The organism is Devosia sp. (assembly GCF_039927955.1).
In the GTDB taxonomy this organism is placed as follows: domain Bacteria; phylum Pseudomonadota; class Alphaproteobacteria; order Rhizobiales; family Devosiaceae; genus Devosia.
The window spans coordinates 1-57328 of record NZ_JBDSUA010000010.1 but is presented as its reverse complement, the minus strand read 5'-3'; the positions used below and the strand labels follow the sequence as shown (position 1 = coordinate 57328).

Below are 57328 nucleotides of genomic sequence, written 5' to 3'. Positions count from 1 at the left end.
GCCGAGACCGGGCCGGTTGAGCCAGAACATGCAGTGCCGCCCGAACCCGTCGCAGACGTGGTATCGACGGAGCCGCCCACCGTCATTGTACTGTCAGCCCCTCTTGAGGCAATCGAGCCGGAACCCGCTGAGGAGCCGGAAACACCCGAAGTCATCGCCCTGCCCGATGCGAGCGAAGATACGCATCAGGAAACCGAACCCTCAGCGACCGCTAACGAACCTGTCCCTGAGGAGCCCAAGATCATCGAACCAGTATCGGCCGAGCCAGACGACGTTATCCCTCTGCCCCCGCCGGCGACAGAACCCGAAGCTGACCCTCAACGCGCCGAAACCGATGCCGATGAACCATCGGGCGAAATTCCGCCGGTTCTGCCTGAACGCAAGGATTGACCGCAGCCGGTTCTGGTCCTAGAGCGGATTAGGCGCGGGGCGCGCTGTTGAGTGAGGCGTCATGATTTCGCAAAAGGCCAAGTACGCACTGCGGGCCCTGGTGTCGCTGGCCAGGATTGGGCGCGGCGAAACCATGGTCATTGGCGAGATTTCGCGCGAACAGGCGATCCCCAAGAAGTTCCTCGAGCAGATCCTGCTCGAGCTCAAGCGCGCCGGCATCGTCGCCAGTACGCGCGGCCGCATGGGCGGCTATACCCTGCTCAAATCGCCCGAGCACATCACCTACGGCGAAGTGCTGCGGCTGATCGATGGTCCGGTAGCCCTGCTGCCGTGCCTGTCGATCATTGCCTATCGCAAATGCGACGACTGCCGCGACGAGGGCAGTTGTGAAATCCGGCACGTGTTCAGCCGCGTCGCCGTCGCCACCCGCGACGTGCTGGACAAGACGAGCCTCGCCGATTCCTTGGTCGCCACAGAGGTTGTCGCCTGAGCCTTGGAGCACTGCTCCCCGCTCGTACTGTTGGTGCTCTTTGGCCGCATGATATGGGGCAGATTCCACCTGGCGTTCTGAAACAGAATTGCGCAACGCCAACCGGTTCCAAGTCATGGCGGCGATTTTTTTTCGTTTGCTGGGCACAGACAGAAAGGTTTTCTCATTCTTGCTAATTCGGGGATAGCGCCTGTCCTTTGCTAATCCCGACTTACCGACTAGGGTTTGACCATGAATTGCACCAGGAGGTCCTGATGAAGTCAGCAGTTAAACTTTTCGCGTACGGCGCGCTTGCCGCCTCGCTCACTTTGGGCTTTGCGGTCACGGCACACGCCCAGGAGCGCAAGATCACCAACGTGTCCTATGATCCGACGCGTGAACTCTATGCCGCCTATGACGAGGCCTTCATCAAGCATTGGAAGGAACTCAAGGGCGAAGACATCGCCGTGGACGTGACCCATGGCGGCTCCGGCGCCCAGGCGCGCACCGTCATCGACGGCCTTGAGGCCGACGTCGTTACTCTTGCGCTGGAAAGCGATATCAATGCCATTGCCGACAAGACCACGCTGATCAAGAAGGATTGGCGCGGCACGCTGGAAAACAACAACGCACCCTATACCTCCACCATCGTGTTCCTCGTCCGGAAGGGCAACCCGAAGGCGATCAAGGACTGGGGCGACCTGGTCAAGGACGGCATTGAAGTGATCACGCCCAATCCCAAGACGTCGGGCGGCGCCCGCTGGAATTTCCTGGCTGCCTGGGCCTGGGCCAAGGCTCAGCCCGGCGGCTCCGACGCCACCGCACAGGAATTCGTTGGCAATCTCTACAAGCACGTTCCGGTGCTCGATACCGGCGCTCGCGGCTCCACCACCACCTTTGCCCAGCGCGGCATTGGCGACGTGCTGATCTCCTGGGAAAACGAAGCCTATCTGGCGCTGGCCGAACTTGGCGACCAGTTCGAGATCGTCACCCCGTCGCTGTCGATCCTGGCTGAGCCTCCCGTCGCCATTGTTGACGAAGTGATCGACAAGCGCGGCACCCGCGATATCGCCGAGGAATATCTGAAGTATCTGTATTCCCCGGAAGGCCAGACCATCGCTGCTGCCAACTACTACCGCCCGTTCAAGCCCGAGTTGGCAAAGCCTGAAGACGTGGCCCGTTTTGCCAAAGTCAACCTCGCAACCATCGCAGATTTTGGTGGATGGAAAGAAGCACAGCCGAAATTCTTTGGCGATGGTGGTATCTTCGACCAGATTTACGCACCAGCCGCGGGGCAATAACACATGGCTGCAACCACCCCTAAACGGGATGGTTGGCGACTGAAGCAGCCGAGCGTCATACCGGGTTTCGGTTTGACGCTCGGCTTTACGCTCGCCTACTTCTCTCTGATTATTATGATCCCGCTGATCGCGCTGGGCCTTCGCTCCGCCGGGCTGGGGTTCGATGGTTTCTGGAAAGCGGCGAGCGATCCCCGCGTCATTGCGGCGCTCAAGGTCAGCTTTGTCACCGCGCTGATCGCTGCTGCGATCAATGTTGTGTTTGGCACGCTGATCGCATGGGTATTGGTGCGCTATCGCTTTCCCGGACGCCGGATTTTCGATGCGGTGGTTGACCTCCCCTTCGCCTTGCCCACCGCCGTCGCCGGCATTGCGCTGACCGCCATCTATGCCCCCAATGGCATTGTCGGGCAGATTTTTGCCCCTTTAGGCATTCGCATTGCCTACACCCCGATCGGCATCGTCATCGCCATGATCTTTATCGGCGTGCCTTTCGTCGTCCGCACCATCCAGCCTATTTTGGAAGAAGTCAGCCGCGAAGTCGAAGAAGCCAGCGCCACCCTGGGCGCCTCACGCTTCCAAACCGTCACCCGCGTGCTGTTGCCGAGCTTGACACCAGCGATCCTCACCGGCTTTGCGCTGGCTTTTGCTCGCGGCGTCGGCGAATACGGTTCGGTGATTTTCATTGCTGGCAACATTCCGTTCAAATCGGAAATCGCGCCGCTTCTGATCTACATCCGCCTGCAGGAATACAACTACGTCGGCGCCACGGTGATCGCTGCGGTCATGCTGCTGATTTCCTTTGCCATGCTGTTCGTGATCAACCTGATCCAGGCCTGGAGCCGCAAGAGGTTTGGCTATGACAACTAAGCCCAAGCGCCGCACCTCGCCGGTCAGCGAAAGCCGCCCGGTGCAGGTCCTGCTGATCTTCATCTGCCTGCTGTTCATGGCGCTGGTACTGGTGCTGCCACTGTGGTCGGTGTTTGCCGAAGCCTTCAGCAAGGGCATCGATACCTATTTCAAGTCGCTCGCCAGCAAGGATGCGCGCGATGCAATCCGGCTGACGCTGACCGTGGCGTTGGTTGCCGTGCCGCTCAACGTCGTTTTCGGCGTCGTCGCCTCCTGGGCCATCGCCAAGTTCCAGTTCAAGGGCAAGGCCTTCCTGATCACCCTGATCGACCTGCCGTTTTCGGTATCGCCGGTGATTTCGGGCCTGGTCTATGTGCTGCTGTTTGGCGCCGGCAGCTACATGGGGCCTTGGCTCAAGTCGCATGGCGTTGAAGTGCTGTTCGCGCTGCCTGGCATTATCCTTGCCACCATGTTCGTCACTTTTCCGTTCGTGGCGCGCGAGCTGATCCCCCTGATGCAGGACCAGGGCACTGGCGACGAGGAAGCGGCGCTCTCATTGGGGGCCAATGGCTGGCAGACGTTCTGGCGTGTCACCGTGCCCAATATCCGCTGGGGCCTGCTCTATGGCGTTTTGCTCTGCAATGCCCGCGCCATGGGTGAATTCGGGGCGGTCGCGGTGGTGTCCGGAAAGATCCGCGGCGAAACCACGACCATCCCGCTGCAGGTCGAAATCTTTTACAACGAGTATAATGGCGTCGCCGCCTTCGCTCTGGCGTCACTGCTGGCTCTGCTGGCCCTGTTGACTCTGGTGTTGAAGTCCTTTCTGGAGTGGCGCTTCGGGGATGAACTCGCGGCCACTGGCCGCCACTGACCGGAGATCAGGTTCTTTATGGAAGTTCGCATTGCCAATGTGCGCAAGGAATTCGATCGATTTCCGGCGCTTCACGATGTTTCGCTCGATATCGTGTCGGGCGAACTGATCGCTTTGCTCGGCCCCTCGGGGTCAGGCAAGACCACGCTGCTGCGGTTGATTGCCGGCCTTGAAGTCCCCACTGAAGGACGGGTGTTCTTTGGCGATATTGATGCCTCGGAAAAGACTGTGCAGGAGCGCAATATCGGCTTCGTGTTCCAGCATTATGCGCTGTTCCGGCACATGACCATTCTGGAAAACGTCTCGTTCGGTCTCAAGGTGCGCCCGCGCTCCAGCCGCCCACCGGCCAATGAAATCCGCCGCCGGGCCATGGAATTGCTCGATCTGGTGCAGTTGTCGGGTCTTGAAAAACGCTATCCGAACCAGCTTTCGGGCGGCCAACGCCAGCGCGTCGCTTTGGCCCGAGCCCTCGCCATCGAACCCGCGGTGCTGCTGCTCGATGAGCCGTTTGGTGCGCTCGATGCACAGGTGCGGCGCGAGCTGCGCAAATGGTTGCGCGAAATCCATGACCGCACCGGCCACACCACCGTGTTTGTCACCCACGATCAGGAAGAAGCGCTCGAACTGGCTGACCGGCTCTGCGTCATGAGTCAGGGCAAGATCGAACAGGTGGGCTCGCCCGACGCGGTCTATGACACGCCAAGCTCTCCCTTCGTCTTTGGCTTTATCGGGGAATCGAGCGAACTGCCGGTCAATGTCGGCAATGGCGAACTCTGGGTCGGCGGCCGCCCCATCGGCGTGCCGGCGCCCGAAGCCGGCCCCGGCGATGCCCGGCTGTTCTTCCGCCCACACGATATCGAACTGGTCGAAGGCGATGCTTCGCTGGCTGGCGTGGTTACTGCCAGCCGCCGCGTTGGCGGCACCCGCCGTGTCGAACTGGAAATCGGCGGTGATCAGCAAAAGGTCGAAATCGACCTGCCGTTTGATCACCCTGCCGGCGAACGCACCCGCATCGCTTTTCGTCCCCGCCGCTGGCGGCTGTTCCCCAAGGCCTAATAGGTCGTCCGGCCGCCCGACAGGTCAAACACGCTGGCGGTGGTGAAACTGTTGTCCTTGCTCACAAGGAACGCCACCATCGCTGCGGCCTCATCGACTTCGAGGAACCGGCCGCGCGGAATGCGCACCAGCATATAGTCGATGAATTCGGGCGTCAGCGTCTCCAGAATCCGCGTCTTGGCCGTCGCCGGCGTGATGGCGTTGACCGCGATGTCGTATTTCGCCAGTTCCTTGCCCAGTGATTTGGTCAACCCGATCACCCCGGCCTTGGCGGCAGAATAGGCGGACAGGTTCGGATTGCCCTCCTTGCCGGCAACCGACGAGATGTTGACGATGCGCCCATAATTGCGCGCCTTCATCGACCCGATCACCACCTTGTTGACGTAAAAGGTGCCATTGAGATTGATCTCGACAATCCGCCGCCATTCATCCGGATCGTAATCCTCGAGGCTGGAATTGGAGCCGGCAATCCCCGCCGAATTGACCAGGATCGACACCGGACCGATATCGCGCTCGACACTGGCATGGGCAGCCTTCAAAGCCGCCAGATCGATGATATCGACCACCTGCGCGGATGATGCGCTGCCCAGCGCAGCCGTCGCCAGCTTCAGCGCATCGGCATTCGCGTCCCACAGGCTGACTTTTGCCCCTGAGGCGATGATGCGTTTGGCCATGGCAAAGCCTAAACCTTGCGCGCCGCCGGTAACCACTGCCGTCTGGCCGTCCAGGTCGATCCGATTCATCCCGCAAGCTCCCCGCTCTGCAAACTATTGAAATCATATACCGATTCAGCGTGCTGAACGAATGCTCAACGCCATGGCTAAAGTTGTATGTGTTCAGGTTAATTCGCGCTTCGCGTCGACCGTTCGGGCGCATAAGCCTAGTTTGCCGCCAGTTTCCTTGCGGCGGTAACATCATGCGTAAGCCTATTGTCCAGAAGGTGCAGGCTCCTGCACAGGCCCATCTGCCCCCTCTCGTGCTCGACGTTGACGATGCGCTGATCCGAACCGATCTGCTGCACGAAACCGCCGTGGCCTATGTGAAGGCCAATCCGCTGCGGGCGCTGAACTTGGTCAAGTGGCTGCTGTCGGGCAAGGCGGTGCTCAAGCGCAAGCTGGGCGAGTTGATCCCGCTCAATGTCGATAGCCTGCCCGTTAATGACGAACTGGTGGCCTTTGCCCAGCTCGCCCATGCCGAAGGCCGTCAGGTCGGCATCGCCACCGCCGCCGACGAACTGCTGGCCCACCGCATCGCCAAGCGCTTCGACTTTGTCAGTTTCATCGTTGCCAGCGACGGCATCGAGAACATGAAGGGCGCCCGCAAGGCCCAGGCCCTCGTCGAACGCTTCCCCGATGGCTTTGCCTATGCCGCCGATAGCCGCTCCGATCTCGAAGTCTGGCCGCACGCCACCTCGATCGTGCTGGCCGGCGCTTCCGCCAGGACCGTCGGTAAAGCCAAGTTACTCGGCAAGCCGATCGAAGCCGAATTCACCCGCGCCAAGCTCGGCCTGCGCGGCTGGGCCAAAGCGCTGCGCGTGCATCAATGGGCCAAGAACGCTCTGGTGTTCGTGCCACTGATCCTGTCCGGCATGGCCAGCCATCCCATGGCCGTGCTGCAGGCGGGGCTGGCCTTTGCTGCTATGTCGCTGATGGCCTCGGGCACTTACCTGCTCAACGACCTGTTCGATCTGGCCGACGATCGCACCCACTGGACCAAGCGCAACCGCCCGTTGGCCTCGGGCGCGCTGCGCATCAAGCATGGCGTGCCGGCTGCAATCGTGCTGATTGCCGCCAGCCTCGGCGTTGCGGTCACGCTGGGCCTGCCCTCGTTCAGCCTGCTGATGGTCTATATGGCGACCACGCTGGGCTATTCATTCTACATCAAGCGCCAGCCGATCGTGGACGTGTTCACGCTGGCCTCACTGTTCACGCTGCGCCTTGGCATCGGCATCACCGCCGTCAGCGCGGTGCCGTCGCCATGGCTGCTGGTGTTCTCGATGTTCCTGTTCACGTCGCTATCGTTTGCCAAGCGCCAGACCGAAATCCAGAAAAGCGTCGCCAAGGGCCGTCTTGCTGTCAGCGGCCGCGGCTATCTGGGCACCGATGCCGGCATGGTCACCGCCATGGGCGTGGCCACCGCCATGGCAGCGATCACCATCATGGTGCTCTACATCATGAATGACGTTTACAACGCCGCGTTCTATCATCACCCGATCATGCTCTGGGTGTTCCCGGCGGCTTTGTTCATGTGGGTGTCGCGCATCTGGCTTTTGTGCCATCGTGAGCAGCTCAATGACGATCCGGTGGCCTTCGCCATTCGCGACCGGATCAGCATCGCGCTGGGTGGCCTCATGGGTGCCGCGTTCATCACCGGATGGCTGTTTTAATGCTCGATAAGCTCAAGGTTCTCAGCCAGCATCAAGTGCTCCGCTTCCTGCTGCTCGGCGGTTTCGCCGCCGCGGTAAACTGGCTGGTGCGGTTTCCGCTATCGGCCACAATGCCGATCGGCGCTGCCGTGGTTCTGGCCTATCTCATCGGCATGTCGGCCGGTTTTCCGCTGTATCGCCGCTTCGTCTTCCCCGGCTCCAGTCGGCCGGTGATGCAACAGAGCCTGATCTTTCTGGCGGTCAATGCCGTCGGTGCCCTCGTCGTGCTGGGGCTGACCTACCTGTTCCTCGCCGGCCAGTCCGGCTTTGCCTATCCAGAGTTCGCCAAGGAAGGTCTGGCTCACGGCTTTGCCATCGGCCTTGGCGCAGTCGTCAACTTCTTCGGCCACAAATCGCTGACCTTCAGCCTTGAGGTCGGCAAACGGCCGCTGACCAGCCATTAACCCAAGCGATTCAGGGTGTCTTCATCGCCGCCTGCGATGATGCCGCCAAACCGGTTCTGGGGGCCTAAGTGACGGCAAAACGACTGATTATTTCCATCATGCTGGGCGGCCTCGTGCTGCTGTTTCTCGCCGTGTTTGGCCTCGCCATCCTGCGCGAAAGCGGCGGCACCAATACCTATGCCCAATTGGCCGACGGCTGGCTCCATGGCCGGCTTGATGTGGCGACCTGTTTTGATCAGGATTGCGCGCTGTTCAAGGGCTTGACCTATATCATCTTTCCGCCGCTGCCCGGGGTGATCGCCCTACCCTTCGTGGCTTTGTTCGGGATCAATTTCCACTTCTTCGTGCCCATGACCTTTCTGGCCTTTGCGCTGACCGGGTTCGTGTGGTGGCGGATTGCCGAGCGGGAAACCGGCTCGCGCGAACTGACCATGCTGGTGGTGCTGGCGATCCTGTTCGCCACCCCGCTGGCATTCGTTGCCATCCGTGGCGATGCGGTGTGGTTTTTCGCCCAGACCTGGGGCTTTCTGTTTTCAACCTGCGCGCTGTATTTCGCGCTCAACCGCCGCAACGCCGTGCTGGCCGGCCTGTTTATCGGCCTCGCCTTCCTGTCGCGGCAGATGACCATCCTTTATCTGCCGTTTCTCTATATTGTGCTGGTGGACGAGGGGACGCCGTGGTTCCGCATCGATGGTGCGGCGGTCAAGCGGGCGCTGAAACTGGCAGCCTTCCCGTTGATCGCCCTGGCGATCTATTTCGTCTATAATTACGTGCGCTTCGGCTCCCCCATGGAAACCGGCTATTCCTACATTTTCCCGGTCGAATTTGGCGAGGGCCCGGCCAATTCCGCCTTCCTCAAGGACCGCGTCCGCGAACTGGGCCTGTTCTCCAGGGACTATTTCCTGTTCAACGTCATCTACATGTTCGTAGCCGGGCCGCATGTGGATTTCATTGGCCGCTATATGACGCAGCTGTCGGGATTCGACGTCAACGGCGCCTCGCTGTTCCTCGTCACCCCGGTGCTGCTCTTGGCCTTTCTCGCCAAATGGGAGCGGCAGTTCTGGTTTGGTTTGGCGACCTGCGCAGTCGTTCTGGGGCTAACCCTGTTCTATCATTCCAATGGCTTCACCCAGTACAGCGCGCAGCGCTATACCCTTGATTGGCTGCCGATCCTGCTGATCTTCATGGCGCGAGGCGTCAAGCCGGCCTTTGCCGGGCCGCTGGCGATCCTGGTGTTTTATGCGATGGGCGTGACGCTATCGATGATTGTCATCGGCGGTCTTGTTGCTACCTGATGGACAGCAAAAAGGGCCGCATTGCTGCGGCCCTTCCTGAGTATTTCGGCCTCGTGGCCTGAAGGAGTGCTGGTGCTAGGAGCAGATCACCCCGCGCACATGCACCACATATCCAAGACCTTCTTCGAGCGCCGTAATCTCATAAGACATTGGATCACCTCCTTCACGTTGGTTGAACATGAACAAAGTGTGCGCTGCTTTGCCGGGTCTGTAAAGTGTCGAAATCGGACAGTGATCAAGGCTAGGCGCCCTGGTTTTTTGGCCGACTGCGTAACTGGATAATGGTTGCCGCCAGCACCCCCAGCGCCACCACACTGATGATGATGGTGGCCAGCGCATTGATGTCCGGCGACACGCCCAGCCGCACCTTGGAGAAGATTTCCATCGGCAGGGTGGTCGAGCCCGGTCCGGCCACGAACTGGGCGATCACCACATCATCGAGCGAGATGGTGAAAGCCAGCAACCAACCCGAAACCAGCGCCGGGGCGATGATCGGCAGGGTAATATCGAAAAATACCGCGACCGGGGTGGCGCCCAGATCCATCGCCGCTTCTTCGAGACTGAGATCAAGCTCGCTCAGCCGTGATTGCACCACCACGGTGACATAGGCCATGCAGACGATCGAATGGGCGATGATGATGGTCATCATCCCCTGATCGGCCGGCCAGCCAATGATCGAGCGCAGCGTGACGAACAGCAGCAGCAGTGCCAACCCGGTGATCACATCGGGCATTACCAGCGGCGCCGATATGGTGATCGACATCAATGTCTTGCCGCGGAATCGCCGGAAGCGCACCAGCGCCACCGCGGTCAAGGTGCCCAGCACCAAAGCGATCGAGGCACTGGCGGCGGCAATCTGCAGCGACCGCAGCGCCGCGCTGAACAGCTTGGGGTCCGCGAACAGCGATCCATACCATTTCAGCGAAAAGCCGCTCCACACCGTCACCAGCTTGTTCTCATTGAACGAGAAGACCACCAGCGACAGGATGGGGGCATAAAGGAAGATGAAGCCGAAGGTGGCAATGGTTGGAAGCAGGACACCGCGTTTCATTTGCTGGCCACCACCGCGCTCTGGACGTTCTGCATGAACAGGATCGGCACCACCACCACGAACAGCATCGCCACCGCCAGGGCAGAGGCCATCGGCCAGTCGCGGTTGAGCAGGAACTCATCGTACAGCACCCGCCCGATCATCAGCGTGCCGGGCCCGCCGAGCAGCGAGGGAATGACGAATTCGCCGATCGCCGGAATAAACACCAGCATCGAGCCGGCAATGATCCCCGGCCGCGACAGCGGCAGTGTCACTGACAGGAAGGTGCGATAGGGCCGCGCCCCCAGATCGGCCGAGGCTTCCAGCAGCGTGCCGTCGAGTTTGACCAGGTTGGTATAGAGCGGCAGGATCATGAACGGCAGATAGGTATAGACGATGCCGATATAGACCGCGAAATCGGTCTGCATCATCACCAGCGGCTGATGGATGATGCCGGTCGACATCAGGAAATTGTTGATGACGCCATTGCTCTTCAAGAACCCGATCCAGGCATAGACGCGTAGCAGGAACGAACTCCAGAACGGCAGGATCACCAGCATCAGCAGGATATTGCGCCAGCGATCCGACGCGCGGGCGATGAAATAGGCCATCGGATAACCGATCAGCAGCGTGCAGATGGTCGAAACGCCCGCCACCATGATCGAATTGAGATAGGCGCGGATATAGAGCGGATCGTCGAACAGCCGCATGAAATTGGACAGGTGCAGCGTCATCTGCACGGTGCCGTCTTCGTCGGCGGTGAGCAGGGGCAGGTAGGGCGGGCGGCTCAGCGCCGATTCCGAAAACGCCACCTGCAACACGATGCAGAGCGGGATCAGGAAAAACACCCCAAGCCACAGCGCCGGCGCGAGAATGACCAGACCGCGCCCGGAAATGCCAATTCTGGCCAGCGCGCGGCTGATAAATCGCCAGGGTCGGCGGGGCGCGAACGGAACCGACGCTTCGGCCGTCATGATACCAGCACCGAGCCGGCCGATTTGCCCCACGAGGCCCATACATGCTCATCCCAACTGATGGCATCAGGATCGCCGCGCAACGAATTGGCCTTGGTGACGCGCATGTATTTGCCGTCGGGCAATTTGACCTGATAGACGGTCATATCCCCCAGATAGGCGATATCCTCGACAAAACCCTCGGTCATGTTGACCTCGCCCAGCGCCCCATCGGCACTTGGCTTGTCGCGGGTCAGAACGATCTTTTCCGGCCTGATCGCCCACCACAGCGTCTGGTCCGGCGCGCACGCCACGCCGTGACCAACATAGATATCGCAGCCCAACTCGGCCGAGCGGATGCGGACGTGATCGGGCTCGTCTTCGGTGACTACGCCTTCAAACATATTGACCGAACCGATGAAGCCGGCAACGAAGCGTGAATTGGGATATTCGTAGATTTCGGTCGGCTCGCCGATCATGGCGATTTCGCCCTGGTTCATCACCCCGATGCGGGTGGCCAGCGACATCGCCTCTTCCTGATCGTGGGTCACCACGATGAAGGTGACACCCAGCGTTTCCTGGATCTTGACCAGTTCGAACTGGGTTTCCTCGCGCAGCTTCTTGTCCAGCGCCCCCAAAGGCTCATCGAGCAGCAACAGCTTTGGCCGCTTGGCCAGCGCCCGCGCCAGAGCCACGCGCTGCCGCTGCCCACCGGACAATTGATGCGGCTTGCGCGCCCCATAGGCTTCGAGCTTGACCAGCTTGAGCAGTTCTTCGACCCGGGCGGCGATCTCGGCCTTGGGCATGCCTTCGCGCTTCAGGCCATAGCCGATGTTCTGGGTGACGCTCATATGCGGAAACAGCGCATAGGACTGGAACATCATGTTGATCGGCCGGTCATAGGGAGCGACGCCCGCCATGTCCTGACCATCAATTTCAATGGTGCCCGAGGTCGGATCTTCAAACCCCGCCAGCATCCGCAACAGCGTCGATTTACCGGAGCCCGATCCACCCAACAGGCAGAACAGTTCGCCTTTGAAAATGTCGAGCGATACATCGGCCACCGCCGCGACGTCGCCGAACTTTTTCGTCACATTGCGAATGCGCACGAAGGGTTTGGCGTCCGGATCGCGCCATGGGCGCGTATCGGCGGCGATCTGTTGTTTCTTGGCCATGCGCTGTCTTTGCCCCCAAAGAATGCGACGGGGCCACAGCCCCGCCCGTTATGCGTGTTACTGACCGGTCTTGATGCGCGTCCAGGCGCGTGTCAGCAGGCGATCATACTTGGCGGTATGGGCCTTGAGCGGGAACAGCTTGGCGGCGACCTCTGTCGGCGGATAGATCGCCGGATCGCCGGTGATTGCCTTGTCCATCAGTGGCACGGCGGCCTTGTTGCCCGAGGCGTAGAACACGAAATTGGAGTTGGCAGCGGCAATGTCGGGACGCAGCATGAAATCGATGAACTTGTGCGCATTGTCGGGGTGGGGGGCATCGGAAGGAATGGCGAACAGGTCAAACCACTTCAGCGCGCCTTCCTTGGGGATGAAGTAATTGACGGTGACGCCGGCCTTGGCTTCCTCGGCCGCCGCCTTGGCGATGAACACGTCACCCGAATAGCCCACCGAGATGCACACTTCGCCATTGCCCAGTGCATCGATATATTGCGACGAATTGAACTGCCGCACGAAAGGACGGATCGACATCAGCAGCGCTTCACCCTTGGCCAGATCGTCTTCGCTTTCCGAATTGGGATCGAGCCCGAGATAGTTCAGCGCCGTCGACATGATTTCGGAAGGCGCATCGAGCAGGGTGATGCCGCAATCCTTGAGCTTTTCGGCCATTTCAGGCTTGAAGATCAGGTCCCAGCTGTCGATCGGGGCATCGCCCAGCGCCGCTTTGACCTTGTCGACATTGTAGCCGATGCCGGTGGTGCCCCACATATAGTCGACGGCATACTTGTTTTCCGGATCATGGGCCGCGGTCGACGCCATGATGTCGGGGTCCATGTTGACGATATTGGGCAGCTTGGCCTTGTCGAGCGGCTGGAACAGGCCCGCCGAAATCTGGCGCTCGAGGAAGAAACCCGATGGCACCACCACGTCGTAGCCGGAATTGCCAGCCAGCAGCTTGGCTTCCACCAGCTCATTGCTGTCGAACACGTCATAATTGACCTTGATGCCAGTCTCCGCCTCGAACTTGGAGACGGTGTCTTCAGCGATATAATCGGACCAGTTATAGACGTTGACCACGGCCTCTTCCTGCGCCAGCGCAGGGCCAGCCAGCAGCAAGGTTCCGAGCGCGAGAACCAGCGATTTGTTCATGGATATAAGCTCCTGTTAGCCTGGGTCCGGGTGCGGCGCAAACCGCAAAGTTGCATGGATCGTGGCGGCAGGTCACTGTCGCACGACGCTGAATTCACTGTGGTTTTGAAGGAAATTTGCCATCGTGACAACCACACGGCGACGCAAAACCGCGCCGGATCGCTTTGCTGCAATGTACCCTGTGCCGGGCGCATATCGATCGGCCATGACAGCCTGATCACCGATGGGAATGGTCAGCGAAGTGTACCTTCTGCCTCGATTGCCAAGGCAGGTTAGAGCGAAACCTTTTCAGCGACAAGGGATTGGCTCCATTGTTTTTGCGGGGCTTGACCACGGGCCCGCCCGCGGCGCAAAACCGCCGCAACCGGGCCCGTGCTGGCCCAACCCCGTCCAAGGAATGCCTCGATGAGCGCCAAAGCCTATCTGTCGATTTCCGCCGAAGTGAAACAGGCCCTCGCCGCCGGCAAGCCGGTGGTGGCGCTGGAATCCACCATCATCACCCATGGCATGCCCTATCCGCAGAACCTGGAAATGGCCAAGAACGTCGAGGCCGTAGTGCGCAAGCATGGCGCGGTGCCCGCCACCATCGCCATCATGGACGGCCGCTTTGCCGTGGGCGTTTCCGGCGAAGACCTGGAACGGCTGGCCATGGAAGGCGGCAAGGCCGCCAAGGCCTCGCGCCGCGACGTCGCCTCGATCCTGGTGCAAGGGGGTCTTGCCGGTACCACCGTTGCCACCACGATGCAGATTGCGGCCCTGGCCGGGATCAAGGTTTTTGCCACCGGCGGCATTGGCGGCGTGCATCGCGGCGCCGAGGACACTTTCGATATTTCCGCCGATCTGGAAGAATTGAGCCGCACGCCGGTAGCGGTAGTTTGTGCCGGTGCCAAATCCATCCTCGATATCGCCAAGACGCTCGAAGTGCTCGAAACCAATGGCGTGCCGGTGATCGGCTATCAGACCAATGACTTCCCCGCCTTCTGGGCCCGCCAGAGCGGCTACAAGGTCGACCATCGCTTCGATAGCGCCGAAGACATTGCCAAGGTGGTGGCGCTGCAGGGCGACATGGGAATGGGTGGCGTGCTGATCGCCAACCCGATCCCCGAAGGCGATGCGCTTGAAGCCTCGGCCATCGAAGCCCGGATCGCCGAAGCCATTGCCGGCGCGGAAAAGGAAGGCGTGTCGCGCAAGGCGCTGACCCCGTTCCTGCTCAATCGGATTTTCGAGCTGACCGGCGGCAAGTCGCTGGTCGCCAACATCGCGCTGGTGGAAAACAACGCCATGGTCGCCTCCAAGATCGCCGTGGCCCTGGCCGCCATGGCCGCGCCCAAGCCGGCCGTGCGCCGCGCATGAGCCGGCGGGTTCTGGTCGTTGGCGATGTGATGACCGACATTATCGTGCTGCCCGAGGGCGGCATGGTCAAGGGTTCGGACCGGCGGGCGCAGGTGCGCAGCCGTCCCGGCGGCTCCGGCGCCAATCAGGCTGTCTGGCTGGGCGCCATGGAGGCCGATGTGCTGTTTGCCGCCCGGGTCGGCGCGGCCGACAGGATGGGCTATGAAAACTACTTCCGCGGTTTCGGTGTGGTGGCGGTGCTGGCCGGCGACAAGGACCTGCCCTCGGGCGTGCTGGTCACTATTGTCGATCCCGATGGCGAGCGCAGCTTTTTCACCGACCGTGGCGCCAATCTCAATCTGAACGGGCAAGACCTGCCGGAAAACCTGCTCGACGATGTCGGGCTGGTGCTGGTTTCGGGCTACAGCTTTTTTGCCGATGGTCCGCGCGCCGCCGTGATGGACCTGTTCGCCGCCGCCAAGGCGCGCGGCATCGCCCTTGCCGTCGATCCGGCCTCCGTGGGCTTTTTGACCGAGATTGGCACCTCCAATTTCGTCGGTTGGACGGCAGGCGCCGATTGGCTGTTCGCCAATCACAGCGAAGCCGAAGCGCTGTGTGGCGCCGTTGACCTCGAACAGCAGATGCGCCTGCTCGGTGAACATTACCGCACCGTGGTGATCAAGCGCGGCGCGCAAGGCGCGGCGGTTGGCGGACGCGACGGGGTGCGGATGATCCAGGCGGCGCCCCGGGTCAATGTTGTCGACAGCACTGGCGCCGGCGATGCTTTCGCCGCCGGCTTGCTGGCAGCCCATCTCGATGGCCAGCCGCTGGCAATGGCGCTCGAAGCCGGCATCGCCGCCGGCGCCAAGGCGGTGCAATCGATCGGCGGGCAACCGGGCTAGCCTTGGCCGCGCCGCCGTGGCATCACAGCATTGTCGAGAGGAACATCATGCACATCATCGCGCAAATTCTGGTCGCCGCCGTGGCATTGTTGCACATCTACATTCTGGTGCTGGAGATGTTCCTGTGGACCAAGCCGCAGGGCCTCAAGGCCTTCGGGCAAAAGCCGGACTTCGCCGAGGCCAGCAAGGTGCTCGCCGCCAATCAGGGGCTCTATAACGGCTTCCTCGCCGCCGGTCTGATCTGGGGCCTGATCCAGCCTGAGGTGGATTTCGCCTGGCAGATCCAGCTGTTCTTCCTTGGTTGCGTCGCCGTAGCGGGGCTGTATGGCGCAGCCACGGTGGGGCGCAAGATCCTGTTCATCCAGACCGTGCCGGCGATTGCTGCGATGATCGCGGTGGTTGCGGCTTAGCTTCTCTTCCTCCCTTCTCCCGTTGCGGGAGAAGGTGCCCGCAAGAGCTCGCCCTGCCTACTCAGCAAACCCCGCCAAAATCCGCACCCATGACCTGATCCCGCCGTGGAAACTGGCCAGATCGTATTTCTCATTGGGTGAATGGATGGCGTCGTCGACATGGGCAAAGCCGATCAGCAGCGTATCCATGCCGAGGATTTTCTTGAAATCGCCGGCGACCGGTATCGAACCGCCCGAACCGGTAATCGCCGCCGGCTTTTCCCATTCGTCCGTCAGCGCCACCAATGCCTTCTTGAGGTAGATCCCATCGCTGGGCACGGTGATCGCTGGCGAAGCGCCATGATCCTTGAAGCTCACCGAGCAATCGGCCGGGATCATCGCCCGCACATGGGCCTGGAACGCCGCCCGGATCTTTTGTGGGTCCATGCCCGACACCAGCCGGAACGAAATCTTGGCGCTGGCCTTGGCGGGGATCACCGTCTTGAAGCCATCGCCGGTATAGCCCCCGGTGATGCCATTGATTTCGCAGGTCGGTCGCGCCCACACCTGTTCCAGCACCGAGCGGTCGGCCTCGCCGGCCGCAATCCTGAGCCCGGCTTCGCCCAGGAACGCTGCCTCATCAAAGCCAAGGTTTTTCCACCCGGCTTTGACTGCGTCCGAGACTTCGGCAACGTCGTCGTAAAACCCCGGCAGCGTCACGCTGCCATCGGGGCGGCGCAGGCTGGCGATGATGTCGGCCAAAACCTGGATCGGGTTGCGCGCTGCATTGCCGAACATGCCCGAATGCAGATCCTTGGACGCGCAGGTGATCTCGATTTCCTGGCCAACCAGCCCGCGCAGCATGGTGGTGATCGACGGCGTTTGCCGATCCCACATATCGGTGTCGCAGACCAGCGCGATATCTGCGGTCAGCTCCCTGGCATTGTCGCGCATGAACGGCGGCAGGTTCTTGCCACCCGATTCTTCTTCGCCTTCCAGCATCAGCGTCACCTTGACCGGCAGGGCGCCATGCACCGCCTTCCAGGCGCGGCAGGCTTCGATGAACGTCAGCAACTGGCCCTTGTCGTCGGACGAGCCGCGCGCCACGATCATCTTGCCATGCGGGCCATCCTTGAGCTGCGGCTCGAACGGATCAGTATGCCACAGGTTGAGCGGATCGACCGGCTGCACATCGTAATGGCCATAAAACAGCACATGCGGCCCGCTCGCCGACAGATCATGGCCGACCACGACGGGATGACCTTGCGTCGAACGCGCAGTCGCGTCAAAGCCCAGACCATTCAGATCGTTTACCAGCCAGTCTGCCGCCTTCTGGCAGTCGTCGGCAAAAGCGGGATCGGTCGAGATCGACTTGATCCGCAACAGTTCGAACAGCCGTTCAAGGCTTTGCTCAAGGCTGGCATCAACCTTGGCGAGAACGGCATCGACGGTAGTGCTGGGGATGGGCATGGCAAATCCTGAACGAATCTGCACGGACCTTGGCGCAGCGGCGTGCAGGTTGTCCAGATCAATCAGGCATGTCGAATGGATCGGCTAGGCCAGCATTTCCTGCACCGCTGCCACCACCTTGTCGATGCGGTAGGGCTTGGGCATGAAGCGGCCCTGCTCGGGCAGTTCGCCACGGCCGACAATGGTCTTGCCCGAGGTGACGATGATCTTGACCGGAGGCCAGCGATCCCGAACCATGGTCGACAGCATCAAGCCGTCCATGGAGCCCGGCATATCGATATCGGTAAACAGCAGGCTGATTTCCGGGTGCAGTTCCAGCAAGGCAATCGCCTCCCTGGCATTGGCCGCTTCGAGCACCTTAAAGCCGGCGTCGCGCAAATCCTGCGCTGTCGCCAGCAGAATCAATACCTCGTCTTCAACGACCAGAACGGTGGTGATGGTGGCATTGGAAGGACTGGCTGTTAAAATGGTCAACTCAAATCGGCTTGCTGTTTCCGGGCACGGAGCGGATTGCTGCGCACTCAGGATACGGACAACGCCGGCAAAGGACAATCGATCCGCTTGAAATCATATTTGGCTCTCATCATTGCCATCCGGTTAATCCCGCGCCAGCTGTGATCGGCTCGCGACACAGTGTATTTCGGCGTGACACAGTCCCTGTCGGGCGCTAGTCAGGACAGCCGATGCGAGGAAGCCGATGGACAAGACTGAACGGTTGTTTGGCGTCATGGACGCCTTGCGGCGGCACCGCCACCCGGTAACGGCCGCCGCTTTGGCCGAAGAACAGGGTGTTTCGGTGCGCACGCTGTATCGCGACGTGCAGGTGCTGATTGGCCTCGGCGCGCCCATCGATGGCGAGGCCGGCATCGGCTATCTGCTGCGCCCGGGATTTTTTCTGCCGCCGCTGATGTTTTCGGCCGAGGAACTGGAGGCGCTGGTGCTGGGCGCCCGCTGGGTGCAGCGCCAGCCTGATCCCGGCCTTGCCCACGCCGCCGAAAACGCCCTGGGCAAGATCGCCACCGCCTCGCCCGAAGATTTGCGCAATCGCATCAATGATACCGGACTGCGGGTCGCCTCTTCCACCAACGGGGAAGCTGCCAAGCCGGCGCTTGGCCTGATCCGCGCCGCCATGCGCACCGAAAAATCCATCTTCATCCACTATCGCGACGAGGCCGGCGCCGTCTCGGAACGCCTGATCTGCCCCGTGCAACTGGCCTATTACGATGGCAAGCAGATCGTTGCCGCCTGGTGCTGCCTGCGCCAGGGCTTCCGCAACTTCCGCATCGACCGCCTGGTTGAGACCACCGCCACCGACCAGCGCTTCATCCGCCGTCGCGCCGTGCTCGCCGCCGAATGGCGCCGCGAATGGGATATCGCCAATCCGGAATGGGCGGGGCCTCGCTAGCGCTGGAACACTCCAACCCCTGCCGCGTTGTGGCGCCATGGCACACTCCCTGTTCGACAAATTCTCCAACGCGATTGCCAAGGGCGCCGGCAAGCCGATCACTTTCGCGCTGGCCTGCGCCGGGATCGTCGCCTGGGCCCTTGCCGGGCCATTCACCGGCTTTTCCGAAATCTGGCAACTGGCGGTCAACACTGCCACCACCATCATCACCTTCCTCATGGTGTTTGTGGTGCAGCACACCCAGAACCGCGATGGCGATGCCGTGCAGGCCAAGCTCGACGAACTGATCCTGGCCGTCAAACTGGCCGATAACCGCCTGATTGGTGCCGAACGGCTGACCGGGCAAGAATTACGTGCGCTGCGAGACTATATCGACCGGCAGGCCAAGCTGGACGACAAGGAAGGGGCTTCAAAGGACTTGCCGATCGATCGCGCTGTTCAGCGTTGAACCTGACGGCACTTACGCCTTAGTCTCTGCCAACCGACACGGAGGAGCCAAATGAACGATACCGCAGCCAGCAGCGGACTGACGCCCTATCTCAGTATCGATGGCGCCAGCGACGCCATCGCGTTTTATCAGCAGGCATTCGGCGCCATCGAGCGCGCCCGCCATCCCGGCGAGAGTGGCAAGCTGATGCATGCCCATGTCGAGATCAACGGCGCGCCGCTGTTCATGAGCGATTTCTTTCCCGACCACGGCTACCCGCCGGTTGCGGCACAGGGCTTCAACCTGCATCTGCAGGTCGATAGCGCCCAGACCTGGTGGGACCGCGCCGTTGCCGCCGGATGCACCGTGCTGATGCCGCTCAAGGAAGAGTTCTGGGGCGACATCTATGGGCAATTGCGCGATCCCTATGGCATCCGCTGGGCTATTGCGCAGACCAAGGCGGCATGACGCTAAAACCCCGGCAGCGTCTTGGTCTTGCCGCTGAGGCGCGCGCCGATCGACAGCGCGGCGGGGAACACGTTGACGACGCCGCGCATCAGCGCCGCGCTTTGCGGAAAGATCGCCAGCCGCGACAGCACGTCGGCGGCGCGGATGCGGGTGGCAAACTGGCGGCGCCAGACGCTGGCATAGTTCGCACCGGCTGCCTCGCGCCCTGCCCGATCCCAGGTCTTGACCTGCGCCAACTGCTCGGCCAGCAGCCAGCCCGATTGCAGCGCCATCGAGATACCCTCGGCAATGATCGGATGCGACTCGCCGGCAATATTGCCAACGCGAAAAATCTCGGCGGCAAAGCGGGGCCGAATGCCGGGCCGGATCGGCCCCGCCGCCAGCCATTCGCCATGCAGGCTGGCGCCGCCAATCGCGCTGCGCACCGCAGGGCACGACCCCATGATATGCAGATGCACCACCTCGGCGGCTGATAGGCCGGCGTGCTCGACGCGCAGCCGGGTCAGCACGTCGCGCCTGATGCAGCACGACACCGACAGCCGCCCCTGATCGGCCCAGACCATGCCACCATAGCCGCCGGGAAACACCATCAGCGGCATCAGGTCGGACGCCAGCGCCGCCTCGGTGAAATGCGCCTTGAAACCAAGGAAGTCGTGCTTCTGGTTGCGCTTTTCCAGATTGCTGGCGAGCTTGCCGGGCTCCCACGAACCATGGGCGGCGATCACCACCGGCGCTGACAATTCCAACTGCTGGTCGCGGTCCTCGATGCGCACCAGCCCCAGTTCGCCTTCGCGGCTGATTTCGACGGCGCGCCATGGCTGCAGCACCGTCACGCCTTCGGCCTTTGCGGCCTCGAGCAGCAAGCCGTCGAGCACGTCGCGCCCCAATGCCCGACCAAAGGCATTGCCGCTCGCCTTGGGCATCGGCGCTTCCAGCGCCGGTCCGGCGGCGAACAGGGCCAGCCGGGACACTTCCGGCCCGGCCAGATCGCGGAACGCCTCGCCGACCCCCAGCCGGTCGAGCAGCGCCAGATTAACCGCCGAAATGAACTCGCCGCAGACTTTGCGGCGTGGAAATTCGCTGCGCTCGATGATCGCCACCGATCGCCCCTGCCGCGCCAGCGACAACGCCGCCGAAGCACCACCCGGCCCCGCGCCGATGACGATGGCATCGTAACTCACGCCCTGCCCTCCTTCTGGATGGCGGCGAACACATGAGTGAAAGGACCGACACGGCGTTCGACCAGTTGCTGGCCGGCGCAACGGGGCCAGGCCAGCGACAGTTCATCGCTGGTAAATCCGGCGCGCACGCTGACCACCGCGTCGTGCCGGGTCACGTCGTTGACCCCCACCAACGCCAAAAGATACGAGCCCCACAGCGCCAGCATGCTGCGGGACGGCTCGGCGGCCAGAAATACCGGCGCCAGCGTCGGTATCGCCGCCAGCAGCCTGGTCAGCATGTCGCCCTGGAAGTGGTGCAGGAACAGATTGGCCGACACCGCATCGAACCGCCCCGCTTCGGGCCGCCCGATCCAGTCGAACACATCGGCGGTGACCACCTGCACGCGCCAGCCCAGCGCGGCAAACTGATCGATGCGCTGCGGCGTTACCAGATTGGCCTGATCGAGCAGCAGCAGGTCGACATCGCCATAGGCCCGTCCCAGCCGCCGCGCGACCGACAGCATGAACGCCCCATCGCCCGCACCGATTTCCAGCAATCGCAGTTTGACCGGCTTTACATGCCTGCGGAACAGTCCCGCCATGATAGCGCTCTGCATCATCAGCGCATTGACCAGCACCAGATCGCGCCGCGACCTGACGGCGCGCGGATCATCGATGGCCAGACTGTCGAGCAGTTCCGGCACCAGCCGCCGTTGCGCCAGCGCGCCCGCCATCACTGCGCTGCGTCAACAGTATGGAACAGCATGGTTTCGGCGGTCAGGCCCGGTCCGAACGCCATGGCGCAGCCCGTCTCGCCGCCCTGCCGCGCCGCCAGCATCGCCGCCAGCACGAACATCACCGTGGCCGAACTCATATTGCCATTGGCGCGCAGCACTTCGCGCGATGGCGCCAGCGCCTCGGGGGCAAGATTGAGCGCCCGCTCGACCGCATCTAGCACCGAGCGCCCGCCCGGATGTACAGCCCACAGGTCGATATCGGCGATCGGCGTGCCCCGCAGGATTTCGGCAGATTTGGCGCCCAGCACATCATTGATCGCCGCCGGCACCTGACCCGACAGCACCATGTCGAACCCATCGTCGCGCACGCTCCAGGTCATCAAGTCGCGGCTGTCGGCGGCCACCACTCCGTGAAAACTGTCGAGCGCGATACCGGTCGGTTCGGCGCTGACCAGCGAGGCGGCGCAGCCATCGCCCCACAGGCAGAATGACAGCAGCTTTTCCAGATCGGTGGTTTCTTTCAGATGCAGCGTGCAGAGTTCGATATTGACCACTAGCACCCGCGCCGCGGGCTCGGAACGCACAATGTGGCGGGCCTGCTTGAGCGCGTTGATCGCGGCATAGCACCCCATGAAACCGATGATGGTCCGCTCGATCCCCGATGACAGCCCGTTGCGGGCGATGATTTCCAGATCCATCCCGGGTGCCGAGAACCCGGTGCAGGTGGTGACGATCAGATGCGTGATCGAGGCTTTATCCTGCCCTTCAAGCACCTTTTCCACCGCATTGGTGGTCAGCAGCGGCGCGGTGGCGGCAAACATGTCCATCCGCTTGGCGGTGCCCGGAAAGCTGCCGCGCGTGAACACGCCATCCGCATCGGCACTGCGCCTGGCATCTGTCGATGGGGCAAAGCTGGAGAAGCGATGCTCGATGCCGCCCTTGTCGGCCATGCGGTTGAAAATCGCCCGGCGGCGCGGGTCCTCGGACAAGAGCTCGCTGGCAAATTCGATGAAGAACCGGTGTACGTCATTGCTCGGAACAGCCGTGGCGACGCGGTTGAGATAGGCTTGTTCTGGCATTGTCGGTCCTCCGGATCACCTGCGTTGCAGTCGCAGTCTTGTTGTCATGTCAGAAACTGGCGGCCCGTTAGGGGCATCTCCGAAGGTCCACGCTATCATTCCATTTTTGGCTGGGAACAAAAATCTGCAACGTCGCGCGGCGCTGGCTCTGAACAAAAGGTTAACCAACCTCGTGCTTGAATGTTCCATCAGCTGCAGGACGGTCGCTTTTGGACAATCTCAACGCCATTGTCGAGTTTTTCAACCTGCGCACCATCCTGGTGCTAGCGCTGGTGTTTGTGCCGCTCGAACGCATCCTGCATCTGCATGAAGACCAGAAGATCCTGCGCCAGACGCTTTCGGTCGACGCTATCTATTTCTTCGTCATCGCCCAGATCACCCGGCTTGGCCTGGGACTGGTCACGCTGGTCGCCATGGCGGGGGTCAACCTGGTCATGCCGGCAGCCGTGGGCGACGCCATCCGCAGCCAGCATCTGGTGCTGCAGGTGATCGAAGCCCTGGTGATTGCCGATATCGGGCTCTATCTGGCCCACCGCATGTTCCATGCCGTGCCATTGCTCTGGCGCTTTCACGCAGTGCATCATTCCAGCGAACAACTGGACTGGATGTCGGCCTATCGCGTCCATCCAGTCGATCAGGTTTTGACCAAGGCCATCTCGCTACTGCCAATCTTTGCCCTGGGTTATTCGACCGAGGCAGTGGCCATCCTGTTCGTCATCCAGACCGCCCATGCGGTGCTGGTCCACGCCAATATCCGCATCGGCTTCGGTCCGCTCAAATGGCTTCTGGTCACCCCGCAATTCCACCATTGGCACCACGCCAATGAGCGCCAGGCCTATGACAAGAACTTTGCGGCGCAACTGGCATTCCTCGATTGGCTCGGCGGCACCATGCACCTGCCCGGCAAAAGCTATCCCAAGGCCTATGGCGCCGACGACGCGCCCCCGGTCGACCAGCCATTGCGCCAGTTGGCCGATCCATTCCTGCCCAGGCCAAAGCCGGACAGCCCGCCCCAAACGGCAGAATGATCAGGCCGGCAGGTCGCCCGGATAGCGCTCCTGGTAGTCCTGCAGCAAAATGCAGAGGCAGCCGAAGAAGGCTGTACCGGCAGTCGGAGACCGGCGCAGTTGATAGGGGATCAGCCGCAGGTAGTTGATCATTTCGTGCAGCAACACCTGCTGCAATCCGGCCTCGCCGAATCGTTGGCGCAAGTCATCGCACAGCCCGGCAAATAGCGCGCTGTATTGCGACGAACGATGCAGGCTCACCGTCAGTTTGCCATTGGCGAAACTGGCGCGCGGATCGCGGTGCACCGCCTCGTAGCCCAGATGCAGCGACTGCATCAGCTTGGCAAAATCGATCAGTGGGCTTTGAAAGCCATTGTGCGGATTGGGATCGATCAGGAACCAGTTGGCCGGACCCGGCTCGGGCCGCACCATGATGTTCTCGATGGTCAGATCGCCATGGATATCGGCCTGCCGTCGCTGATTAAGCTTGCCGACCAGCCAGTCGAGCTGGCGGAACACTTCAAGACTGGCCAGTGCGAACGGGCGCCCGTTGATCTCGATGCTCGGCGCTTCAAACAGCTCCGGCAATGCCGCTATCACTTGATTCAGATTAGCGCTGGCTTTGCGCTGCAGATAGTCCCGCACCGCCGCGTCGGGCGCATCGGCCGCGGCATGGCTGGCGTGGAAAGCATCGAGCCGCGCCACCACGTCGCCCAGAATAGCGGCCGACGCCACCAGCGTTTCGGTATGGATGGCTTCATAGAAATCCCGCGTGCCGCCGAGATAGCGCATGTCATAGAGCTGGTCACCATTATCGGAGCGGCGACCCATGGTTTGCACCACTGGCAGGTCAGGAGCAAATCGCTCGATCCAATCATATTGCGCCAGCAGGGTTTGGCCCGCACTGCCACTGGCAAATTTGCGCACCAGCAATTGCCCGTCGATTTCGATCAGCGCGGTGATGGCGCCGGAGCCGCCATGGAACACCCGGTGCAGCAGGCCCTTGCCGATACCGCGCTCCTCAAACTCCAGCAGCAAACCGCCATCGCCCCGGAACCGCCGGTCCAGAAACGCCTCATAATGCACATCGCTGCCGAAATTGACCGGCAGCAACTCGGCTGGCGCCGTGACAAAATTCTCGGTGCGGGTGACCCAGCGCAACGCGCCGCGAAACCGCGCCAGCACGTTAAAGCCAGTCAGCGCTGCAAACACCACGATGGCCAGCACCGGCAGCGTCAGATAGGCGATCAGCACCCAATCGGGCGACGACCAGGCGACGCTGCCCGCGAGGGGTGCGCTATAGACGCTCAAAAACTCGCTGGGAAAACTGGCGCCGATGGCGGCGGCAAACAGCGCCAGCGACGCCATGTAGCCAGCCCACATCAAAGTCGTCAGCGCCCAGAACCTGACGCTGGGCAGCAGTGCGCGCGAGGCAAACAGGCCGGCAAAACTCTGCGCGAAATGCAGCAGCGCGGTCTTGAGGCCGGCATTGAAGATTGACGCCACCGCCCAGGTCAGCCGCTTGGCCCAGCGACTGAGCCGCAGCAACGAGGCTGCGGCCAGCGCCAGCAGCGCGGCTGCGGCCGGCGCCAGCACCACACTGATTGATTGGTGATAGCAGCAGGACCAGCGCCAACGCCGCCACGGCCAGCAGATCGATGGTGCGCTCGAACACGATGGTGGCCAGAACGCTGACCGGATTGGCCTTGGCTGCATAGGCGAGATAAGCCCCACGCACCACTTCGCCCAGGCGGAACGGCAAGACCGTATTGACCAGATAACCCAGGCTGAGCGAGGCCAGCGGTTGCAGATTGGACACTGCAATTCCGGTCTGCACCAGGATCAGCCGCCAGCGCACCGTGCGCACAATGTGCGAGAGCAGCAGTACCGCGACAGCAGCAATAAAATACAAGATTGCCAGTGGTGACAGCGTCATTGCTGCACCTCGAACCGCTCGGGATGGCGCAACGCCGCCGTCAGTTCCGCCGGCGTGCCGAACGGCACATGGAAATCCAGATCAAACCCCGCGATCCGCCGTCCCTCGGCCACCAGCACGTCATAGACGCCGCTGACGAACAATTCGGGGTAAGGGCAATTCACCCGGTATATCTCTGCCGCCGCGTGCAGCAATTCGACAGAGGCAAAGCCATAGACGCCCGCAATCGCCCGGTCACTGATGACGCGCTTCTCGGCGGTCTCGATCAGAGCACCATCGCTGCCATAGCGAGCAAACGAGAAATTGGCAGACTGCGACGGGAAATGGCTCAGGAACCCATCGAACTCGCCCGCGTGCAAACCGGCAATCGCCGATGGCAATTGGCTGTAGCCAAAGGCGTGATCACAATCATTGATGATGACCGCCATAGCCGGATCAAGCCCGTCCAGCCCGAGCAGCGCCGTTTCCAGCGACCCGCTGGTCGGCTGCGCCAACGCAACGATGCGGGCCTGCGGAAAACAAGCGTTGATCCGCCCGCCGAGATCGAACTCGCGCTGGTGCTGTTCCAGGATTACGAAGCTCAACCCGCACTGCGGCACCTGCTCCAGCACGCCGCGGGCGGCCCAGTGGAAAAACGGCTTGCCGAACAGCTCGATCAACGGCTTGGGCAGCGCATGGCCGCCTTTGGCAAAGCGCGACCCCTGCCCGGCCATCGGCATCACCATGTGGATTGGCTCAGCCATCGATCTGGGTCCACGAATAGACCGAGTGAACAACGCGGCGATGCTCCAAACCGGCAAACGACCGCCGCCGTACCAGCGCCCGCAACGCAATCTTCAGCGTCCGAAACGATTGGCGCACCAGCCGCACATTGGACACCTGATCGTCCTCCCGCCACGAAATCGGCACGAAACGGATTTTGAGTCCGGCGATCATCTGCGCGGCCAGTAGGACGCAGTTAAACGTCAGATCATCCGGGTAGCGCGCGTAATCGAGCCGCGCCAGCGCCGAGACGCGATAGAGATTGAGCCCCGCCCCCAGATCGCGCACCCGGCCGAACAGGCAGGCGGAATAGAGCGCGTTGAAGACGTGATTGCCCCATAGCCGGAGCTTTGAATAGCCCGGCGTCTTCGAGCCCGCCATGAACCGGCTGCCCAACAGGCAATCGACCGCGGCAAACGAGCCGTCTTCCAGAGAGGGCCGCAGATCGGCCAGCGTGCCCTGATCGTCGCCATGCAGCACGATCAGAAAGTCAAACCCATTGGCCTGCGCATAGGAAAACGCCACCTTGTGCGAACCACCCAGTCCGTAATTCTGCTCATTCTGCAGCAGCGCTACAAAGCCATCGCCGCGCGCCGCGATCCGCGACCGCACCACGCCCACCGTGCCGTCGCTGCTGCGATTGTCGATAACGATGACCTTGGCAATCAGGTCTCGCACCCAGGGCGGCGCCAGCTGATCGAGCACGCGGCCGATCTGGCCGGCGCAATTGTAGGCCGGAACGAACACCAGGATTTTAGCGGGCAAGGCGTCCTCGCTGGACCAGAAACCGGGTCACCAGAAAATTGCAGGTCAGCGACAGCGGGGTCACCAGGATCTTGGCAACGAGGGCCGCGTGTATCGGCGCCATCATCGCGGCCAGCAGGCCAGCCAATACGGTGATTGCCAGCGCCCACAGCGCGATATTGGCCTCGGTATAGAGCAGGTAAATGAACATAGCCTTGCCGGAGGCCTCGCTCCGGCCAAACACCAGCCGGCTAGACACCAGATAGACGGCCATCGCCGCAATGGTGGCGCTGATGACATTGGCCGGACCGGGCGGCAGGCCCAGCATGACAATGGCACACCAGAACAGGCAAAAATCCAGCAGCCAGCCGGCTCCCGACAGCACGATAAACTGCAGCGCCGGCTTCATGGCGAAGGGTTCGGGCAAGGGCGCTTGATCCTCTGGCGACTGTCGGACGCATAGCATGGCCCAGCCGGGGTTGATTCCGAGTAAAGCTAACGCGCCCGCCAGTAACCTTGCACTAACGCGGCTCGTGCGACTCTTGGTTCTCTCAGCGAGACACAAGATGCCTTCGACCATGACAAGACTTTGGGCCATTGCGCTCACCCTGCTGGCGGGGTGGCTGTGGTATCCAGCGCTGTTTCCAGCCCATGTCGAAGGCTTTTCTGCTTCCATCGAATCCATCGCGCGCCATCTGCTCGGCGGTGACCTGCAGAATTTTGACCGCGCCTATCCGTTTAGCGCGGAATTTTTCATGCTGTCGCGGCTGGGGATGAACCTTGCCGCAGCCGGCGCAACACTGCTCGCCGCCGGGTCCAGCGCGCTCGGCCTGCGCCTGCTGATGATCGCCGGTTTTGCGCTGCTGGTGCTGTCCAGCTTGGCGCTGGTGCGGCATTGGACGCGCTCGCCCGCCACCATCGTCGTGCTGATCCTGCTGCTATTGCCCGGCCTCGGGGAGAGCGCGTTTTTCTACAATGACAATGTGCTCTCCGCTGCGCTGGCGGCTGCCGCTTTGGCGCTGGCGGCGCGCAGGTCCGGTTTCCCGGCGATCATCGGCGCTGGCGCCCTGTTTGGCGCGGCGGTGCTGACCCGCAGCGATGCCTTGCTGATGGCGCCCGCGCTGGCGCTGCTACTGGTCGAACGGCATGGTTTTAGCCTTGCCCTGTTTATCCGCCTGGCGCTCGGCCTCTGCATGGCCGCGCTGGTCGAAACGGGCGCCCTGCTGGCCTTTGGCGTTACTCCGCTCGATGTCATGCGCACCGTCACCGGCACTGTCGATCTCTGGCACCGCGATCTCGATCTGCCGCGCCAACTGGTGCAGCTCCTGGCATTTGGCGGACTGCCGATCGGCGTGCTGGCCGCCATCGGCTGCATCATCGTCATCCGCCGCCGCAACGGACTGCGCATGGCGCTGCTGATCGGCGTGCCGGCGCTGTTCCTGCTGGTCTATTGGGGCAAGCTCTGGCAGGCGCGGCAACTGCTGCTGCTCACCCCGTTTGTGGCCTGCCTCGCGGTCGAGGGCTTGGTAGCGCTGCGAACCGCCATCGCCGGCCTGCGCTATCAGGTGGTGCTGTGGTGCGGCGCACTGCTGGCGTTCATGGTCTGGCCCAGCACCGTCTGGATCACCGATGGTCCCCATAGCGTTACCGGGCGGCTGTGGTCGCCGCTGGTGTGGAGCCAGTGGCAGCAAAGCGTAGAATTCGACTTTGCCACCCTCGCTTCTACCGTGGATACCGCCGGTCCCGGCACCAGCATCATCATCACTGATCGCTGGGATGCCGACCGCTATCTGCACCTGACGCTACAAACCGCAGGCTATGCAATGACCCCAGATATGGCGCCCGGCGGCTGTGGCCTTGCGGTGGAACCGTTCACCCGGGGCGACCGCACCATCTTGCATGTCCGGCTGCACCTGCCGTTTCTGGCGGAACGGCTGGCAGCGCTTCCGGCCCTTTACCAGCGCTATGCGGCACCCTGTATCGCCGCTGTGCCCGCAGCGCCGGTGCGGTATCTGACCAATAGGCTGGACGCTGCCGCCTGGCTTGATGGGGGCGCCATGCCGTCGCTGGCCGGCACACCGATCCTGCCATGGTTGACCGCCCCGGCCGCCGTACACCTGAGCGTCATCGACCTCGATCTGGCAAGGCAGAGGGCGCTGCAAGCGTTTTACCGGCAGATCGCCGACACCGAGACCGGAATTGCCCCGGTCGATACGAGCAGCCTGGCCGAACTGACCGCCCGCATGGCAGCCCGCTCGGCCCTGCTCAAGACACCCTAGCCGGCCACGGCACTCCACATTGCCTTGGTGATCGATTGGGTGGTGGAGAAATAGTCCTTCCACGGATCGGGCAGCGCCGCACGACCCGCCGCAGTTTCGAGGCTAAACTGGTTGGCCCCATTGATGGTGTCCAGTTCGTCCCAGCTCACTGGCACCGCGCAGGGGGCGCCTGCGCGCGAGCGGATCGACCACGGCGCAATGGCGGTGGAGCCGCGCTCATTGCGCAGATAATCGATGAACAGCTTGCCCTTGCGCTTGGCCTTGCTCATCGTGGCGATGAACCGGTCCGGCTCGCGATCGGCCATGCGCTGCGCGAAGGTCTTGCAGAACGCCTTGACCTGCGGCCACTCGGTAACCGGCTTGAGCGGAGCAATAACGTGAATGCCCTTGCCGCCCGAAATCAGCGGATAGCTTTCCAGCCCCCAATTGCCCAGTTCCCTGGCAATATCCTTGGCCGCCGAACGCACTTCGGCAAAGCCCAGGCCTTCATCAGGGTCGATATCGAAAATGATCCGTTCGGGCTTTTCGATGTCGTCGATGCGCGAGCCCCACAGGTGCCATTCCAGCACATTCATCTGCGTGCCGGCGACCAGCCCAGCAAAATCCTCGATATAGAAATAGTCTTCCTTCTCGCCGTTCTTTTCGGCGATCAGCAGCGACTTCATCTGCTCGGGAAAACCGCCGGTATTATGCTTCTGGAAGAAGCAGTACTTCGTGCGGCCCTGCGGGCAGCGCAGCAGGCTGAGCGGCCTTTTGGTGACATAGGGCAGCATGCGCTCGGCGACCTTGGAATAGTAATCGACGATCTCGGCCTTGGTGACGCCCTGGCCGGGAAACACCACCCGATCCGGGCTGGTGAGGCGGACATGCGCCACTTCGGCCGCATGAACGCCATGCTGATCAGTGAGTTCCACGCTGGTGACCTTTCTGGCCTTGCCGGGCTTTGCCCCTGCCTCTGCCGTTTCCAGTTTGATCTGGCGCGATGGCTTGTCCTCGCGCAGCTCCAGAAACGCCGGGTGGCGCAGGATGCCGTCGGGGGTGAACTCGGTATAGGCGATTTCGGCCACCAGATCGGGGGTCACCCAATGGGCATCGCGGGCGATCAGTCTGGGGGCATTGGCGAACGGATTGGTGGTGCTTTTGGCTTTGTCCAGACGGGTCTGCAGCGTATCGGCCTGATCGACGGTAAAGCCGGTGCCGACACGACCGCGATAGGTCAGCTTGCCCTCCTCCCAGGTGCCCAGCAGCAGCGAGGCGAAGGACTTCTTCTTTTGCGAGGCCGACCAGCCGGCAATGACGAATTCCTGCCGTTTGCCGCATTTGATCTTGAGCCAGGACTTGCTGCGTTCGCCGCGATAGGCCGCGTCGCCGCGCTTGGCGATAATGCCTTCGTGCCCTTCCCGACAGATGGTATCGAACACCCGCTGGCCATTGCCGGTGACATGCTCCGAGTACTGGATCGGCGCATCTTTTTCGATCTTGCCTAAAAGCGTCTTGAGCCTGGCCTTGCGCTCAGTCAGCGGCAGTTTCGACAGGTCTTGGCCATCGAGTTCGAGCAGGTCGAAGGCAAACAGCACCAATGGCCCGCCATTGCTCAACGCGTCCTTGAGTGTGGAAAAATCAGTCCGACCCTTGGCGTCGAACGCGCAGATTTCGCCATCGATCAAAGCGCTGCCCTTGGTCAGCCGCGCCAGCGGCGCAACGAGCGCGCCGAATTGCTCGCTCCAGTCCTTGCCCGAACGCGTGTAGAGCCGCACCGCCGGACCAGCCACCGCCGCGAGGCACCGATAGCCGTCATATTTCATCTCGAACACCCAGTCGGCCCCGCTCGGCACCGCGTCGACCAGCGTTGCCAGTTGCGGTTCGCGGAAATCGGGCAGGTCCTTGGAAGTGCCGTGGGGAGGCGCGGGCACGTTCTCGTCAGCCTTGTCATCGTCCGAATGCCACACCGCCTTGGCCGGCGTACTGGATTTTTTCTTCGGCTTTTCGCCCTTGGCGATGGCGTCCATGCTGCGGCCCGATGACACCGAAGTGGTAAATCCCTCGACCAGCGTGTCCTTGTCGGTGGCAAAATCATCGTGATGCTTGATCAGCAGCCAATTTTCGCGATCCGGCCCGGATTTGCGATGCGTGTCGCGGCCCTTCATATGCACCAGCACCCATTCACCATGCATCCGGGTGCCATTGAGTCGCATCTTGAGATCACCGGACTCCAGGCCCGCATGCGGATCGCCGATCGGCTCCCAGGTGCCCTGATCCCACAGCATCACTGTGCCGCCGCCATATTCGCCCGCGGGAATGGTCCCCTCGAAACTGGCATAGTCGAGCGGGTGATCCTCGACCCGCACCGCGAGGCGCTTGTCGGCGGGATTGTCCGATGGGCCCTTGGTGACGGCCCAGCTTTTGAGCACACCATCGAGCTCGATGCGGAAATCGTAATGCAGGCGCGTGGCATCATGCTTTTGCACGATGAAGCTCAGCGCCTTGCCCTTGCGCCCGGCTTTGCCACCCGACGGCTCATCAGTTTTGGCGAAGTCGCGCTTGGTGCGATATTCGCCCAGCAGTGTATCGGCTTTGTTGGCCATCTAGCTGGCCTTCTTGCGCGGGGCGGACTTGGCCTTCGTGGGAGAGCCGCCTTCGAGGCTGGATTTGAGGGCCGCCATCAGATCGATCACATTCGAGCCGCTGGCTTGGGCTTCGGAGGGCTCGTCCCTGGTCGAAATTTTCTTGCCCTTGGATTTGAGCTTGCGGGCGATCAGGTCGCGTAACGCCGCCTGGTAGTGATCCTTGAACACGCCGGCATCGAACTTGGCGGTCTTCTTGTCGATCAGCGCGGTGGCCACTTCAAGCAGGTCAGCATCGGCCTTCTTGGCGGAAATCTCGGAAAAGAACGCATCGGCTTTGCGGATTTCGTCTTCATAATGCAGCGTTTCGAGCAGCAGGCCGGTGCCGGTCGGCTTGATGGCAACCAGATATTCCTTGCCGCGCAGCGCCAATTGCCCAAGCCCGATCTTTTCGCTCTGCCGCAGCGCATCGCGAATGACCCGAAATGCATCCTCGGCCAGTTCATCGGCGGGCACCACGAAATAGGGCTTGTCGTAATAGATCGGATCAATTTCGCTCATGCTCACGAACTGGGTCAGTTCGAGCGTCTTGCGGGTCTCGAGTTTGACCGCGTCGATCTCCTTGTCAGTGAGCAGGACGAAGTCGCCCTTCTCGTATTCGAACCCCTTCATGATCTCGTCCTTGTCGACGGGACCAATGCCGGCCACCACTTTTTCGTAGTTGATCGGCTTGCCGGAGGGCTCATGAATCTGCCGGAACGCCGGTTTGGCATTGGGCTTGGTCGCCGAGTAAAGCTCGACGGCAATCGACACCAGCGACAAACGCAACTGGCCTTTCCAGATCGGACGCGATGCGGGCATGACGCTCTCCGGCAACAGTGACTATGCTGAACGGCGCGCGTTCCCAAATGTTCCGTAGCCACGAGAATGGTCAGAAATAGACCGCCGCCGCCTGGAACCAAATCAAGCCCCCACCGTTTATGACGCTGGCGCGAAGCGGGGCGCTGGAACTAAATTTCATGCAAGTGACGACGGCCCAGCACAATTCCGACAGCGATCCTCTCGCGGATTGTACGAAGTCGAACGCTGGAATGAGCCTTGATCGGCCGCCGTCGATCTTGGGTTGCGACTGTGGTTATGTCGGCGCAGATGGGGAACCACGACGGTAATGGCGAGCATGACAAGCGGGGGAGCCGCCGGTAGGATCAGACCTCAGGTGCTGGCGAGCGGCCTGATCGTGCTGTTGCTGGCATTCATTGCGACCGGCTCGGCCTATCTGTTCTGGAGAAATTACCAGGACACCTACGCTTCGGTGCAGAACCACGCCAACTCTGCCTCGCAGGTGGTTTCCACCAATGTACAATGGGCTTTTGAATCGGCGCGGCAAATCCTGCGGCGGGTCGATGACTCGATCGGACCAGACCTGACTGCGCCCGGCCCGCAAGCCGCCGCCAAACTTGCCGAAGCCGTTGCCACGCTGCCCGGCGCCGTCAAGGTTTATGTGGTCGACGCCAGCGGCAAGACCCAGTTGACCACCGATCCCGATTTCAAACCGATCGAGGTGCGGGACCGCGAATATTTCGCGGCGGTCGCGGCCGGAGAGCGGTGGCACGTTTCATCTCTGTTGGTCAGCCGGCTCAATGGCCAGCAGATTTTCACCATCAGCAAGCGGATTGAGCGCAATGGCAGTTTTGCCGGCGCCGCCATCCTCTCATTCAACTCCGATCTGATGCAGGGCGTCTGGCAATCGCTCAGCCTGGATGAAGGCTCCACGGTCGGCCTGCTGCGTGACGATGGACAACTGGTATCGCGCTATCCGCTGCCGGATGGGCCGCTCGACCTCAGTAACTATATACTGTTCACCGACTACCTGCCCAAGGCCAACGCCGGCACCTATGAAACCATCTCGCCCGCCGACGGGGTGCATCGCATCGTCGGCTATCGACGCGTGCCCGGCACGAACCTGATCGCGTTGTCCTCGGTCAGCACCGACATAGCCTTTTCCACCCTCAACGCCGGCACGCTCTCAGTGCTGGCGCTGGCGCTACCCGCCGCGCTGGGACTGATCCTTGTCTCGTACTGGACTTTCCGGCTGCTGCAAAAGGATGCCCGCCAGCGCGAGATCGAAGCCCAGTTCCAGACTTTTGCCGAAGCCATGCCCAACCATGTCTGGACCTCGGCGCCCAACGGCACGCTCGATTGGTTCAATTCTCGCGTCTATGAATATGCCGGTGCGCAGCCCGGTGAGCTGGATGGCCAGGCCTGGACCAGGATTGTCCATCCCGACGATCTTACGGCCTCCGGCGCCAACTGGGCCGCGGCGCTCGCTTCAGGCCAGCCCTACGAAACCGAATTTCGCTTGCAACGGCACGACGGCGCCTATCGCTGGCATATCGCCCGCGCCGTGCCGATCCCGGGAAAATCCGGCGCGCCGCTGCGCTGGATCGGCACCAATACCGATATCGATGAACAAAAGCGCTCGGCCCAGGCCCTCGCCGAAAGCGAAGCGCGGCTGCGTCTCGCCATCGGCGCCGGGCAACTGGCGGTATGGGAGCTTGATCTCGCGACTTTGCGGATCACCCCGTCTCCGGCGCTCAACCAGCTTTACGGCTTTCCGCCCGATGCCAGCCCGAGCACTGAGGACTACCTGTCGCGTTATGCGCCCGGCGAGCGCGAGCGCGTCGACAGGCTCGGCGCCGAGGCCAGTGCGCGGGGCGACGCCGAAATCGAGGTCGAGGTCAGACACATCTGGCCCGACGGCACGGAAAAATGGCTGCTGATCCGCGCCCTGACGCTCGGCGCTGACCAGGCGGGCCCGGCGCGGGTGATCGGCGTTGCCATCGACATTACCGAACGCAAAACCGTCGAACAGGCGCTGATGCAGAGCGAGCGGCGGTTCCGGCTGTCCCAGCAGGCTGCAGGGATTGCGTCGCTCGAACTGGACGTATCCACCGGCACGGTGTTGGGATCGGACCATTTCTGGGAAATCTGGGGCCTGGGCCCCCGCGACAGCGTCCATATCAGCGTGCTGGAAAACATCGTCATCCCCGACGACGAGGACATTCGCTCCAATGCGGAAACCCGCCGGAGCGGCACCGCTATGCCCAATGTGGAATATCGCATCCGTCGGCCGGACAATGGCCAGCTGCGCTGGCTGTCGCGCCATATCGAATTCACCTACGACACCGAAGGCAAGCCGCTCAAGATGTTCGGCATCATGCAGGACATTACCGAAGCCAAGCAGGCCCGAGCCCGCCAGGAAATGCTGACCCACGAGCTGGAACACAGGATCAAGAACATCCTTTCCATGGTGTCGGCGATTGCCTCGCAAACCCTGCGCAATCTCGATCTGGAGACGGCCAGAGCGGCCTTCACCGATCGTCTGCAGGCACTCGCGCTGGCCCACGACATTCTCAACACCACCCGGTGGACCGAGGCCTCGATGGCCGAGGTGATCGAAGCCACCATCGTTCCACTGCCGCGCAACCGGCTCACGGTCAGCGGCCCGATGGTGTCGCTGCAACCCAAGATGGCGCTGTCTCTGGCGCTGGCGGTCAACGAGCTGGGCACCAACGCGCTCAAATACGGCGCCTTGTCCAATGAGACTGGCAGCGTCGAGATCACCTGGAGCCTGACGCCGGGCGAAGCCGGCGCGCCACCGACGTTGGTGTGGCGCTGGCTCGAACAGGGTGGGCCGGAAGTGATCAAGCCCTCGCGGCGCGGCTTCGGCACCATGCTGCTGGAGCGGGTGCTCAGCGCTGATTTCGGCGGCGCCGTGCAGATGAACTACGATCCGGCCGGCCTGCAATGCCAGCTGACGGCGCCGTTCTCGCCGGCCTAAGGCGAGTGGCCGCGCACCGCCGTCTTTATGGGTTCCTTATGCCGCCCCAATGCAATCGGAATATCATTCTGATGCCGGTCTGACCGACAAGGGGAGCCTCGATTGGAGGCTTTCATGCTTGATCTTGTGTTTCTTGCCCTTGGTTGCGGCACTCTGCTGGCGCTGGCGCTCTATGCCGCCACGCTTGGCCGGCTGTGAGCGCCGCCATGCTCATCCTTGCTTTCATCATCGCGCTCGCGCTGGCCGTCTACCTTCTGGTGACGATGCTGGTGCCTGAGCGCTTCTGATCATCCGGAGATCATCATGTCACTCTCTGGCTGGGTCCAGATCGCCCTGGTCCTCATCGTCACACTGCTCGCGGCAAAACCTTTGGGTCTTTACATGGCCAAGGTGTTTTCCGGCGAGCGCACCTTCATGTCGCCGCTGCTGAGCCCCATCGAGCGCGGCATTTATTGGCTGAGCGGCGTCGATGCCAAACGGGGCCAGGGCTGGCTCGCCTATACCTTTGGCGTGCTGCTGTTTTCCCTGTTCGGCTTCGTGCTGCTCTACGCCATCCTGCGCTTGCAAAACCTGTTGCCGCTGAACCCGCAGGGCTTCCCGGCGCTGGCGCCCGATCTGGCGTTCAACACTGCCGTCAGCTTTGTCACCAATACCAACTGGCAGGCCTATGGCGGGGAAACCACCATGAGCCATCTCAGCCAGATGCTGGGGCTGACGGTGCAGAACTTTGCCTCAGCGGCCACCGGCATTGCCATCGCCATGGCGCTGACCCGCGCCTTTGTCGCTTCCGGTACCAAAGAGCTGGGCAATTTCTGGGTCGACCTGACCCGCGCTACGCTCTACGTGCTGCTGCCGCTGGCCATCGTGGTCGCTCTGGTGTTTGTCGCCATGGGCCTGCCACAGACCCTTGATGCTTCGATGACCGCGGCGACGCTGGAAGGCGCGCAGCAGACTATCGCACTGGGGCCAGTTGCCAGCCAGGAAGCCATCAAGCAATTGGGCACCAATGGTGGCGGGTTCTTCAACGTCAACGCCGCGCATCCCTTCGAAAATCCGAGTGCTTTCTCCAACTATCTGGCCATCGTTGCCATGCTCTCGGTATCGAGCGCACTGGTCTATGCCTTCGGCCAGATGGTCGGCAATCGCCGGCAGGCCTGGGCTTTGCTCTCTGTCACCGTGATCCTCTTGGTCATCGGCACCGGCGTCATCTATTGGGCCGAAACCTATGGCAATCCACTGGTTACAGCGCTCGGCGTCGATCCGTCGCTGGGCAATATGGAAGGCAAGGAAATCCGCTTCGGCCAGGCTATGACCGCGCTCTACAGCGCTGTCACCACCGGGCTGTCCAATGGCGGCGTCAATGCCATGCTGGGCTCATTCACCCCGTTGGCAGGCCTTGTACCGATGTTCCTGATCCAGCTCGGCGAAGTGCTGCCCGGCGGTGTCGGCTCGGGGCTTTACGGGATGCTGGTGTTTGCCATTCTGGCGGTGTTCGTTGCCGGGCTGATGGTGGGCCGCACGCCCGAACTGCTGGGCAAGAAGATCGAAGCCCGCGAGATCAAGTTCGCCATGCTGGCGGTGTTGATCCTGCCATTGGTGATCCTCGGCTTTACCGCCGTGTCGGTGGTGCTGCCGTTCGGCGTCTCGCAGATTCTGACCGGCGGACCGCATGGCCTGAGCGAAATTCTCTATGCCTATACGTCCGCTGCCGGCAATAACGGCTCGGCCTTTGGCGGGCTTTCGGCCAATACGCCCTGGTACAATTCCACTCTGGGAATTTCCATGCTGCTGGGGCGCTTTGGCTACATCGTGCCGGTGATGGCCATTGCCGGTTCGCTGGCCGCCAAGACCCGCGTCCCCGCCTCCGCCGGCACCTTCCCCACCGATCGGCCGCTGTTTGTAGGCCTGTTGATCGGCGTCATCATCATTCTGGGCGGATTGCAGTTCTTCCCCGCCCTCGCCCTTGGACCAATCGTCGAGCATTTCCTGATGCTTGCCGGCCAGACCTTTTGAAGAAGACCCATCATGTCCAATAGTCCTGCCAAGGCCACTGCCCTGCTCGATCCGGCCATTCTGGTGCCGGCGCTGCGCGATGCCTTCATCAAGCTCGATCCCCGCCAATTGCTGCGCAATCCGGTGATCTTCGTCACCGAAATCGTCGCGGCTCTGGTCACCCTCCTGTGGTTGCAGGAACTGGTCAGCCGTTCCGGCACGCCGGCATTCTCCGGCCAGATCGCCATCTGGCTGTGGTTCACCGTGCTGTTCGCCACCTTTGCCGAAGCGGTCGCCGAGGGGCGCGGCAAGGCGCAGGCCGATAGCCTCAAACGCGCCAAATCCGACCTGTTCGCCAAACGCCTGCTGTTTCCCCAGCAGCCCGGCAATGACGCGACTGAACTGGTGCCGGCCACCGATCTGCGCGTCGGCGACATTGTGCTGGTGCAAACCAACGACCTGATCCCCGGCGACGGGGAAATCATCGCCGGTGTCGCCTCGGTCAATGAAAGCGCCATTACCGGTGAATCGGCCCCGGTGATCCGCGAAAGCGGCGGCGACCGCTCGGCGGTCACGGGCGGCACCCAGGTGATCTCGGACTGGCTGCGCATCCGCATCACCACCAAGCCGGGCGAAACCTTCGTCGACCGCATGATCGCTTTGATCGAAGGCGCAAAACGGCAAAAAACCCCCAACGAGATCGCGCTGTCGATTCTGTTATCGGGGCTGACGCTGGTGTTCCTGATCGCCGTGGTGACGCTTTATGGCCTCGCCGCCTATTCGGGCACCGACCTGTCCGTGGTTGTGCTCGCGGCGCTGCTGGTGACGCTGATCCCCACCACCATTGGCGGGCTGCTCTCGGCCATCGGCATTGCCGGCATGGATCGGCTGATCCGCTTCAACGTCATCGCCACCTCCGGTCGCGCGGTGGAAGCGGCCGGCGACGTCGATACGCTGCTGCTCGACAAGACCGGCACCATCACTTTCGGCAATCGCCTCGCCACCGAATTCCTTCCGGTCGCCGGGGTCTCCGAACGCGAACTGGCCGAGGCGGTGCTGCTGGCCAGCCTGGCTGACGAAACTGCCGAGGGCCGCTCCATCGTGGCTTTGGCGAAGCTCGATTTCGGGCTCAGCGAACCGATCATGGCCGGGACCAAGACCACCTCCATCCCGTTCACCGCGCAGACCCGCATCTCCGGCATCGACATCGATGGCCGCCAGATCCGCAAGGGCGCCATCGACTCGGTGCTCAAGTTCGCGGGGTTGACCCGCGCCGATGCACCACGCGAGTTCATCACCGCTGTCGAGCGGGTCGGCCGCTCCGGCGGCACCCCGCTGGGCGTTGCCGATAGCAGCCGGCTGCTTGGCGTCGTGCATCTCAAGGATGTGGTCAAACCCGGCATCAAGGAGCGCTTTGCCGCCCTGCGCGCCATGGGCATCAAGACCGTGATGGTCACCGGCGATAACCCGATCACCGCTGCCGCCATCGCCTCGGAAGCCGGCGTCGACGATTTCATCGCCGAAGCCACCCCGGAACAGAAACTCGACTATATCCGCAAGGAACAGGTCGGCGGTCGGCTGATCGCCATGTGCGGCGACGGCACCAATGATGCCCCCGCTCTGGCGCAAGCTGACGTTGGCGTCGCCATGCAGACCGGCACGCAAGCGGCGCGCGAGGCGGGCAATATGGTGGATCTGGATTCCAGCCCCACCAAGCTCATCGAGATCGTCGAGATCGGCAAACAGATCCTGATGACCCGCGGCTCGCTGACCACCTTTTCCATCGCCAACGACGTGGCCAAGTATTTCGCCATCATCCCGGCTTTGTTCTTGGTGACCTATCCCCAGCTTGGCGCGCTCAACATCATGGGCCTGCACTCGTCGCAATCGGCGATCCTGTCGGCGGTGATCTTCAATGCCCTGATCATCATCGCGCTGATCCCGCTGGCTTTGCGCGGGGTCAAATACCGCCCGGTCGGCGCGGCGGCGCTGCTGTCACGCAACCTTTTGATCTTCGGGTTGGGTGGCCTGGTGGCGCCGTTTGTCGGGATCAAGCTGATCGATATGGCAGTGACCGGGTTGGGGATTATCTGATGCCACGACTGCAAAAGAACCCCTCATCCGCCCTTTGGGCACCTTCTCCCTCAGGGGGAGAAGGGAACCGTGCGCCTCCCCAAGTGCTGCTTCCCCTCGCCCCTTGAGAGAGGGACAGATTTTCTGCGTTCAGCAGAAAATCAGGGTGAGGGGTTCGATGCCCGTCGATAGCACCCTTCGGTCGCCGCATCCTCACCTACCGCCGCAGCATCAGACCTCATTAATGGAGCCCAAAATGCTCAATCAACTTCGACCTGCTCTAGCAATTACTGTCATCCTCACTGTCGTTACCGGCCTTGCCTATCCGCTGGCCATCACCGGCGCTGCCGGTGCGCTGTTTCCGCAGGCGGCCAAGGGCAGCCCCGTCGAGCGCGACGGCAAATTGGTCGGCTCTGCCCTGATCGGGCAGAATTTTACCAGCGCCAAATACTTCTGGTCGCGCCCATCGGCCACCGGGCCGGACCCGTATAATGCTGGCGCATCAAGCGGGTCCAACTATGCGCCGACCTCCAAGGCGATGCTGGAGCGTATTGCCGGTTCGACCGCGGCACTGGGTCAAACCACGCCGGTCCCGGCCGATGCGGTAACCACGTCGGGTTCAGGCCTTGATCCAGATATCTCTCCGGCCTTTGCGGCGCTGCAGATCGACCGCGTTGCCAAAGCGCGTGGACTTGATCCAGCCGCGATCACCAAGCTGGTGACCACTGGCACCAGCCTGCCATTGCTGGGTATATTCGGCGAACCGCGCGTCAATGTCCTCGCCCTCAATCTGGCGCTGGACGATTTGACGAGGCAATAGGACGACGATGGCCCGGCCGACTGAACTTTCAAGGCCCGATCCAACCGCGCTGCTGCAATTGGCCGGCGGCGAGGGTCGGGGCAAGCTGACCATTTTCCTCGGCGCGGCGCCGGGCGTCGGCAAGACCTATGCGATGCTGGCCCGCGCCCAGCGCCTGCGTGCCGAGGGCGTCGATATCGTCGTGGGACTGGTGGAAACCCATGGCCGCAGCGAAACCGCGCAATTGCTCGATGGCCTTGAGACGCTGCCGCGTCGGCCCGGCCCCCATGATGGCGATGCCTATGGCGAGTTCGATCTGGATGCGGCGCTGGTGCGGAAACCCCGGATCATCATTGTCGATGAACTGGCCCATTCCAACGGCGCCGGCTCGCGCCATCCCAAGCGCTATCAGGATATCGCCGAGCTGATCGATGCCGGGATCGAGGTGTGGACTGCACTCAACGTGCAACACCTTGAAAGCCTCGCCGAACTGGTGACGACACTGACCGGGGTGCCGGTGCGCGAAACCGTACCCGACCTGGTGCTGCAACACGCCCACGAAGTGCTGCTGGTCGATCTGCCGCCGGCCGAACTGATCGCCCGGCTCAATGAGGGCAAGGTCTATCTGCCCGGCAATGCCAAGCGCGCCGCCGACGGTTTCTTCAAACCCGCTAACCTCACCGCCCTGCGCGAACTGGCACTGCGCCGGGCGGCCGACCGGGTCGATGACCAGATGACCGATATCCTGCGCCAGCAGGCGGTGGATGGCCCCTGGGCGACCGCTGAACGCCTGCTGGTCTGCGTCGGGCCGGACCAGCTTTCGGCCAATGTGGTGCGCACCGCCGCCCGCCTCGCGACCGGGCTCAATGCCCGCTGGCTGGTAGTGTCGCTCGGTCGCGCCAGCAATGCCACGCTCAACGCCGAACGGTCGGCCCGGCTGGAAACTACCCTGGCGCTGGCCGAGCGGCTGGGTGCTGAAATCCGCCGCCTGACCAGCGACGATTATGTTGCTGAAATCATCCGGCTGGCGCGCAAGGAACACATCACCCAGATCGTCATCGGCCGCCCGAAATCGGGGGTGTTGACGCGCTGGTCTTTCCGCTCGTTGCCCAATGAACTGCTCCGCTCCGCTGGCGATATCGGGGTTTATCTCGTGCCCGGCGAGGCGGAAAAATCCGCGCCACGGAACCTGCTGCGACCCCGCTCGATGCCCGAATGGCTGACCACGATTGCTGTTCCGGTGCTCTCGGTCGCTGCCATCGTGGGCATCGGGCGCGGGCTGACGCAGGTGCTGGCGCTCCAGAATCTCTCGATCCTGTTCCTGCTCGCCGTGGTAATCTCAGCCATGTCATCGGGCCTGATCGGGGCGCTGCTCGCCGCCGGTCTGTCGTTTGTGGCCTATAACTTCTTCTTCATCGAACCGCTGTTCACCCTCACCGTGGCGCGGCCCAATGAAATCCTGTCGCTGCTGATCTTCGTCGCCGTGGCGGGGGCCACCGGCACCCTCGCCGCGCGCCTGAGCCAGCAGATGCAGCACGCCCGCCAGTCGATGCGGAACACTCAAAATCTCTATGACTTTTCGCGGCGGCTGTCGGCGGCCTATGGGCTGGACAATGTGATGATCGCTACGGCAAGCCATTTGCATGCCGCGCTCAACCGCTCCGTGGTCGTGCTGGCGCCTGACGACGCGCAGGACCTCGCGATCCAGGCGGCCTGGCCGCCCGATATCGAACTTGACCCGACCGCGATGACGGCTGCCCGCTGGGCCTGGGACAAGAAGGAAGCCGCAGGCTTCGGCACCGGCACGCTGCCGCAGGTGCCGCTGGTTTTCACCCCGATCCGCTCCGGCCAGCGCCTGGTCGGCGTGGTCGGCATTGCCATCGATCCAGCAATCGGCGCGCTGTCCGTTGACGAGGACCGACAACTGACCGCCTCGCTCGAACAGGCGGCGATCGCCATCGACCGCGCCCGGCTGGTGCGCGACAATGCCCGCGCCGCCATCGCCCGCGAAGGCGAAAAGCTGCAATCGGCGCTGCTGTCATCGCTGTCGCATGACCTGCGCACGCCGCTGGCCTCGATCACCGGCGCCATCACCACGCTACGCCAGCTGGGCGATAAAATTCCCGCCGCCAGCCGCGACGACCTGCTGCTGTCGATCGAGGAAGAAACCGGCCGCCTCAACCGCTTCGTCGGCAACCTGTTCGATATGACCCGGCTGGAATCGGGCCTGATCAGGCTGCGCCGCGATCCGATCGACCTGGGCGCCGTCATTGCTGGCGCCATGGCGCGCGCCAAGGCGGTTCATCCCGATATCGCCATCGACCTCAGCCTCGCCGCTGGCCTGAAACCGGCTCTGGGCGATGCGGCCATGCTCGAACAGGTGCTGTTCAACCTGCTCGACAATGCCCGCAAATATGCCGGCAAGGATGGCCCCATCGCGGTCTATGTCCGCACCGGCGCTGGCCTGGCCAGCATCAGCATCACCGACCAGGGCAAGGGCATTCCCCAGGACGAACTCGAAGCGATCTTTGAAAAATTCTATCGCCGGGCCAAGGGCGATGGCCGCGCTGCCGGGACCGGGCTTGGCCTCTCCATCGCCCGCGGCTTCGTCCAGGCGATGGGCGGCACCATCAAGGCGGAAAGCCCAGCGGCGCGCAAACGTGGTACACGCTTTACCATTCGCCTGCCGCTGGCTGGAGAGCCGATTGAGTAAACCGCGCATCCTCGTTGTCGATGACGAACCCCAGATCCAGCGCTTCCTGCGCCCGGCTCTGGCAGCAGTCGACTATGAGATGATCGAGGCGACCACCGTGGCCGAGGCCAAACGGCTGATCGTCACCCGCTCGCCCGATGTGGTGGTGCTCGATCTGGGCCTGCCCGATGGCGATGGCAAGGAAGTCATCGCGGCCGTCCGCGCCTGGTCGCAGATACCGATCATCGTCCTTTCAGCCCGCGACAGGGAAAGCGAAAAGATCGACGCGCTCGATCTGGGCGCCAATGACTATGTTGAAAAGCCCTTCGGTATCGGCGAACTGCTGGCCCGTATCCGCAATGCCTTGCGCCTGCATGCGGCAATCCCCGCCACGTCAACGCTGGCCTTTGCCGACGTGTTGATCGACACACGCCAGCATCGCGTGTCGCGCGCCGGGCAGGATATTCACCTGACGCCCAAGGAGTTCGATCTGCTGGTGCTGCTTGCGCAAAATGCCGGACGGATGATGACTCATCGGCAGATCCTGATCCAGATCTGGGGACCCGCGCATGTAGAGGACGTGCAATATCTGCGCGTCCTGGTCGGCCAGCTTCGCGCCAAACTCGAACCGGACCCGGCCCATCCCAGCCTGATCCGCAACGAAGCCGGCGTCGGCTATCGCCTAGCGCCGGACGCCTGAGCGCACCCGCAGGCGGCACCGAACCGGCCAGCGCTAGCCGGCGTTCCGCACCGCGTTGCGTCCAGAGGCCTTGGCCTCGTAAAGCGCCTGATCGGCGCGCGACAGCAGCTTGTCGAAATTCCCGTCACTTTCGCAAAACTGCGCCACCCCCAGCGAGATGGTAAATTTGAGCGTGCAATCGGGCAGCTTGATTTCGAGCTTCTGGACGGCGCGCCGGAAGCGCTCTGCCACAACCTCGGCCTGGGCTGCGGTCAGCCCCGGCAGCAGCATCAGGAATTCTTCGCCACCGATGCGGGCAAACAGCGCCGAATCTGTCCCGTCGATGGTTGGCATATAGTCAAAGGCCAGCCGCGCCAGCCGCTTGAGCGCCGTATCGCCGACGCCATGCCCATAGGTGTCGTTGACGCGTTTGAAATGATCGATATCCAGCATCACCACGCTGAGCGGCACCGTGCTTTTGGTATCGGCGGACGTGTACAGCGCCGCCTCGTAAAGCGCATGCCGCCGGTTATAGGCCCCGGTCAACTCGTCGGTAATCGTGAGTTGTCGCAGCGAGGTCTCCGCCCGCTTCTGCTCGGTAATATCCTGCATCAGGATTTGAATGACCGGATTTCCGTCCCACGGCAGCCGGCCCGAGATCAGTTTGATCAGCCGGTGGCTGCCATCGGGACGTTGCAGGACGCTTTCATTCTCGAACGTGGTTCCGCCACCGCTGAACGAGCCGCTGAGTTGTGCAGAAACGCCATCGATATCGGTTGACCGGATATAGTCGAGGATGTGGTGGCCAACCACCTGGCCCTTGTCGACCTCGAGCAGCCGGCAGGCCTCGCGATTGGCGAACAGCACGCCTTGTTCGGTGTGAATCAGCAGACCGATCGGCATCACATCCAGCATCGAACCCAGCTGATTTTGCGTATCGATCAGCGAACGCTGCGTGAGTTTTGCCGCATCAAGTGCGCCAGTATCGTCGAAACCAAAATCGTCCATTAGGAATTCCCTGGGACGAGCACGCCTGCCCGACAATAACGTCTTATATTGAAGATAGCAGGCCCCCGGTAAATGAACAGTTCCGGCGCATCGGCGGTCGGTAATCTGACGGCCGATGCACCAGATCGTGGTGCGACGCTGTTGGTCCGCAGAGCGGCGACTAGTCCGTAACCGTCCTGACGCGAATGGCGAGGTGGGGCTCAGTCTTTGCCTTTGACTGGTCTTTGAAGAGACCACTTGCCGATTGCTTAGGCAGCAGGCCATTCCGCAGGGTCTCTGGCGCGACTAAACCTGGATGCGCCAGTAGGGCATGCCTTAAAATGGTTGTGGCTCAGAACGCGAGGATTGCGAGGCAACCTCGTTGCCGCTCACAATGACGGCGCGACGAAGAGCTTCTCCGGAAACGCATTCTCGACCAGGTCGAGGAATGCGCGGACCTTGGCGCCGATCAGGCGGCGTGAACTCTGCAAGGCCCAAATCTCGACGGGCGGACCGGCATGCGTTCCCCAATAGGCAAGCCTGCCGGCCTCAATGTCGTCGGCAACGAGGAGCTTGGGCAGCAAGGCCGCGCCGGCGCCCGCCAGCACGGCATCGCGGACCATAAGGAGCGAAGACAGGCGTATGACCGGCTCCGGCCGCAGGACGATGTCCGCCCCCGCCCCGGAGCTCACTCGCCAGATCGCCCCCGGCGCTGTTGCAGAAAGCAGGACAGCTTTCACCGAAAACCCGTCTCTATTAATGCCCGACGTGGGGCGCGGCATGCCGGGTGGCGCGACGATCAGGCGTTCATCGTTGAGGAAACGGCGACCGACAAGGCGTTCATCCGGCGAAGGGTCGATGCGGATGATCAGATCATAGCCATCTTCAACCGGATCGACCTTGCGGTCCTCGGCAACGATCTCGAGCTGGACTTCCGGATAGGCCAGAGCAAATCGGGCGCCGATCCGGGGCAGCGCGACATGTGCGAAAACGACTGGCGCACTGACTCGCAGCCTGCCTCTCGGCGTCGACGCTCCAAGAACCACCGCCTCTCCGGCTTCGGCGATCTCACTCAGCAGCCCGTGTGTGCGCTGATGAAGCCCCCGTCCTTCATCGGTCAATCGCAGGCTCTGGGACCCGCGCTCGATGAGCCGCACGCCAAGGCTCTGTTCGAGTTCGGCGACCCGCCGCGACAGCGTGGCTTTCGAACGGCCGGAGACGCGGGCAGCGCGGCCAAACCCACCATGAGCAGCGACGAGGTCGAAGTCGGACAGAGCCTGAAGGTCCATCAGAGTGTTCCGTATTTGAGACGCACGATCTCGATACTGGCATCTTCTAAACGATAATGAAACGGCTATCTTCGTCCTCAAGAGATGCAACCCGCATCAATCGAAGGAGATTTCGACATGACCATTCTCGTTACCGGCAGCACAGGAACCATTGGGGCACAGGTCCTGGCCCACCTGCAAAATCGCCACGTCGATGTCCGCGCCTTGACGCGCTCACCCGAGACTGCACAGTTTCCCGCCGGCGTGACGGCGGTCCGCGGCGATCTCGCCGATCCGGATTCGGTGCGCGCGGCGCTGCAGGGCGTCAGCACACTGTTCCTGCTCGCCCCCAATGTTGCCGATGAACTGACCCAGACCATGCTGACGCTGACCGTCGCCCGCGAGGCCGGCGTCAAGGGCGTGGTCTATCTCTCGGTGTTTGGCGGCGACGCCTATGCCGACGTGCCACATTTTGCCGGCAAGTACACGGTCGAGCGCATGATCGAGGCACTCGACCTGCCGGCGACCATTTTGCGGCCCGCCTACTTCATCCAGAACGATCTTCGCCAGAAGGACGGGCTGCTGAAGGGCGGCGTCTATGGTTCGCCGATCGGCGACAAAGGCATCTCGATGGTCGATGTCCGCGACATTGGCGAGGCCGCCGCGATCGAGCTGGTTCGCCGTGAGCAGGCACCGACGCCGCTCGCCCGCGAGACCTACGCCCTGGTTGGCCCGGACAGCCTGACCGGCGAGGGGATCGCCACCATCTGGAGCGAAGCCCTCGGCCGCCCGATCCGCCATGGTGGCGACGATCTTGTCATCATGGAGCAGCGCACCAAGACTATGCTGCCCGCCTGGCATGCGCTGGACCTGCGCCTGATGTTCGGCCGCTATCAGACCGAAGGCGCGGTGGCGTCCGCTGACGACATCGAGCGCCTGACCAAACTGCTCGGCCACGCCCCGCGCTCCTATGCCGCCTTTGCCAGGGATGCCGCCGCCCAGTGGGCGAAAAGCTGAACCCCACTTTACCCACCTCAACACAGGAGACCTGCCATGATCACGATCCAGCCCCTCTCGCCTCAAGATGCTCCCGCGGTCGCCGCGATGCGGCAGGCCACGGCGGCCCATAAGGGCGACAAGCTCGGCCCGGAGGCCCGGCCGATGTTCGACGGTATGTTTGCCGCAACGCCCGCTGCGGCGGATGTCCGGGTCGAGGCCGCGACGGTCGGCGGCATTTCGGGCTTCTGGGTTCGGCCGGCAGGGGCACGACCGGGCGTCCGCGTGCTCTATATTCACGGCGGCGGCTACGTGCTCGGTTCAGCGCAGTCGTTTACCAGCTTTGTGGGCCAGATTGCCATGCGCGCCGGCGCCGATGCTTTCATTCCTGATTACCGGCTAGCGCCAGAACATCCCTACCCGGCAGCGATCGACGACGCGGTTGCCTCCTATCACGGCCTGGTCGCTGAGGGCGCAGAACGGATCGTCGTGGTGGGCGACTCGGCGGGCGGCGGCCTCACTCTGGCGCTGCTGTCGATCCTTGCCGCCGACAAGAGAAGCGGCGTGGTTCAACCAGCCGGTGCAGCGGTCATGTCGCCGCTAACCGATCTGGCGCTCGCCGGCGAGAGCTTCCAGACCCGGGCCGAGGCAGACCCGATCTTCACGCGCGACGTGCTCAAGGCCTTTTCCGACATGTACCTGCAAGGCCAGGATGCGACGCTTCCCAAGGCATCGCCGCTTTATGCTCAACTCAACGGCCTGCCACCGATCCGCATCGATGTCGGTGACAACGAAGTGCTGCTCTCTGATTCCGTCCGCTATGCAGAAAAGGCGCAAGCAGCAGGCGTGGAGATCACGCTATCGGTTTGGGAGGGCATGGCGCATGTCTTCCAGTCCTCCCTCGGCCAGTTTGTGGCGTCCGAGCAGTCCGTAAACGCCATCGGGGAATTCCTGCGCCAGCGGCTCGATGACGCCGCCCCCGCCAACGCAATCAAAGGAGCTTGATTATGACACGTGTATTGTTTGTTGGGCAGAAGCCGGAAACCGTCGACTTTTCCGATCCCTCCCTGCCACCGGGCTTCGATGCTGAAAAAATCCAGGCATCAACATCGCGGAAACGGCCATGACCGAGCGCGGTTGGGCCGCCGACATCTGCATGATCGCTCCCGATGACACCGGCATCGCAGCATTGGCCGCGCAGCTCGCAAGGGTAGCTTATGATTGCGTCGTGATCGGTGGCGGCCTGCGCCTCCCACCCAAGGGGTTGCCGTTCTTCGAGCGGGTCGTAAACGCCATCCACCAGGGCGCACCAAAGGCGGCCATCGCGTTTAACACCCGTCCCCAGGATACGGCGGAGGCCGCGGCAAGGTGGGTCGGCATGGACTGAGAACCTGGCAGGGTGTGGGGACCACCAGTCCTGGCTGGCGACACGTGCCGACGAGCTTGCCGCGCCGTGGCGGGCGCGCAAGTCGCCATGGTCGTCGCGGCCAGGAAGGCTATTCAGCCAGGGTTGCATCGGCTCCTTGATCGTCAGCGAGCGAAGCCGATGCTGGCGGAACAAGGGCGCCTAAGCCGGCGAGTCATATGTGCCGGGGCTGTTGGGCGTGGCGCGCCACTCGGGTTGACGTTCGGGATTCGCCTCGGCGAGCGCGCTACGAACCCCCTGGACGCCATAGTCCTTGAGATAGCCCGGGGAACCCGGTTGCTGACGCCAGGATTCGGCGATCGTGCCGCCGTCCACGGCGTCGAAACCGATCCAGTCGATCAGCGCCATGGCCTTGGACTCGGTCCCGATGTCATCGCCCGCCACCGCCAGAGCGATACGGTCCGCGGAGCCCGCCGCCTCGGCGCCCGGTTGAAGATGGGTCGCTTCTATCGTGTTGAAGGCTTTGATGAGCTGTTGCATATCAGGGGTGGCCAGCTTCCGATCACGGCCATATTGCCGTGGCGTACAACCCTTGAAGCGGGCCTTCAATGGCTAAGGTTCTAGATTAGTCGCCTATGAGGTCGGTCGATACCTTCCACAGCCGTTCCGCGATCGCGGGGTCAAGGGCCCATTGTTTGACGCCGTGGGGATGCTGAGCGAGGTCTGCGTCATTCGGCACCGTGTACGCTTCGCGGCAGTCGTCGAGATAGTGCCCCCCGGTGTGGGCGAATTCGGGTGCGACTGCAGCGGCAAGACTTGTGGCAGCGCCCTGCTCGATCGTCTTGTATCTGAAAACGCCGGCTGCCGCGGCAGCATCAAGCGACTCTCTCTGTTTGGGCGAAAAGTTGCGCTGGAGCCCGGTTGCGACGCCGCCGGGATTGACCGCATTTGAAACGATCCCGTCGGATGCCCACCGCCGTGTCGCTTCGACGGCGAAGAGCGAGTTCGCGGTCTTCGACTGTGCGTAGGCGATCTGAGGGTCGTAGGGGCGACGCTCGAAATGGAGATCATCGAAATCGACCCCAGATCGCATGTGAGCTGTCGAGCTAAGCGAAACGATCCTAGCCTCGCCGCGCTCTTCGGCGCCGCTTGCAAGGGCATCGTGAAGCCCGATGGCGAGGCCGAAATGGCCGAGATGGTTGGTCGCGAACTGCAGCTCCCATCCTTCCGCAGTGCGTTCGAGGCCGCTGGTAACCAGACCGGCATTGTTGATCAGGAGGTGAAGCGAGCCGCTCCATCCATGGATAAAGTCGGTAACAGATTTTCTATTGGCGAGGTCGAGCCAAACGACGCGAGGCCCGATTGAGCCGGTCGATCGCCTGATCTGCTCAGCCGCAGCGTTGCCCGCATCGATGTTGCGCACAGCCAAGGTCACCTCGGCACCGGCTCCGGTCAGGGCACGGGCCGTTTCGGTGCCTATTCCGGAGGAGGAGCCTGTGACGATTGCGAGCAAGCCCCGCAGGTCGATACCACGCACCACGTCATCGGCGGTACTGGTGGCATTGAAGGACGTCGTGATCAGGTTGGAAGAGGTCATTTCTTAACTAGGCAGACTGTACCTATCTTGTAAAGTATGTTCTTCTCATCTAGCCTTTCGATCATGACAAGCGAGATTCGACAGGGGACACAAACCACCATCAGCAGTGATCGCCGCGTTGCTGTTTTAGAGTCGGCGCTCGGTACGTTTGCTCGGTTCGGCTATCGGAAGACATCAATGGAAGCGGTCGCTCAGGCGGCACGCATCTCCCGACCCGGCCTCTACTTTCTGTTCGCCTCGAAGGAAGATCTCTTTCGGGCCGCAGTGGCGCGAGCTCTAGAAGAGGACATCAATGAAGTAGAGCGGATCCTGGGTCGGTCCAACCTTCCAATTCGCGACCGACTGCTGGATGCCTTCGGACAATGGGCCGGCCGCTATGTCGGCCCGGTGACCAGGGAGATCGCTGCGTTGATCGATGAGAACCCCGATTTGCTCGGGGAGCTTGTCGAAGCGTTACCGCGTCGTTTCGCGGAGCTAGTCACCAGCGCGATCGCCGCAGGTGCAAAAGAGCCCGATAAGAAGATTGCTGCCCCCCTCGCACAGACCATGATCAGCACATCTATCGGGATCAAATATCAGGTCAGTAGCCGGGCCGAATATTTACAGCGCCTCGCACTCGCTATCGATCTGCTGCTCCGCTGAGACTCTCTGGCGATGGAACAGCAGCTCTAGGTAGAGCCGCCTCTGACCACGACGCCTAAGTCTGCTCTTGGGTGGTCTCAATCGGGGAACAACACCCTTGCCGCATGCATTGGTCGACACGAGATCGGGATGGATCGAACGATCGAGGCCAAACGCATGCTTCTTATGGTCGGGGTTCGTCAGGCAAGAATGCGCCGGCTGGCCCCAGCCAAAATAAGGAACCGCCCTGACATCCGCCAATCAGCTCGCCTGGTCGACGTCACTCATGAACGCCAGCATTGTCGAAGCAAGGGCAACAGGGGCCTCCATAGCGACATAGTGACCGGTGTCTGAGATCATCTGGGTCTTCAGCTTGCCCGGCACGGCCGGCGCAAATGACTTGGCAGTAAAATCGGAACCCTGCCGGTCGATTGCCAGCGCCGGCATCGCCAGCGGACGAGCGGCGACCAGAGCCGCATAGTGTTCTGCCTCACGCAGGTTGCTGTTGTAGATGATCTGTGCGCCGTTCCAGCCGCCAGCTCTTTCATAGCCACGGATGAATTCGGCGATATCGCTGGCTCCTATGGCGGTCGAGGTTGTCATGGGCGGCGTGAAAATAAACTCGGTCAGCAGTTCCGTCTCGCGGCCCTTGAAGAAGCGTCCGGCAGCACCCTGCTTTGCCAGAGTGCCAAAATACCAGGCGAGCGTCGGGTGGCTCAATTTTTCTAGCCCAAAACCAGGCAGGCTAGTCTCCACGGCAATGAAACTCAGCACGTCTTCCGGGCGAGTCGCCGCCAGACGAAAAGCAAGCGGACCAGAAAAATCCTGAGCTGCCAGATGGACTGGACCAAGACCAAGGTGACCGATGAGCGCATGCAGGTCTTCAACCATGGTGGCAGTGGTGTCGCCGGGGTGAGCGGTGTCGGATGCCCCAAAGCCGCGAAGATCCACGGCAAGGACACGGTGAGATTTCGCCAATATTGCAATGACCTTGTGAAAGGCCCACCAGGTTTCGGGCCATCCATGCACCAACAGGATCGGTGTTCCCGCAAGGCCGGCGGAAACGTAGTGCAGATTGGTGCCATTGAGCGCCACGGTATGGTGGGCGATGCCGGGAGTGGGAGCGAGTGTCATGAACAAGGACCTACAGACAACTTGATTGTCCAATTGAAATAGACACCCAGGTTGTCGATGTCAATGAAATAGACACATTGGTTGTCTTTTTCTGTCGAGTGCGGTGGCTGGGGCTATGACCAGAAAAGGCGCCGACCTCGCATTGCTGCTTCTTGATGGCGTCCGGCAAGACTAGTCGAGAAACGCCAGCTTTTGGTATGCGCATTCGTTGTCACCAAGGGCCTAAATGGCCTCGAGAGCTGCCAAGGGGCCAGTGGGCATTCGTCGCGACAACGGGCTCAACCCAATGACGGGCCGATACTCCGCTAATTCGCGACCCAAAATGCGCCAGATGGCCTGACGACGGACAGCTTCGAGCTCACGAGTGCCGGTGGGCCTTATCCGCTAGCCGAGCTTCCGCTGCCGCGTGGTTAAGGCGCCCCCATTGCCAAACAAGGCGTTGACGCTGCTTGCTGGTAGCGGAGGCGAAAAGAGGAAGCCTTGGGCCTCATCACAGCCCTCCTCGCGTATGGCAGCGAGTTGCTCTTCTGTTTCGATACCCTCGGCAGTGGTCGACATGCCAAGGCTCCTGCCCAGCCCAATCACCGCCTTGATGATGGCCATCGAATCTTTTTGCTCGCCCACGTCCTTCATAAAGGAACGGTCGATCTTGATCTTGTCGAAGGGGAAGCTGCGCAGATAGCTCAGCGAGGAATAACCGGTGCCGAAATCGTCCATCGAGATGCGCACGCCCAGCTCGCGAAACCGATGCAGAGTCTGAAGCGTGAGTTCGGTATCGGCGAGCAGGAGCGATTCCGTGATTTCAAGTTCGAGGCGGTTTGCTGGCAGGCTGGCATCGTTCAAGGCGGAGACCACCTGGTCTACCAGACCGCGATTCTTGAACTGAACCGGGGAGAGATTGACTGCGACGCGGACATAATCGGGCCAGGCGGTCGCAGCCTTGCAGGCCTCCCGCAATACCCATTCCCCAATAGCGGTGATGACACCGGTTTCCTCGGCGACCGGGATGAATTCCATCGGCGAGATCAGACCGCGCTCCGGATGATCCCAGCGTAACAGCGCCTCGAGGCAGCAAATCCGGTTCTGTTCAAGATCCATCAGCGGCTGGTACACCAGCCGGAACTCGCCACGGGCGAGCGCTACCTTGAGGCCCTGTTCCAACATACGCCGGTGTTGCAGCGCCTCGTCCATGCCCTTCTCGAAGAAGTGGTAGTTGCCGCGCCCCTCGCTTTTGGCGCGGTAAAGCGCTGTATCGGCGTTTCTGAGCAGGGTTTCGGCATTCTGCCCGTCGCCCGGTGCCATGGCGATGCCAACGCTGGTGCCGATCACGACCTGGTGGCCGCCGGCCTGCATCGGCTCGGCCACCAACTTGACGATCCGGCTGGCAAGAGCGGCCGCGTGCATCGGGTTTTCCAACTTGTGCACCAGGATGGCGAATTCGTCACCACCCAGGCGGGCAACGATATCAGTGTCGCGGCAGACCTGCTGCAGACGCTTGCCCACATTGACCAGCACTTCGTCACCGGTCGCATGGCCCAGCGTATCGTTGATGGCCTTGAAATGGTCGAGATCAAGGCAGAGCACCGCGACTGCTTCGTTGCGCTGGATTCGCGTCTCGAGCTTGTCCATCTCCTCGCGGAAGAGGGCGCGGTTGGGCAGGTCGGTGAGGGCATCGTGCCGTGCCAGATGCTGCACGCGTGCTTCGATCTTGCGCTGCTCGGTGATGTCTTCGTGGGTGCTGACCCAGCCGCCGTCGGCCATGGGGTGATGGTGGACGCAGATAGCGCGCCCGTCCTCGAATTCGACGACCTCTTTGGCATGGGTTGCGCCGACGACGAGTTGCTTGCGGCTGGCCATATAGGCCTCGCGGCCGCCAACCGGCACGATGCCGTGCGCCAGCCGATGGGCGAGAATTTCCGACAGCGTGGTGCCGGGCGCCGTCAGTTCGCGCGGCAGGTGGTAGATGGCGGCATAGGGCTCGTTGCAGATCACCAGGCGCTCCTGCCGGTCGAACATGCAGAGGCCCTGGCTCATATTGTTGACGGCGGCATCGAAGCGCAGGTTCTGCAGCGCCAGTTCGCGCTCGCGGGTTTCAAGCGCGGCGACGCGTTGGACCTCGTCGGTCACGTCATAGTGGGTCGCCACCCAGCCGCCGTCGGCCATGGGTTCATGATGAATGGAGATGAGCTTGCCATTGGCGAGTTCGACCAGGACGGTCCGCGATTCCTCGCCCTCCTGCAACTGCCAGTGTTGCGCCATGAAACTCTGGGCGCCGTTGACCGGACGCATGCCATGCTCAGAGCGGTAATTGACGATATCGATGTGGCGCGCGCCGGTGCGGGCCAACTCCGGCGGCAGGTTGTAGAGTTCGATATAGGTCTGGTTGCAGATGACCAAGCGCTCATCCGCGTCGAACATACACAGGCCCTGCCGCATATTGTCGACGGCTGCCCTGAACCGGAGGTTCTGGGTGTCGAGCGATTTCTCGCGCTGGTCCGCGATCCGTTGCTGCTCGACCTCCTCGGTCACATCCTCATGAGTCACCATCCAGCCCAGGCCGGGCCTGCAGATATGAGTCGTCTTGACGACCCGGCCGCGGATTGGCTTTTGTGAGCGCAGCGGAATGGCCGGATTGGAGCATTGATCCTGACGTTGCAGATAGAGAGCGTGCAGGGTTTCTACTGTCATATCGGGATGGTTGCCGAGTTCGACGGTCAACTTGCAGATGTCGAGCAGGGACATCCCGACCCTTACACGCTCGGATGGAAAGCGATACATGTCGAGATAATGCTGATTAAATAAGATCAGCCGCCTATCCTCACTCCAGATGGAAAAGCCATAGGGCATGCTCGCAAGCGCGGCGGTGAGCAGCGGATCGCCAGCAGGGAAAGTTTGAGACGGAAGCGGTTTGTGCTGCATGGGCTGCACGATCCGGACTGGTTCAATGAAACGAACAGCATCTCACGACTGGCGTTAATTCCCGTTTAACGTTTGTTATTTGAATTGCATTGATCAGCCAGCCGCCATACCCGCGCTCAACCTTTCGCAGAAAACGAGTTAGCAATATCCATGAGGTCCTGAAAGGTGAGGGCGCTAATTGACCAGTACAACAAGCTTGGCGGCGCGTCGGGGTAGTACGGCAGTGGAACCCATGAACCGAAACGGCGATCTGTTGGGCACATGAATTCGCGCAAAGGACTGGTGCTCTTCCGCCCACTCGCTTTGGCCATCATGCTAGCCCCGCGGCCCCACAATCATGGGCGTTTATGTGCCATCACGCTGGACAATTCTGACGTTGCACGCATTGCTGTTCCCATCAATTACGCCCGGACCAAGTCCGGGTTTTGCCTCGGTGCGGCGGCAGCCGACCCCATTCCTGTCGTTCGGAGCCGATCCTGGAATTCTCGAAAGCTGCCGTTCGTCGGTCCATAACGACCGCATCTTGCGCCCCCCGAAGCCGGCACAAAGCACGGCTATCGACCGGCCACTTGAGTTGCATTCAGCCCTCAGCGTCGAGCGTCTTCAGAAAAAGGCGGACTCAGGTTCCGTTCTGGTCTATGCCGTCGCTCGTTGCCGGGCAGCCGGCCCTCACACACTGGTCCGTACATGAAGCGCCAGCCCACGACATCCAGCCTTCTGCGCCGACTGAACCGATCGGCGGTCGTCGACGTGATCCGGACGGAAGGAGTGGCATCACCTTCGAGCCTTGCCGCGCGATTGAACATCAGCATTCCGACCGTGATGCGAGTGATCGAAGATCTGATTGCCGAGGATCTGGTGGCATATGACGGGTTTGACGAGGCCAGTGTCCGGGGACGCCCTCGTGCACGCGTCAAGTTCCGCGGCGCATCGCATGCCATTATCGGCATTGAAGCGGGCAAGGGTGAATTCTACGGTGCGGTCGCAAATCTGGAAGGCGTCGTGCAGACCGAGATGCACGAGACGGCCGACGATGATGGCGAACGCAATCTTCAAAAGATCACCTCCCTTGTCGAGCGGCTAATGCGGGCGCCACGTCCGGCTGGCCAAACAATTCGCGGCATCGGCATCGGTGTTCCCTCGATCGTCAAACAGCCCGCTGGCGAAGTCGTGCTCACCCTGGGCCTTGGATGGCGCGACTTTCCGCTTCGGAAATTGCTGAGCGAGAAATTCGATGTGCCGGTCTTTGTCGAGAACGGGCGCAACCTGGCCGCCGTGGGCGAATGGGGATTCGGGGCCGGGCGTGGCGCCGACAGCGTCGTGAGCCTCTCGATCGGGCCCGGTGCCGGCGCGGGCGTCGTGATCGACGGCAAGCTTTATGGCGGGCACTCGCATGCAGCGGGCGAGCTCGGCTGGTATCTCGATGACCCCCACCTCACCGGGCGGCCGTTCGAACATCTGGGCGATAAGCAATCGCTGCGCTTTTTCGGCATCCCCGAACAGGCGACCAAGATGCTTGAAGAGGCCAACACGCAGTATGCGGCGGGGAAGCTCACCCTGGCTGCCGTCACCGACCGGCAGGCGGGCAAAATCGCGCCAGTCGTGGCCGAACTGCTCGACTATGCGACGATGGCGGTGGGCAGTGTTGCTGCGTTCATGAATCCCGAGATCATCGTCCTGGCGGGCCGGATCGTGGGCGGCGGTGATCTGGTGCTCGATGTGCTGCGGCATCGCCTCAAGGGCAATGTGTACGACCCGCCACGCCTCGTGATAGGCGCGCTGGGGCACCGCGACATCGTGCTTGGAGCGGTGCGCCTGGTGCTCGATGCGACAACGCTCAACCCTGCCGACAGCCTCGTGATGGCCGACTAAAGTTCAATCGATCGCGATTGACAGCAACTCAATGTCAGTATTAAGTTTCTAACTGAAAGAAAAAATGCGCCTTGCATCGTGCGAGAGCGTATCTTTCGAGGGGAGGACTTCAATGACGAAGAGTTTCAATCCGCTTGGGCGGACGATGGAGCGCCGTGACTTCTTGAAAGTTGCGGGTGCAAGCGTTGCGTTAGCGGCCCTGCCGGCGGCAGTTCGCGGTGCCGACCCAGTCAAGGTGGTGCTGTGGTCGTGGGTGCCGGATCTCCAGCTTCAGGTGGACATGTTCAACGCCGCGCATCCGGGCATCCAGATCGAACTCGTCAATGCCGGCCAGGGCGACCCGGAGTATCAGGCGGTCCGTGCGGGCCTGCAGGCGGGCAGCGGCCTGCCCGACGTCGTCCAAATCGAATTCCAGCACCTCGAGAGCTTCCGCCAGCTCGACGCCTTCGCCGACATCGGCGAGTGGGCAA

At 62.1% G+C, this 57328-nt stretch carries 52 protein-coding genes; 29 read left to right on the top strand and 23 right to left on the bottom strand.

The genetic code is table 11. The features are described 5' to 3' along the window. The first annotated feature begins 451 nt into the window (after nt 1–451). The 5 genes from ABIT12_RS04525 (at nt 452) to ABIT12_RS04505 (ending at nt 4933) form a co-directional block, all read left to right on the top strand. Nucleotides 452–880, top strand: coding sequence for an Rrf2 family transcriptional regulator (locus ABIT12_RS04525; protein ID WP_348042237.1), 429 nt, complete (start codon nt 452–454; stop codon nt 878–880). A gap of 254 nt (nt 881–1134) precedes the next feature. Beyond that, nucleotides 1135–2160 carry a sulfate ABC transporter substrate-binding protein gene (locus ABIT12_RS04520; protein WP_348042236.1) on the top strand — a complete coding sequence of 342 codons (1026 nt, stop codon included), beginning with the start codon at nt 1135–1137 and terminating at the stop codon, nt 2158–2160. A gap of 3 nt (nt 2161–2163) precedes the next feature. Beyond that, nucleotides 2164–3027: a sulfate ABC transporter permease subunit CysT gene (gene cysT, locus ABIT12_RS04515; RefSeq protein ID WP_348042235.1), complete on the top strand. Its 864-nt coding sequence runs from the start codon at nt 2164–2166 to the stop codon at nt 3025–3027. Further along, nucleotides 3017–3877, top strand: coding sequence for a sulfate ABC transporter permease subunit CysW (gene cysW / locus ABIT12_RS04510; RefSeq protein WP_348042234.1), 861 nt, complete (start codon nt 3017–3019; stop codon nt 3875–3877). The genes cysT and cysW overlap by 11 nt, the downstream gene beginning before the upstream one ends. An 18-nt stretch (nt 3878–3895) precedes the next feature. Further along, nucleotides 3896–4933 (top strand): sulfate/molybdate ABC transporter ATP-binding protein, encoded by a 1038-nt coding sequence (locus ABIT12_RS04505; RefSeq protein ID WP_348042233.1) that lies wholly within the window; start codon nt 3896–3898, stop codon nt 4931–4933. Here the strand turns inward: ABIT12_RS04505 and ABIT12_RS04500 are convergent. Further along, nucleotides 4930–5676, bottom strand: coding sequence for an SDR family NAD(P)-dependent oxidoreductase (locus ABIT12_RS04500; protein WP_348042232.1), 747 nt, complete (start codon nt 5674–5676; stop codon nt 4930–4932). The two genes, ABIT12_RS04505 and ABIT12_RS04500, sit on opposite strands and share 4 nt — an antisense overlap. Nucleotides 5677–5849: 173 nt before the next feature. On the opposite strand from ABIT12_RS04500, the gene ABIT12_RS04495 reads away from it, so the two are divergent. The 3 genes from ABIT12_RS04495 to ABIT12_RS04485 all read left to right on the top strand — a co-directional run bounded on the left by ABIT12_RS04495 (nt 5850) and on the right by ABIT12_RS04485 (nt 9057). Next, nucleotides 5850–7319 carry a UbiA family prenyltransferase gene (locus ABIT12_RS04495; protein WP_348042231.1) on the top strand — a complete coding sequence of 490 codons (1470 nt, stop codon included), beginning with the start codon at nt 5850–5852 and terminating at the stop codon, nt 7317–7319. Continuing rightward, nucleotides 7319–7762: a GtrA family protein gene (locus ABIT12_RS04490; RefSeq protein ID WP_348042230.1), complete on the top strand. Its 444-nt coding sequence runs from the start codon at nt 7319–7321 to the stop codon at nt 7760–7762. The genes ABIT12_RS04495 and ABIT12_RS04490 overlap by 1 nt, the downstream gene beginning before the upstream one ends. A gap of 68 nt (nt 7763–7830) precedes the next feature. Continuing rightward, a complete protein-coding gene (locus ABIT12_RS04485; protein ID WP_348042229.1) occupies nt 7831–9057 on the top strand; it encodes a hypothetical protein in 1227 nt (408 codons plus the stop codon). Between the two features lie 241 nt (nt 9058–9298). Here the strand turns inward: ABIT12_RS04485 and ABIT12_RS04480 are convergent, their stop codons facing one another. Genes ABIT12_RS04480 through ABIT12_RS04465 form a run of 4 tightly spaced genes read right to left on the bottom strand, consistent with a single transcriptional unit; the run spans nt 9299 to nt 13361 of the window. Then, nucleotides 9299–10108, bottom strand: coding sequence for an ABC transporter permease subunit (locus tag ABIT12_RS04480; protein WP_348042228.1), 810 nt, complete (start codon nt 10106–10108; stop codon nt 9299–9301). Next, nucleotides 10105–11061 (bottom strand): ABC transporter permease subunit, encoded by a 957-nt coding sequence (locus ABIT12_RS04475; protein ID WP_348042227.1) that lies wholly within the window; start codon nt 11059–11061, stop codon nt 10105–10107. Before ABIT12_RS04475 ends, ABIT12_RS04480 begins: the two co-directional genes overlap by 4 nt. Beyond that, nucleotides 11058–12215, bottom strand: coding sequence for a polyamine ABC transporter ATP-binding protein (locus tag ABIT12_RS04470; RefSeq protein WP_348042226.1), 1158 nt, complete (start codon nt 12213–12215; stop codon nt 11058–11060). The genes ABIT12_RS04475 and ABIT12_RS04470 overlap by 4 nt, the downstream gene beginning before the upstream one ends. A gap of 57 nt (nt 12216–12272) precedes the next feature. Further along, a complete protein-coding gene (locus tag ABIT12_RS04465) occupies nt 12273–13361 on the bottom strand; it encodes a polyamine ABC transporter substrate-binding protein (RefSeq protein WP_348042225.1) in 1089 nt (362 codons plus the stop codon). Between the two features lie 405 nt (nt 13362–13766). On the opposite strand from ABIT12_RS04465, the gene ABIT12_RS04460 reads away from it, so the two are divergent. The 3 genes from ABIT12_RS04460 to ABIT12_RS04450 are packed head-to-tail and all read left to right on the top strand — an operon-like array spanning nt 13767 to nt 16005. Then, the gene (locus ABIT12_RS04460) at nt 13767–14714 is read left to right on the top strand and encodes a pseudouridine-5'-phosphate glycosidase (protein WP_348042224.1); all 948 of its coding nucleotides are present in this window, start codon (nt 13767–13769) and stop codon (nt 14712–14714) included. After that, nucleotides 14711–15595 (top strand): sugar kinase, encoded by an 885-nt coding sequence (locus tag ABIT12_RS04455; protein WP_348042223.1) that lies wholly within the window; start codon nt 14711–14713, stop codon nt 15593–15595. The genes ABIT12_RS04460 and ABIT12_RS04455 overlap by 4 nt, the downstream gene beginning before the upstream one ends. A gap of 53 nt (nt 15596–15648) precedes the next feature. Beyond that, nucleotides 15649–16005, top strand: coding sequence for a DUF1304 domain-containing protein (locus ABIT12_RS04450; protein WP_348042245.1), 357 nt, complete (start codon nt 15649–15651; stop codon nt 16003–16005). 57 nt (nt 16006–16062) lie between these two features. Here ABIT12_RS04450 and ABIT12_RS04445 read toward each other — a convergent pair whose 3' ends face one another. After that, nucleotides 16063–17454 (bottom strand): M20/M25/M40 family metallo-hydrolase, encoded by a 1392-nt coding sequence (locus ABIT12_RS04445; RefSeq protein WP_348042222.1) that lies wholly within the window; start codon nt 17452–17454, stop codon nt 16063–16065. Between the two features lie 84 nt (nt 17455–17538). Beyond that, the gene (locus ABIT12_RS04440; protein ID WP_348042221.1) at nt 17539–17928 is read right to left on the bottom strand and encodes a response regulator; all 390 of its coding nucleotides are present in this window, start codon (nt 17926–17928) and stop codon (nt 17539–17541) included. A 223-nt stretch (nt 17929–18151) separates the two neighbouring features. Between ABIT12_RS04440 and ABIT12_RS04435 the strand changes: the two genes are divergently transcribed. Genes ABIT12_RS04435 through ABIT12_RS04425 form a run of 3 tightly spaced genes read left to right on the top strand, consistent with a single transcriptional unit; the run spans nt 18152 to nt 19754 of the window. Further along, entirely contained in the window at nt 18152–18859 is a 708-nt protein-coding gene (locus ABIT12_RS04435) for a YafY family protein (protein WP_348042220.1), read from the top strand. 37 nt (nt 18860–18896) lie between these two features. Then, the gene (locus ABIT12_RS04430; protein WP_348042219.1) at nt 18897–19307 is read left to right on the top strand and encodes a low affinity iron permease family protein; all 411 of its coding nucleotides are present in this window, start codon (nt 18897–18899) and stop codon (nt 19305–19307) included. A gap of 51 nt (nt 19308–19358) precedes the next feature. Further along, on the top strand, nt 19359–19754 hold the full coding sequence (locus ABIT12_RS04425) for a glyoxalase/bleomycin resistance/extradiol dioxygenase family protein (RefSeq protein ID WP_348042218.1): 396 nt from the start codon (nt 19359–19361) through the stop codon (nt 19752–19754). Between the two features lie 2 nt (nt 19755–19756). Here ABIT12_RS04425 and ABIT12_RS04420 read toward each other — a convergent pair whose 3' ends face one another. From ABIT12_RS04420 to ABIT12_RS04410, 3 genes are read right to left on the bottom strand one after another with little or no spacing between them, the layout of a single operon-like run. Further along, entirely contained in the window at nt 19757–20935 is a 1179-nt protein-coding gene (locus ABIT12_RS04420) for an FAD-dependent monooxygenase (protein WP_348042217.1), read from the bottom strand. Beyond that, nucleotides 20932–21648: a hypothetical protein gene (locus tag ABIT12_RS04415; RefSeq protein WP_348042216.1), complete on the bottom strand. Its 717-nt coding sequence runs from the start codon at nt 21646–21648 to the stop codon at nt 20932–20934. The genes ABIT12_RS04420 and ABIT12_RS04415 overlap by 4 nt, the downstream gene beginning before the upstream one ends. Beyond that, nucleotides 21648–22730 (bottom strand): type III polyketide synthase, encoded by a 1083-nt coding sequence (locus tag ABIT12_RS04410; protein WP_348042215.1) that lies wholly within the window; start codon nt 22728–22730, stop codon nt 21648–21650. Before ABIT12_RS04410 ends, ABIT12_RS04415 begins: the two co-directional genes overlap by 1 nt. Nucleotides 22731–22939: 209 nt before the next feature. Between ABIT12_RS04410 and ABIT12_RS04405 the strand changes: the two genes are divergently transcribed. Then, nucleotides 22940–23758: a sterol desaturase family protein gene (locus ABIT12_RS04405; protein WP_348042214.1), complete on the top strand. Its 819-nt coding sequence runs from the start codon at nt 22940–22942 to the stop codon at nt 23756–23758. On the opposite strand, the gene ABIT12_RS04400 is transcribed toward ABIT12_RS04405, so the two are convergent. The 5 genes from ABIT12_RS04400 to ABIT12_RS04380 are packed head-to-tail and all read right to left on the bottom strand — an operon-like array spanning nt 23759 to nt 27606. After that, nucleotides 23759–25105, bottom strand: coding sequence for a phosphotransferase (locus ABIT12_RS04400; protein ID WP_348042244.1), 1347 nt, complete (start codon nt 25103–25105; stop codon nt 23759–23761). Further along, on the bottom strand, nt 25035–25673 hold the full coding sequence (locus ABIT12_RS04395) for a lysylphosphatidylglycerol synthase domain-containing protein (RefSeq protein WP_348042213.1): 639 nt from the start codon (nt 25671–25673) through the stop codon (nt 25035–25037). The genes ABIT12_RS04400 and ABIT12_RS04395 overlap by 71 nt, the downstream gene beginning before the upstream one ends. Further along, nucleotides 25670–26416 (bottom strand): hypothetical protein, encoded by a 747-nt coding sequence (locus tag ABIT12_RS04390; RefSeq protein WP_348042212.1) that lies wholly within the window; start codon nt 26414–26416, stop codon nt 25670–25672. Before ABIT12_RS04390 ends, ABIT12_RS04395 begins: the two co-directional genes overlap by 4 nt. Then, a complete protein-coding gene (locus tag ABIT12_RS04385) occupies nt 26409–27200 on the bottom strand; it encodes a glycosyltransferase family 2 protein (protein ID WP_348042211.1) in 792 nt (263 codons plus the stop codon). The genes ABIT12_RS04390 and ABIT12_RS04385 overlap by 8 nt, the downstream gene beginning before the upstream one ends. Next, on the bottom strand, nt 27190–27606 hold the full coding sequence (locus ABIT12_RS04380; protein WP_348042210.1) for a GtrA family protein: 417 nt from the start codon (nt 27604–27606) through the stop codon (nt 27190–27192). The genes ABIT12_RS04385 and ABIT12_RS04380 overlap by 11 nt, the downstream gene beginning before the upstream one ends. Before the next feature lie 151 nt (nt 27607–27757). Here ABIT12_RS04380 and ABIT12_RS04375 point away from each other — a divergent pair, with 151 nt between their 5' ends. Next, nucleotides 27758–29458: a hypothetical protein gene (locus tag ABIT12_RS04375; RefSeq protein WP_348042209.1), complete on the top strand. Its 1701-nt coding sequence runs from the start codon at nt 27758–27760 to the stop codon at nt 29456–29458. Here ABIT12_RS04375 and ligD read toward each other — a convergent pair. Then, complete coding sequence (ligD, locus tag ABIT12_RS04370) at nt 29455–32043, bottom strand: DNA ligase D (protein ID WP_348042208.1); 2589 nt, start codon at nt 32041–32043, stop codon at nt 29455–29457. The genes ABIT12_RS04375 and ligD overlap by 4 nt on opposite strands. Beyond that, nucleotides 32044–32883: a Ku protein gene (locus ABIT12_RS04365; protein WP_348042207.1), complete on the bottom strand. Its 840-nt coding sequence runs from the start codon at nt 32881–32883 to the stop codon at nt 32044–32046. It lies immediately after the preceding gene. 355 nt (nt 32884–33238) lie between these two features. Between ABIT12_RS04365 and ABIT12_RS04360 the strand changes: the two genes are divergently transcribed. The 7 genes from ABIT12_RS04360 to ABIT12_RS04335 all read left to right on the top strand — a co-directional run bounded on the left by ABIT12_RS04360 (nt 33239) and on the right by ABIT12_RS04335 (nt 44119). After that, nucleotides 33239–35863, top strand: a complete 2625-nt coding sequence (locus tag ABIT12_RS04360; RefSeq protein ID WP_348042206.1) for a PAS domain-containing protein — start codon at nt 33239–33241, stop codon at nt 35861–35863. 206 nt (nt 35864–36069) lie between these two features. After that, the gene (locus ABIT12_RS18320; protein ID WP_407065585.1) at nt 36070–36150 is read left to right on the top strand and encodes a potassium-transporting ATPase subunit F; all 81 of its coding nucleotides are present in this window, start codon (nt 36070–36072) and stop codon (nt 36148–36150) included. 16 nt (nt 36151–36166) lie between these two features. Further along, nucleotides 36167–37876, top strand: coding sequence for a potassium-transporting ATPase subunit KdpA (gene kdpA, locus ABIT12_RS04355; protein ID WP_348042204.1), 1710 nt, complete (start codon nt 36167–36169; stop codon nt 37874–37876). Between the two features lie 12 nt (nt 37877–37888). After that, nucleotides 37889–39949 (top strand): potassium-transporting ATPase subunit KdpB, encoded by a 2061-nt coding sequence (gene kdpB, locus ABIT12_RS04350; protein ID WP_348042203.1) that lies wholly within the window; start codon nt 37889–37891, stop codon nt 39947–39949. 235 nt (nt 39950–40184) lie between these two features. After that, on the top strand, nt 40185–40748 hold the full coding sequence (gene kdpC, locus ABIT12_RS04345) for a potassium-transporting ATPase subunit KdpC (protein WP_348042202.1): 564 nt from the start codon (nt 40185–40187) through the stop codon (nt 40746–40748). Between the two features lie 7 nt (nt 40749–40755). Then, nucleotides 40756–43440: a sensor histidine kinase KdpD gene (locus tag ABIT12_RS04340; protein WP_348042201.1), complete on the top strand. Its 2685-nt coding sequence runs from the start codon at nt 40756–40758 to the stop codon at nt 43438–43440. Continuing rightward, nucleotides 43433–44119, top strand: coding sequence for a response regulator (locus ABIT12_RS04335; protein WP_348042200.1), 687 nt, complete (start codon nt 43433–43435; stop codon nt 44117–44119). The genes ABIT12_RS04340 and ABIT12_RS04335 overlap by 8 nt, the downstream gene beginning before the upstream one ends. Nucleotides 44120–44152: 33 nt before the next feature. On the opposite strand, the gene ABIT12_RS04330 is transcribed toward ABIT12_RS04335, so the two are convergent. Both ABIT12_RS04330 and ABIT12_RS04325 read right to left on the bottom strand, forming a co-directional pair. Continuing rightward, nucleotides 44153–45106, bottom strand: coding sequence for a sensor domain-containing diguanylate cyclase (locus tag ABIT12_RS04330; protein ID WP_348042199.1), 954 nt, complete (start codon nt 45104–45106; stop codon nt 44153–44155). A gap of 368 nt (nt 45107–45474) precedes the next feature. Next, nucleotides 45475–46374 carry a LysR family transcriptional regulator gene (locus ABIT12_RS04325; RefSeq protein WP_348042198.1) on the bottom strand — a complete coding sequence of 300 codons (900 nt, stop codon included), beginning with the start codon at nt 46372–46374 and terminating at the stop codon, nt 45475–45477. Nucleotides 46375–46491: 117 nt separating this feature from the next. Between ABIT12_RS04325 and ABIT12_RS04320 the strand changes: the two genes are divergently transcribed. The 3 genes from ABIT12_RS04320 (at nt 46492) to ABIT12_RS04310 (ending at nt 48736) form a co-directional block, all read left to right on the top strand. Then, the gene (locus tag ABIT12_RS04320) at nt 46492–47370 is read left to right on the top strand and encodes an NmrA/HSCARG family protein (protein WP_348042197.1); all 879 of its coding nucleotides are present in this window, start codon (nt 46492–46494) and stop codon (nt 47368–47370) included. Between the two features lie 36 nt (nt 47371–47406). After that, nucleotides 47407–48354, top strand: a complete 948-nt coding sequence (locus ABIT12_RS04315) for an alpha/beta hydrolase (protein WP_348042196.1) — start codon at nt 47407–47409, stop codon at nt 48352–48354. A gap of 118 nt (nt 48355–48472) precedes the next feature. Beyond that, entirely contained in the window at nt 48473–48736 is a 264-nt protein-coding gene (locus ABIT12_RS04310; RefSeq protein WP_348042195.1) for a hypothetical protein, read from the top strand. 180 nt (nt 48737–48916) lie between these two features. Here the strand turns inward: ABIT12_RS04310 and ABIT12_RS04305 are convergent, their stop codons facing one another. After that, nucleotides 48917–49324: a hypothetical protein gene (locus tag ABIT12_RS04305; RefSeq protein ID WP_348042194.1), complete on the bottom strand. Its 408-nt coding sequence runs from the start codon at nt 49322–49324 to the stop codon at nt 48917–48919. A gap of 16 nt (nt 49325–49340) precedes the next feature. Then, nucleotides 49341–50312 carry an SDR family NAD(P)-dependent oxidoreductase gene (locus ABIT12_RS04300; protein WP_348042193.1) on the bottom strand — a complete coding sequence of 324 codons (972 nt, stop codon included), beginning with the start codon at nt 50310–50312 and terminating at the stop codon, nt 49341–49343. 63 nt (nt 50313–50375) lie between these two features. Here ABIT12_RS04300 and ABIT12_RS04295 point away from each other — a divergent pair, with 63 nt between their 5' ends. Beyond that, the gene (locus tag ABIT12_RS04295; protein WP_348042192.1) at nt 50376–50954 is read left to right on the top strand and encodes a TetR/AcrR family transcriptional regulator; all 579 of its coding nucleotides are present in this window, start codon (nt 50376–50378) and stop codon (nt 50952–50954) included. Nucleotides 50955–51194: 240 nt separating this feature from the next. On the opposite strand, the gene ABIT12_RS04290 is transcribed toward ABIT12_RS04295, so the two are convergent. Both ABIT12_RS04290 and ABIT12_RS04285 read right to left on the bottom strand, forming a co-directional pair. Next, nucleotides 51195–52028 (bottom strand): alpha/beta hydrolase, encoded by an 834-nt coding sequence (locus ABIT12_RS04290; protein ID WP_348063296.1) that lies wholly within the window; start codon nt 52026–52028, stop codon nt 51195–51197. Nucleotides 52029–52451: 423 nt separating this feature from the next. After that, nucleotides 52452–54986, bottom strand: coding sequence for a PAS-domain containing protein (locus tag ABIT12_RS04285; RefSeq protein ID WP_348042190.1), 2535 nt, complete (start codon nt 54984–54986; stop codon nt 52452–52454). Between the two features lie 687 nt (nt 54987–55673). On the opposite strand from ABIT12_RS04285, the gene ABIT12_RS04280 reads away from it, so the two are divergent. Beyond that, nucleotides 55674–56858, top strand: a complete 1185-nt coding sequence (locus ABIT12_RS04280; RefSeq protein ID WP_348042189.1) for an ROK family protein — start codon at nt 55674–55676, stop codon at nt 56856–56858. Nucleotides 56859–56970: 112 nt separating this feature from the next. After that, on the top strand, nt 56971–57328 hold a 358-nt coding region (locus ABIT12_RS04275), incomplete at its 3' end, for a twin-arginine translocation signal domain-containing protein (RefSeq protein WP_348042188.1).

Excerpts from the sequence above, each read along its gene's own strand:
- ABIT12_RS04525 (WP_348042237.1), top strand. The coding sequence starts at position 452 with ATGATTTCGCAAAAGGCCAAGTACGCACTGCGGGCCCTGGTGTCGCTG.
- ABIT12_RS04520 (WP_348042236.1), top strand. The coding sequence starts at position 1,135 with ATGAAGTCAGCAGTTAAACTTTTCGCGTACGGCGCGCTTGCCGCCTCG.
- cysT (WP_348042235.1), top strand. The coding sequence starts at position 2,164 with ATGGCTGCAACCACCCCTAAACGGGATGGTTGGCGACTGAAGCAGCCG.
- cysW (WP_348042234.1), top strand. The coding sequence starts at position 3,017 with ATGACAACTAAGCCCAAGCGCCGCACCTCGCCGGTCAGCGAAAGCCGC.
- ABIT12_RS04505 (WP_348042233.1), top strand. The coding sequence starts at position 3,896 with ATGGAAGTTCGCATTGCCAATGTGCGCAAGGAATTCGATCGATTTCCG.
- ABIT12_RS04500 (WP_348042232.1), bottom strand. The coding sequence starts at position 5,676 with ATGAATCGGATCGACCTGGACGGCCAGACGGCAGTGGTTACCGGCGGC.
- ABIT12_RS04495 (WP_348042231.1), top strand. The coding sequence starts at position 5,850 with ATGCGTAAGCCTATTGTCCAGAAGGTGCAGGCTCCTGCACAGGCCCAT.
- ABIT12_RS04490 (WP_348042230.1), top strand. The coding sequence starts at position 7,319 with ATGCTCGATAAGCTCAAGGTTCTCAGCCAGCATCAAGTGCTCCGCTTC.
- ABIT12_RS04480 (WP_348042228.1), bottom strand. The coding sequence starts at position 10,108 with ATGAAACGCGGTGTCCTGCTTCCAACCATTGCCACCTTCGGCTTCATC.
- ABIT12_RS04475 (WP_348042227.1), bottom strand. The coding sequence starts at position 11,061 with ATGACGGCCGAAGCGTCGGTTCCGTTCGCGCCCCGCCGACCCTGGCGA.
- ABIT12_RS04470 (WP_348042226.1), bottom strand. The coding sequence starts at position 12,215 with ATGGCCAAGAAACAACAGATCGCCGCCGATACGCGCCCATGGCGCGAT.
- ABIT12_RS04465 (WP_348042225.1), bottom strand. The coding sequence starts at position 13,361 with ATGAACAAATCGCTGGTTCTCGCGCTCGGAACCTTGCTGCTGGCTGGC.
- ABIT12_RS04460 (WP_348042224.1), top strand. The coding sequence starts at position 13,767 with ATGAGCGCCAAAGCCTATCTGTCGATTTCCGCCGAAGTGAAACAGGCC.
- ABIT12_RS04455 (WP_348042223.1), top strand. The coding sequence starts at position 14,711 with ATGAGCCGGCGGGTTCTGGTCGTTGGCGATGTGATGACCGACATTATC.
- ABIT12_RS04445 (WP_348042222.1), bottom strand. The coding sequence starts at position 17,454 with ATGCCCATCCCCAGCACTACCGTCGATGCCGTTCTCGCCAAGGTTGAT.
- ABIT12_RS04435 (WP_348042220.1), top strand. The coding sequence starts at position 18,152 with ATGGACAAGACTGAACGGTTGTTTGGCGTCATGGACGCCTTGCGGCGG.
- ABIT12_RS04430 (WP_348042219.1), top strand. The coding sequence starts at position 18,897 with ATGGCACACTCCCTGTTCGACAAATTCTCCAACGCGATTGCCAAGGGC.
- ABIT12_RS04425 (WP_348042218.1), top strand. The coding sequence starts at position 19,359 with ATGAACGATACCGCAGCCAGCAGCGGACTGACGCCCTATCTCAGTATC.
- ABIT12_RS04415 (WP_348042216.1), bottom strand. The coding sequence starts at position 21,648 with ATGGCGGGCGCGCTGGCGCAACGGCGGCTGGTGCCGGAACTGCTCGAC.
- ABIT12_RS04410 (WP_348042215.1), bottom strand. The coding sequence starts at position 22,730 with ATGCCAGAACAAGCCTATCTCAACCGCGTCGCCACGGCTGTTCCGAGC.
- ABIT12_RS04400 (WP_348042244.1), bottom strand. The coding sequence starts at position 25,105 with ATGGCGTCGCTGGCGCTGTTTGCCGCCGCCATCGGCGCCAGTTTTCCC.
- ABIT12_RS04395 (WP_348042213.1), bottom strand. The coding sequence starts at position 25,673 with ATGACGCTGTCACCACTGGCAATCTTGTATTTTATTGCTGCTGTCGCG.
- ABIT12_RS04390 (WP_348042212.1), bottom strand. The coding sequence starts at position 26,416 with ATGGCTGAGCCAATCCACATGGTGATGCCGATGGCCGGGCAGGGGTCG.
- ABIT12_RS04375 (WP_348042209.1), top strand. The coding sequence starts at position 27,758 with ATGACAAGACTTTGGGCCATTGCGCTCACCCTGCTGGCGGGGTGGCTG.
- ligD (WP_348042208.1), bottom strand. The coding sequence starts at position 32,043 with ATGGCCAACAAAGCCGATACACTGCTGGGCGAATATCGCACCAAGCGC.
- ABIT12_RS04365 (WP_348042207.1), bottom strand. The coding sequence starts at position 32,883 with ATGCCCGCATCGCGTCCGATCTGGAAAGGCCAGTTGCGTTTGTCGCTG.
- ABIT12_RS18320 (WP_407065585.1), top strand. The coding sequence starts at position 36,070 with ATGCTCATCCTTGCTTTCATCATCGCGCTCGCGCTGGCCGTCTACCTT.
- kdpA (WP_348042204.1), top strand. The coding sequence starts at position 36,167 with ATGTCACTCTCTGGCTGGGTCCAGATCGCCCTGGTCCTCATCGTCACA.
- kdpB (WP_348042203.1), top strand. The coding sequence starts at position 37,889 with ATGTCCAATAGTCCTGCCAAGGCCACTGCCCTGCTCGATCCGGCCATT.
- kdpC (WP_348042202.1), top strand. The coding sequence starts at position 40,185 with ATGCTCAATCAACTTCGACCTGCTCTAGCAATTACTGTCATCCTCACT.
- ABIT12_RS04340 (WP_348042201.1), top strand. The coding sequence starts at position 40,756 with ATGGCCCGGCCGACTGAACTTTCAAGGCCCGATCCAACCGCGCTGCTG.
- ABIT12_RS04330 (WP_348042199.1), bottom strand. The coding sequence starts at position 45,106 with ATGGACGATTTTGGTTTCGACGATACTGGCGCACTTGATGCGGCAAAA.
- ABIT12_RS04325 (WP_348042198.1), bottom strand. The coding sequence starts at position 46,374 with ATGGACCTTCAGGCTCTGTCCGACTTCGACCTCGTCGCTGCTCATGGT.
- ABIT12_RS04320 (WP_348042197.1), top strand. The coding sequence starts at position 46,492 with ATGACCATTCTCGTTACCGGCAGCACAGGAACCATTGGGGCACAGGTC.
- ABIT12_RS04315 (WP_348042196.1), top strand. The coding sequence starts at position 47,407 with ATGATCACGATCCAGCCCCTCTCGCCTCAAGATGCTCCCGCGGTCGCC.
- ABIT12_RS04310 (WP_348042195.1), top strand. The coding sequence starts at position 48,473 with ATGACCGAGCGCGGTTGGGCCGCCGACATCTGCATGATCGCTCCCGAT.
- ABIT12_RS04300 (WP_348042193.1), bottom strand. The coding sequence starts at position 50,312 with ATGACCTCTTCCAACCTGATCACGACGTCCTTCAATGCCACCAGTACC.
- ABIT12_RS04295 (WP_348042192.1), top strand. The coding sequence starts at position 50,376 with ATGACAAGCGAGATTCGACAGGGGACACAAACCACCATCAGCAGTGAT.
- ABIT12_RS04285 (WP_348042190.1), bottom strand. The coding sequence starts at position 54,986 with ATGCAGCACAAACCGCTTCCGTCTCAAACTTTCCCTGCTGGCGATCCG.
- ABIT12_RS04280 (WP_348042189.1), top strand. The coding sequence starts at position 55,674 with ATGAAGCGCCAGCCCACGACATCCAGCCTTCTGCGCCGACTGAACCGA.